This window comes from Campylobacter porcelli, assembly GCF_002139855.1.
GTDB lineage: Bacteria > Campylobacterota > Campylobacteria > Campylobacterales > Campylobacteraceae > Campylobacter > Campylobacter porcelli.
In genome coordinates this window covers 865,073-922,598 of the sequence record NZ_CP018789.1, presented here as the reverse complement: position 1 = coordinate 922,598, position 57,526 = coordinate 865,073, and the positions used below count along the sequence as shown (strand labels likewise).

Below are 57,526 nucleotides of genomic sequence, written 5' to 3'. Positions count from 1 at the left end.
TAAGCAAAGGCGTCAAGATATAATATCTGAAGCGAATTTTTATGGAGCAATGGATGGTTCATCTAAATTTATAAAAGGTGACGCTGTAGCTGGTATTATCATTACAATTATTAATATTATTGGTGGATTTTTGATTGGCTCTTTTGAGCATGATATGGCTATTAAAGATGCCGCAGCTACATATACGATTCTTACAATTGGAGATGGATTGGTAAGCCAAATTCCAGGTCTTATCACATCAACTGCAACGGCTATTATTATAACTAGAGCTAGCAAGGATGAGGATAATTTTGCCGAAGGGGTCGTATCCCAGCTACTTGGCGAGTATAAAACGCTTTTGATAGTTGGTTTTATACTTTTTATGTTTGCTTTAGTTCCAGGTCTTCCAACACTATCGCTTGGATTTATGGGGCTTTTATTTTTAGGAATTGGCTTTATTTTAAAACAGATAGAAGATGGCAAAATCGATTTTAGCGCAATTAAAAGTGATAAAAATAGCCCCCAATCATCAGAGGCTACAGGTAAATCCGCCAAAGCATCTACAAATAAACTTCCTAAAAAAAGCGAAGAAGAGATCGCTATGGAGGAGCAAGCTAAGATTGATGATATTTTAAAAATTGAAATTTTAGAGCTTGATTTGGGCTATGGACTTTTAAAGCTTGCCGATGGTGATTTGATAGAGAGAATTAGAGCTATGAGACGAAATATGGCTACAATGCTAGGATTTTTAATGCCTAAAATTAGATTAAGGGATAATATCTTGCTTGGGCCAAATGAGTATAAATTTAAGTTAAAAGGCGTAGTAATAGGCTCTGGCGTGGTTTATCCTGATAAGTGCTTAGCTATGGATAGTGGATATGTGAGTGCTGATATTGATGGTATTGCGGTAAAAGATCCAGCTTTTGGGCTTGATGCTTTGTGGATTGATCAAAATTATAAAGAAGATGCGATATTAAGCGGATATACAGTCGCTGATGCGGCTAGTGTTATATCTACTCACATGAGCGAATTAGTCAAGCAAAATGCGAGTGAATTATTAACCAAGCAAGAGGTTCAAAATATCCTTGATAAGGTAAAATCAGAATACTCTGTAGTGGTTGATGATACGCTAAAAGTAGTTGGTGTGGGAGTTATACAAAAGGTATTAAGAGCTTTGCTTAAAGATAATATCCCTATTAAAGATATGCTTAGCATACTTGAGGCAATTAGCGATGTGGCTGAAGTTAGCAAGAATTTAGATATGATAATTGAGCATGTTCGAGCAGCCCTAGCAAGGGTGATAACTTCTATGTATGTTGATGAGAATGGTCAGTTAAATTTTTATATCCTAGAAGCCTCAGCCCAGCAAAAGCTAATAGACAGCCTAAGCTATAAAGATGGTGCATACACTATGATGATAAATGTAGCACAAACTTCAGCCATAGTAAGCGCATTAAGAGCAAAAAGAGAGAATCGCCCTATAAGCGAACAAGGCGATATGGTGCTTTGCGTTGAGCCTAGTATTCGTAAATTTATAGATAGTATAGTGCAGAATTTCTCAATCGATATTGCTGTGCTTAGCTTTGCTGAAATTGCACCAAACACGCAGTTTGAGACACTTGGGACTATAGAGATACCAGAACTTTAATAAAGGAATAAAATGAAAATTTATCATCTTAGTCATACTGATTTAGATGGATACTCTTGTCAGTTTGTTAGTAATTTTTATCTTAAAAATATTGAATTTTATAACTCAAATTATGGAAAAGAGATTGATAAAAAAATGTCGCATATCATCTCTAAAATTGGTAATGATAAGGCTGTTATTTTAATTACAGATTTAAATTTAACCAAAACTCAATGCCAAAGCTACGAAGAGCAACTCAAAGATAAAAATGTTAAGTTAATTTTATTAGACCATCATCAAACTGGTGCTGAGTGCTCACAGATATTTCCTTGGTACTATCTTGATAACTCTAGGAGTGCTACTAAAATTTGTTATGATTTTTTTAGTGCGATGTTTGGGGCTGATGAGAGGCTAGAGGCGTATTGTAATGCGGTAAATGCGGTGGATATTTGGCTAAAAAATGATCCAAATTTTGAGCTTGGTAAGGTCTGTATGGGGGCAATTGCTGGAGCTAAGGAGATAAATAAGGTTATGTTTGAAAAGGAGCATATAGAGTATATCTTTTATCTTATTAAAAATTTTTGCGAATTCTTAAGCTTAAATAACGCCCATATCGAGCTTGATAATAGACTTCATGGAATTAAAAAAGAGTTTTTTTACCTTAAAAATGATGATACTCTAAGCAATCTAAATTCAAATTATCTAGTCAGACATCTTACTTCAAATAGTGATAAATTTAGTATTAATTATCGTGGGAGTAGAGGAATTTTAACATATAATATAGGAAGTGCTAGCGTGATTGGAAATGACTTTTTAGTAGCAAATCCTGAGTTTAAATTTTTCATTGATATAACTAGTAAAAAGAGTATGAGCTTTAGATCAAATGGGGATTTTGATGTAAGCCAAATGGCAAAAGAGCTTTGCGATGGAGGTGGGCATAAAAATGCTAGTGGTGGGTTTTTTGCTGGATTTATAGATAGTTATAATTATGATGAGATAAAATCACAAGTGGTAAATTTGATTAATAAAAAAACAGGAGAGCAATAATGAAAAATTATGAAAACGATGTGACTTTAGAGGAGATGAGCTATGAGCTTGAGCTAGCGACTCTTGGTATGTTGTATTATGCTGGGGTTAAAAAGGAGCTGATAAATGAGGCCTTTGATAGATACATTGATGTTATAGATGATGTGCTAGAAGATAGCGACGCAAACGGCGTAGATGAGGTTATAGCTGTAGTAGAATATATGAAAAAGAATTATCCAGAGCTATTTAAGTAGCCTTTTGGTTTTATATCTTAGTAGTCTAATGGCAAATTGACTCTTTTTATTTAGCGTTTTATAATACCTATAGATATTAAATTTAAACCTACTAATCTGAATTTGAGTAAAAATATGCTCTAATTCATCTCTTTCTTTTGCTGTTAGATTGCTCAATTTGTCCCCTTTTTGATTTAAGAAGTGAATTATACTTTATGAGTTATTAAATATCAATAAATTTTTTGCATACAATTTATATTTTCACATATTTAAATTTTATGATTATAAGCAGTTAGGTATATCAATTGCTAAATAAATTTGATAATTTTAATATTTTTGCTTAAAATACTTGACAAAGGTTGGCTCAATGTTGTATAATTAACTTAGCAATTAAATATAAAGAGTGCTAATAATGAAAGTAGATAAGAGAGATTTAATACTAGAGTCTATCATTCATGCATATTTAGAAGCAAATGAGCCAATTGGGTCTAGTGAGCTTGGTATGAGAATGAATATAGCTATCCCGGCATCTACTATTAGAGTATATTTTAAAAAGCTTAGCGATGAGGGGGCGATCACTCAACTACACATTAGCGGTGGGCGAATTCCTACAGCTAGTGCGATGGAGATTTATTGGCAAAATAGACTTAAATTTAGCCCAATATTATCTATAAATAATATTGATTTACTAAATTTTTTAGTTTATAAAAATGATATTTATTGCATGATTTTTGAAAATCAAAAGCTATTTTTAAAAGATGTTTTAAATCTTAAAGATCGCTTTTTAGTTCTTGATTTTAACACTCAGAGTATATCTATTAAATTTAGCTCAAAAGTTGAAAAATTTTTAAGCAATTTAATTGGAGTTAGCTTAGAAGAGCTAGATCACATCTCTATGCAAGTGGGATTAAGTGAGCTAAGAGTTAAAATTAAAGCTTTAAAAAGAGAGGAGATTTTATTTCAAGAAAATGAGAAAATTGCTTTTGAAATTTGTAAAGATGATAGTATAAAGGCGATTTTAGATCCATCATTTGGTAATAATTTTAATGGAAATTTAGCCTTTAGTCCGCTATTTTCTACTGGCTATATGGGATTAAAAACTGATGTGATATATCAGGGCAAACCAGCTATTATGCTTTGTGCTAGTAGCGTTTATAGCGATTATGAGAAGTTTTTAAGTATGTTAAAGGAGGCTGCGTGAGTCAAGATATAGATGAAAATTTAGATGACAATTTAGCTTTAAATGAGCAAGATTGTCAAGATTGTAAGCAAGATGAGCAAAGCGAATTAGATAGTGAGTTAGCTAAGGTTAAAGAGGATTTGATAAGAGCTACTGCGGATTTTGAAAATATCAAAAAGCGTTTAGAGCGAGAAAAGGCTGAAGCTTTGAAATTCGCAAATGAGAGCTTTGCTAGAGATCTTTTGCCAGTTATTGATGCTTTGGAGATTGCTGCGAATTTACAAAGTGGCGATGATGAGATAGCAAATAAGATAAAAGATGGTATAAACTTAACCATAGAGCAGTTTAAAAAGTGCTTTGAAAAGTATGGTATAAAAGAGATTGATACTAGCGGTGAGTTTAACCCAGAAGTTCATAACGCTATAAATTATATACAGACAGATGAGGTAGAAAGTGGCAAGATAGCTACTGTTTATCAAAAAGGTTATCTATATAATGATAGAGTTTTAAGACCATCTATGGTTGTAATAGCAAAATAAATTTTAATAAAAAGGATATAAAATGAGTAAAGTAATAGGAATAGACCTAGGAACAACAAATTCATGCGTAAGCATATATGAAAGAGGCGAAAGCAAAGTAATCCCTAACAAAGAGGGTAAAAATACAACTCCAAGCGTTGTGGCTTTTACTGATAAGGGAGAGATTTTAGTCGGCGATACAGCTAAACGCCAAGCAGTAACAAATCCAGAAAAAACCATATTTTCTATAAAAAGAATTATGGGTCTTATGATGAATGAGAAAAATGCCGTGGAAGCAAAAAGCCGCCTTCCATATCATATAGTAGATAGAAATGGTGCGTGTGCTGTTGAGATAGCTGGTAAAACATATACTCCACAAGAAATTTCAGCTAAAGTATTGATTAAATTAAAAGAAGATGCTGAAGCGTTTTTAGGCGAGAGTGTAACTGATGCCGTTATCACCGTGCCTGCATACTTTAACGATAGTCAAAGAAAAGCTACAAAAGAAGCTGGCACGATAGCAGGGCTTAATGTGCTTAGAATTATAAATGAGCCTACGGCTGCGGCTTTGGCTTATGGATTAGATAAAAAAGAGGCTGAAAAAATCGTAGTTTATGACCTAGGTGGTGGGACATTTGATGTAACTGTGCTAGAAACTGGAGATAGCGTAGTTGAGGTTTTAGCAACAGGTGGAAATGCCTTCTTAGGTGGAGATGATTTTGATAATAGATTAATTGACTTTTTAGTAAGTGAGTTTAAAAGTGAAACTGGAATCGATCTAAAAAGTGATGTAATGGCTCTTCAACGCTTAAAAGAAGCTGCTGAAAATGCTAAAAAAGAGCTATCAAGTGCTATGGAGACAACTATAAATCTCCCATTTATCACAGCTGATGCAACTGGCCCAAAACACCTTACAAAAACTCTTAGTAGAGCTAAATTTGAAAGTATGATAGATGATTTGGTATCTCAAACTATCACAAAAATAAATGAGGTAGTAAAAGACGCTGGTATAAGCAAAAGTGATATAAAAGAAGTAGTAATGGTAGGTGGCTCAACTCGTGTTCCTGTAGTGCAAGAAGAGGTCAAAAAAGCATTTGATAAAGAGCTAAACAAATCAGTAAATCCTGATGAAGTTGTAGCAATTGGTGCGGCTATCCAAGGTGCGGTTATAAAAGGCGATGTAAAAGATGTTCTTTTGCTAGATGTTACACCTCTTAGCCTTGGTATTGAGACTCTTGGTGGGGTAATGAGTAAGCTAATTGAAAAGGGTACCACAATCCCAACTAAAAAATCTCAAACTTTCTCAACTGCTGAGGATAATCAAAGTGCAGTTACTATAAATGTACTCCAAGGCGAAAGAGAATTTGCTAAAGATAATAAAAGCTTAGGTAATTTCAATCTTGAAGGAATTATGCCAGCTCCAAGAGGTGTACCACAAATTGAAGTTACATTTGATATAGATGCAAATGGAATTTTAACCGTTTCAGCAAAAGATAAAGCCAGTGGTAAAGCTCAAAACATAACTATTAGTGGCTCAAGCGGCTTAAGCGAAGAAGAGATAAATAAAATGGTAAATGACGCTGAAGCTCATAAAGAAGAGGATAAAAAGAGAAAAGAGGCAGTTGAGGCTAGAAATGGTGCTGATAGCTTAGCCCATCAAACTCAAAAATCTCTTGATGAGCTTGGCGAGAAACTTCCAAGCGAAGATAGGGCTAAAATCGAAGCAGCCTTAAATGATCTAAAAGAGACATTAAAAGATGAGAGTGCTACAAAAGAGCAAATCGATATAAAAGTAAAAGCTCTAAGCGAAGTTAGCCATAAACTAGCTGAAGCTATGTATCAAAATCAAACCGCTGGTGCCAACGCACAAGATAAGAAAAAAGATGATGATGTCATAGACGCTGAAGTAGAATAAAATTTAAGCTAGCCTAATTAAGGCTGGCTTAAATATAGATATATCTCATCGGCTAATAAGAAATTTGGATTATAAATTCTCCCATTTTTTAATATTAATTTTCTCTCTTTGATTAAAATTTCAGCTGTTTTTTGCATATTTGAACTTAAATCGCTTAAGCTTACGCCAATAATGCTCCTAAGACCTAAAAATACTCTTTCACTTCTTTTATCCTCAAGGCTTAATTTTTCAATGCTTTTTTTAAAAGGGTTGGCTATATAATTTTTAAGATTTGTCGCACCCTTATATCTTTTTAGCCCAATTGTCCCCACAGCATACGCACCAAATCCATAGTAGTCATCGCCTTGCCAGTAGCTAAGATTGTGCTTACAGATTTGACCGAAATTTGAGATTTCATACTGATTAAAACCTATATTTTCAAGTGAATTTATGAGATATTTAGCTAGGATTGGGCTATCTTTTTGATATGATATTTTAGAGCTAAACTCACTCTCAAGCATTAAGCTATAGGCTGATATATGTGTAATTTCTAGCTCTTTTAAGGCTTGAATTTCGCTAGATATTAAGGCTTTAGTGTCAAGTTTTGTGCCATACATTATATCAACATTTATATTTTTAAAACCAGCTATTTTGGCATCTTCTACAGCTTTAAATACTCTTTTTGAGTTGTGAATTCTGCCTAAAAATTTAAGCTTTTTTTCATTAAAGCTTTGAGCCCCAAGGCTTAAGCGATTTACGCCAAGCTCTCTCATATGATTTAGCCACTTCAAATTTGCTGAGTTTGGGTTTGCCTCACTTGTGATCTCACAATCTTTATTTAAATTTGGTCTTAAGTATTCAAAAATTTCATCATACAACCTAGCATCTACGCTACTTGGAGTGCCACCACCTATAAATATTGTGGAGATTTTATCATTGAATTTGATATTTTTTATCTCTTTTGTAAGGGCTTTAAAATACTCTTTAGTTATAGCAAATTGATCGCTATGAGAGCCAAAAGCACAATATGGGCACTTTGATTCGCAAAATGGAATGTGTATATAGATATGCAAAATTTGTCCTAAAATTTATTCTAAATTTAACAAATAATTTATTAAATTTAGTTGATTTATTAAACTTTAAACGCTTTTAGGGTAGGATTTTTACCAAATTTTTAGGATCAAAAATGGATAAAGGCAAGAGGTATCGTCCAAATGTAGCGGCGATTATTTTATCTCCATCTTATCCTTTAGAGTGTAAAGTATTCATCGCTCAACGATATGATATTAGTGGAGCTTGGCAGTTTCCACAAGGTGGGATAGATGAAGGCGAATCACCCAAAGAGGCTCTTTTTAGAGAGCTTGAAGAGGAGATAGGGACAAGCGAAGTAGAGATTTTATGCGAGCACCCTAAGTGGCTTGAGTATGATTTTCCTGAAAATATCGCTAAGAAAATGGCGCCATATGATGGACAAATTCAAAGATATTTTTTGGTTAGATTAAAGCCAAATGCAAAGATTGATCTAGCGACAAAACACCCTGAATTTGATGATTACTGCTTTATGCCTGTAAATGATGTATTAAGCAAGGTTAATCACTTCAAAAAGGGTGCGTATGCTAAAGTGCTTAAATATTTTAAAGATGAAGGATTCATATAATGCTAATAGTGCAAAAGTATGGCGGGACAAGCGTTGGAAATTTAGAAAGAATAGAAGAGGTTGCTAAAAGAGTAATTGCTACTAAAGATGCTGGTAATGATGTAGTAGTCGTGGTTTCTGCTATGAGTGGGGTAACAAATCAGCTAATAGAATATGCTGAGCACTTTAGCAAAATTCAGCCACAAAGTGCAGATATGGATATGCTCCTTAGCTCTGGCGAGAGAGTTACAAGCTCACTTTTATCAATTGCTTTAAATTCAAAAGGATATAAGGCTGTGGCATTTAGTGGAGATATGGCTGGGATTATAACAAATAGCGATTTTACCAAGGCTAGAATTATCGATATAGATGGCAAAAAGATGAAAGAAGCGCTAAAAGAAGGCAATATAGTCGTAGTAGCTGGATTTCAAGGGGTAACAAAAGATGGAGATGTAACAACTCTAGGTCGTGGCGGAAGCGATCTAAGTGCTGTGGCTGTAGCAGGAGCTCTAAAGGCTGATTTGTGTGAGATTTACACAGATGTAGATGGGGTATATACTACAGATCCAAGGATAGAGCCTAAGGCTAGAAAGCTTGAGAAAATTAGCTATGATGAGATGCTAGAGCTAGCTAGTATGGGGGCAAAGGTACTACAAAATAGAAGTGTAGAGTTAGCCAAAAAATTAAAGGTAAATTTAGTCACTAGAAGTAGCTTTAACAATAATGAAGGAACACTAATCACAGGAGAGGCAAACATGGAAATATCAGGAATGGAGCAAGCATTAATAAGCGGTATAGCGCTAGATAAAAATCAAGCAAGAGTAACGATGAGGGGTGTTGTAGATAAGCCAGGAGTTGCAGCTAGTATATTTAAAAAATTAGCTGATAAAAATATAAATGTAGATATGATTATTCAAAATACAAGCCACGAAGATGGCACTACAAGCCTTGGCTTTACCGTTCCTCAAAATGAGATGGAGGCGGCTAGAAATGTAGTTGATGATGGTAGTGCAAAATCCATTGAGATAGATAGCGAAGTAGTCAAAGTAAGCGTAGTTGGTGTGGGTATGAAGAGTCATAGCGGTGTAGCATCTATGGCATTTTCTGTATTGGCAAATGAGGGGATTAATATCCAGATGATCTCTACTAGCGAGATTAAAATTTCGATGATTGTAGCAGAAAAATATGGCGAATTAGCCGTTAGAGCGCTTCATAAAGCTTATGAGTTAGAGAAGTAATGGATCTTATCAAATGGAGCTTGGATGCTATAAGGAGTTCAAGCAAGGAGCTTAGCTGGATGGAGGAGAGGCGTCTAGAGTGGGCGCCGCTACTTGCCTCAAGGCTTAGATACCTTATCGATGGTGCGCCATTTATAATTATATGCGATGAGGATAGGGAGTGGTTTGAGAGCTATTTTTTACGCAGTATTAACCGCAAAGGCTCGCATAGACCTATATTGCCATTTATTTCGCTTAAGTCCTTATATCCAAGATTAAATGATATAAATTCCAAAGAAGAGATAAGTTTGCTTGATGATACGCTTAGTATCTCTTTTCCAAATGGATTTGTATATTTTTATATCGGTAAAAGTAGCTCAAAGCTATGCGCAATAGCCAAAAATCGCACTAGTAGCTATATGTGGCTATTTGATGAACAAGCTGAAAATAGCTTCTATCTTAGCTCTACAGATGAGAATTTGGATTTTAAGCTTTTATCTATGTTTAGATTGTTTGATAGAACTATAGATGCGGTGCTATTTGGTCGGGTTGAGCTTTGAGTTTAAGTAGTAAAATTATTATTAGCGATAATTTTGAGAGTATTAAGGCTGAGTACTCGCAGCTATTAAAGCCTGAATATTTAAAGATTTTTGAGTATGAGAATTTGCTTATGGAAGGGGCTAGGGAGATAATATCTCAAGCATATATCGCAGAAAATCAGCCAAAAGTCTTGCTAATTATGGCTAATAAATATGGCATAGATCCGCAAAATGCTCTACTTAAAATTTTAGAAGAGCCACCAAGAAATATAATTTTTGTTTTGGTTGCACCAGCTAAGAATATATTTTTACCTACGGTTTGCTCTCGTTTAGGTATTGAAAATAGGGTGAAACTAGCAAAAAGTGAGCCAACTGGTATAAATTTCTCAAACTTAAATTTAGCTTATATTAACGATTATGTAGCTACTCAAGTGGCACTAGAAAAAAGCGATAAATTAAGCAAAACTCAACTTCTAAATTTACTTAAATCCATAATCATAGACGCAGTTAAAAATGGGGTTAAATTTAGCCATGAGGACTATATATATTTTAATAAACTTTATAGAATTACAGATCTAAATGCCAAGGCTCAAACCACGCTTTTACCACTACTTCTACTGATAATGCAAAGGATAAAATGAGAGCTTATAAGTTAAATATCGATAGTGATTTTGACCAAATTTGCAATTTTATAGCTCCGCATAAAAGTGGGGCAAAAATTATGAGAAAAAAGGCAAATTTAAATTTTATTTTAATTAAAGATATAAAGGCTGTGGCGGTTAATATCTTAAAGCAAGATGCCCTTAGTATCGGTGCTGAGCTAGTGAGTTCGCATGGTGCAATTTTTGGTGGGGAGAAGCTAGAAAATGCACTTTTAATAATAAATGATAAACAAGCTCAAATCCTAGCTAAAAAGGAGTTATCTCAAGATTTTGGTCTTAAAAAATTGGCTTATTTTTTATCAAATTCATTCCAAAAGCCAAAAAAATGCGAGATAATGGCGGTTTTAAATTTCAATAACGATAGCTTTAATCCAGCAAGTAGAGTTGGCGCTGATGAGGCGGTTTTGCGTATGGAGAGTTTGATTGATTTGGGTGTGGATTATATAGATATTGGTATGGTTAGCTCACGGCCAGGAAGCGAATATATCGGTGCTAAAGCGGAATTTGAAAGGGTAAAGCCAGTTGTAGATCTAATCTATACTAATAAGCTTTATGAGAAAGTTGAGTTTAGCCTTGATAGTTTTGATCCATTTTGTTTGGAGTATGCTTTGAATCATGGATTTGGCTTTGTAAATGATATAAGTGCGGATACAAATTTGGCTTTTTTAGCTGGTAAATATGGAGCAAAATATTGTCTAATGCATAAAAATGGCGATACAAAAACTATGCAAATTAATGTAAAAAATAGCGATATTTTAGAGATTATAAGTGAGTTTTTTACTCAAAAATTAGAAAAAATAAAAGAGTCTAAAGCTAAGCAAATTTATCTTGATGTGGGTATAGGATTTGGCAAAACCGCCCGTGATAATATGGCTTTGATTAAGCATTTAGAGCACTTTTTATTCTTTGGTTATCCGCTTTTAGTAGGAGCTAGTAGAAAATCTATGATAGATTACTATAATCCAAGTAGCGTAGATGAGCGTTTAGCTGGGAGCTTGTATCTACATCAAAAAGCTATAGAAAATGGTGCTAGTATCATTAGGACGCACGATCCTAAGGAGCATATTCAGATGCTAAATTTACATAATGCGTATAAGGATTTAGAAATAGTATGAATCAAAAAGAGTATTTAGAAGCGGTTGATACGCTAAATATATGGGCAAAGGCTTATTATACCGATGATATACCAATAGCAAGCGATGATGAGTATGATGCTTTATATCATAAGGTTGTTAAATTTGAGAAAGAAAATCCAAGCTTAAAGGTGCTGTTTTCGCCTACTAATCGCATAGGTGGCGAGATTTTAGATCAGTTTGAGAAGTTAGCTCATAAGGCTAGAATGTGGTCTATGGAGGATATTTTTAGCGATGATGAGCTTTTAGCGTGGATTGAGCGTGGAGATAAGGGGTCGCAAAGATTTTTTGTAGAGCCTAAATTTGATGGTGCGAGTTTGAATTTAACATATGAAAATGGAATTTTAAAAAGTGCTGCCACAAGGGGAGATGGAGAGATTGGCGAGGATGTTACCAATAATGCTAAGGTGATTAGCTCTATTCCTTTAAAGATTCCTTATGATGGATTTATCGAGATTAGGGGCGAAGTGGTTATCGCTAAAAAGGATTTTGAAGAGATTAATGCTAAGAGAATTCAAGATGGGCTTAATTTACTAGCCAATCCTAGAAACGCAGCTGCTGGTAGCTTAAGACAGCTTGATCCAAGTATAACTAAATCTAGAAGGCTTAAATTCTATCCGTGGGGAGTGGGGGCAAATGAGCTTAAATTTGCCACACATAGCCAAATGATGGAGTTTGTAAGATCTCTTGGATTTTTAAGAGATGATTTTATTAGGGTTTGTAATAGCGTAGATGAGGTTAAAAATGCCTACTCTAAACTCTTATTGCTAAGAGATGAGAAGCCTATAATGATGGATGGTATGGTAGTTCGCATTGATAGCCTTGCTAAGTGCGATGAGCTAGGATTTACGGTTAAATTTCCTAAATTTATGGTAGCTTATAAATTCCCAGCTACGCAAAAGAGCGCTAAATTACTAGATATAGCTTTACAAGTAGGTAGAACTGGCGTGGTTACTCCTGTTGGTATTCTTGATGGGGTGGAGATTGATGGGGCTTTTGTAAGAAATGTAACCTTACATAACTTCGATGAGATAGAGCGTCTAGGGCTTATGAAGGGTGATATGGTCTGCGTAATTAGAAGTGGAGATGTGATACCTAAGATTACAGATGTGTATAAAAGCAGAAGAGATGGCACCCAATCTAATATAGAGCGTCCGACTAACTGCCCTAAGTGTGGTAGTGAGCTTTTAGATGAAGGGGTATTTATAAAGTGTCAAAATTTGAGTTGTAAGGCTAGGGTGGTAAGCTCGATTATATATTTTGCTTCTAAAAAGTGTATGAATATCGATGGTCTTGGCGATGCTATTATAGAGCTTTTATATGAAAATGGCAAAATATCAAGTATAATTGATATTTATAGATTAGATAGGGGTAGCTTTAATGGTTTAGAGGGCTTTAAGGATAAAAAGATAGATAATATCCTAAATGCCATAAATATAAGCAAAACCCCACCACTTCATAGATTTATCACATCTTTAGGGATTGAGCATATTGGCGAAGTAGCAGCAAAAAAGATAGCCTCAACCTATCCAAATAATTGGCTAAATTTAAATCAAGATGAGCTTTTAAGCCTTGATGGATTTGGCGAGGCGATGGCACTTAGCTATTTGGAGTTTATGCGTGTTAATTATGATAAAATTATTGAGCTTATGGAGTTTGTAAAGCCTAAAATTGAAGATATTAAATTTACTCAAAATATATTTAGTGGTAAAACTATAGTTATAACTGGCACCCTTTCTCGTCCTAGAGATGAGATAAAAAAAGAGCTAGAGAGCTTTGGGGCTAAGGTTAGTAGCTCTGTATCATCTAAGAGTGATTATCTACTAAGTGGGGAATCAAGCGGAAGTAAATATGATAAAGCCATATCTTTAGGGGTTAAAATCATCGATGAAAAAGAGTATGAAAGATTGATAAATGAGGGCTGATTTGGCTGTGGCAAATAGCTTAAATATCAGTAGAAATCAAGCAGCACAACTCATATATGATGGCTCTGTGCTTGTAAATTCAAAACCTATAAATAAGCCTAGTCAAGAGATTAGTGTAGATGATGTTATAGAGGCTCAAACTCAAATTTATGTTAGTAGAGCGGCGTTGAAATTGGCTGGATTTTTAGATGAAATTAAGCTAGATTTAAGCGGTAAAATCGCTTTGGATATTGGCTCTAGTACTGGTGGATTTGTCCAAATTTTGCTAGAAAAAGGGATAGGGCAGATCACAGCTCTTGATGTAGGCACTATGCAATTAAGTCCAAATTTAAGAGATGATAGCAGGGTAATAGTCCAAGAAAATACCGATATTAGGGAGTTTGTAAGCGTGGATAAATTTGATATTATTACTGCTGATGTGAGCTTTATCTCATTATTACATATCATTACGCATATTGATAGGTTGGCACTTAGCGATATAATACTATTATTTAAGCCGCAATTTGAGGTTGGTAAGAGTGCTAAACGAACCAAAAATGGTGTTGTAAAAGATGAAAAGGCTATAGATAAAGCTATGGTTAAATTTCAGAGTGAGTGCTTAGCTTTGGGCTGGAAATTAATCAAAAAAAGCGAGTCAAAAATCAAAGGCAAGGAAGGGAATATTGAGCTATTCTACTATTTTAAAAAGTAGCATAAAAGCCATAGCCATCGGCAATTTCGATGGAATTCACAAAGGTCATAAGGAGCTAATCAAGCAGCTTGGCAAAGATGGAGCTTTGGTAGTAGTGCGAAGCGATAAGGCTTGTTTAACTCCTAAAGATAGACACCAAGAGTATAGCGGTGTGCCATGTTTTTACTATGATTTAAAGGATATTTCTGAGCTTAGAGGCGATGAGTTTATAGAAATGCTTAAGAGGGATTTTGTAAATTTAAGCAAGATTGTTGTCGGATATGATTTTAAATTTGGCAAAGATAGAGCCTGGGATAAACATGATTTAAAACATCTATTTAGCGGTGAAGTGGTTGTGGTAGATGAGTTTTGCTTTGATGGTCTTGGGGTGCATAGCTCAGCTATAAAAAGATTTTTGCGTGATGGTGATATATATAGGGCTAATCGGCTTTTAGGGCGTGAGTATAGCGTTGTTGGTATGGTTATAGATGGGCAAGGAATTGGTAAAAAATATCTATATCCAACCCTAAATTTGGATATAACCCCATATCTAGTGCCTAAAGATGGAGTATATGCTACAAGGACAAAGATAGAGGATAATACCTATAGCTCTATCACATTTATTGGCTATAGGCTTAGCACTGATGGGGAGTTTGCTATTGAAAATCATATATTAGATAAAAGCATTGATAATAGACCAAGTAGTGTGCGAGTTTGCTTTGTTGAGTGGATTAGGGATAATGCTAAATTTGATAATCTAGATGATTTAAAAAAGCAAATTTCAAAAGATATAGTAATAGCACAAAATGTGGCAAAAAGCTGTGATTTAAGCATTGAAGAGGTTAGTTTGCACTCTAGAAATTTAGAAGGGGTTTATGATGAGAGATGAGGTCTTTAAAACCGCTATAAATAAGCAATTTGAATTTGATGAGAGTGTGGCAAGTGTATTTGATGATATGGTGTTTAGATCTGTGCCATTTTATAAGCAAACCCAGGAGCTTATAATCTCATTTTTATCTAAAAGATTAGAGCAAGGCTCTAGGGTTATTGACCTTGGATGTTCTACTGCTACTACTTTATTGGAGCTTTATAGGGTTAGGGGGGATTTGGAGCTTTTGGGCGTTGATAATAGTCCTGCTATGCTAGAGCGTGCTAAGAATAGGGCTAGTGGCTATGGAGCGAAAATTGAGCTGATTAATGCTGATATTTTGGAGTATGATTATAATAGGGCAGATGCGGTGATGCTTAATTACACTTTGCAGTTTATTAGGCCTATTAAAAGAGATGAATTTGTAAAGAAAATTTTTGCTAGTTTAGATAGAGATGGGATATTTATATTTAGTGAAAAGCTAGTATATGATGATAAGAAGTTGGCTCTAGATATGATAAATATCTATGAAGAGTATAAAGAGTCGCAAGGATATTCTAAATTTGAAATAGCACAAAAGCGTCAAGCCTTAGAGAATATCTTGATACCATATAGCGAAAATGAGAATAGAGAATTATGCATAAATAGCGGTTTTAAAAGTGTAGAAACCATATTTAAATGGGCTAATTTCGCTACCTTTGTAGCATTTAAGTGATAATATTGATTTATTAGTATTTAAATAAATTTAATGTAGAATAATCATTATTTTAAGGGGCTTTTTTGAGATTTTTGGCTTTAATATTTCTGTTTTTTGCTTCTGGATTTGGCGCTGATACGGTAACCGTGCCTACTATAAATCTTAGCCTAAGCGCACCAGATACCCCACAGCAGTTAGTTACTAGTTTAAATGTTTTAGTAGTTTTAACTCTTTTAGCTCTTGCTCCATCTTTGATATTTGTAGTTACTAGCTTTTTAAGATTAGTTATAGTGTTTTCATTTTTGCGTCAAGCTATGGGTACTCAGCAGATGCCACCTACAAATGTGCTTATATCTCTAGCTTTGATACTTACATTTTTCATTATGGAGCCAGTGGCTAAGCAGAGTTATGAGCAGGGTATAAAGCCATATTTGGATGAGCAAATTGGTTATCAAGAGGCTTTTGATAAAGGTGCAAAGCCATTTAAAGAATTTATGATACGAAATACTAGAGAAAAGGATTTGGCACTATTTTATCGTATTCGTCAGCTACCAAATCCGGCAACTATAGATGATGTGCCACTGACTATAGCGGCTCCAGCTTTTATAATTAGTGAGCTTAAAACTGCATTTGAGATAGGCTTTTTGCTATATTTGCCATTTTTGGTAATTGATATGGTTGTAAGCTCGGTTTTGATGGCTATGGGTATGATGATGTTGCCACCTGTTATGATATCGCTGCCATTTAAATTGCTTATTTTTGTCCTTGTTGATGGTTGGAATTTATTAGTTGGTAATTTAGTCCAAAGCTTTAAGTAGCTATAAAATATAAAATTGGCATTGTGATAAATATAGTTATCATACCTATGGCTACGCTTGATATGGCTAGATTTGAGTCTAAATTTGCCTTTAATATCATAGCACTTGCTAATACCATTGGCGGAGTAGCGACTTCTATTAACCCTATTACCCACTCTTTGCTAAGCTCTATACCAAAGATTTTTGCGATTAATAAAAATATAATCGGCGCTAATATCATTTTAGCTAAAATCACCACCGAGCAAGCCTTATAAGAGCTTTTAATGCTATTAAACCCAAGCCTTAACCCAACGGCAAATAGAGCCACTGGTACCATACTACTAGATAGCATTTTTAAAGGCTCAAATATAATCTCAGGTAGGGTAAAATTTTTAAGTATTACAGCTAGAGCTAGTGCAATAAATGGGGGAAATTTGATAATTTTAAGACTATTTTGGATTATTGAGCTTTTCTTTGAAGTTCCAAATCCTAGTATCAATGGCCCAAAGATACTAATAGGCAAAGCTGTAACTACTTGATCATATAAAATAACTATACTCAAAGCACCCTCACCATACAATCCTTGAACTATAGGAATGCCTATAAATAGAGTATTGCCAAACATGCTAAGGAGTGCTATACTAGCTAAAGTCGCATTTGAAAATTTAAGCCCATAGCCTATTGCTACAGCTACAAAAGCAGCTACTACTGATGAGATAAGCCCCACAAGCACCATACTAATTAAATTTAAATCTACAACTAAATGATATACTTTATCAAAAATCAATGATGGCAAGGCAAACCATAAAACAAAATCCAAAAATACTATAGCTTTATTTGGCGAGATGATTCTTAATCTCTTTGCTACATATCCGCTAAATAGCAGTATAAACATTGAAAATAGGGGATATATTATCATTTTTTGCGTCTTTTTTGTATGTATAGATATATGAGCGTGATGATGGCTACAGCAATTAATAGATATATGGTGATTTGGAGTAAATACTCTTTAATTAGCTCTTTTTGGTCTCCAATATAATACCCAATAGCAATTAAAATCGCTACCCAAATTCCAGCTCCAAGCGTGGTATAAATGCTAAAAGTAAAGATATTCATCTTAGCTAGTCCTGCTGGCAAGCTGATATATTGTCTAATGCCAGGAATTAAACGGCAGTTAAATGTGGAAATTTCACCATATTTATTAAAAAATCTCTCAAATTTAGCCATTTTCTCATCTGTAATTCCTATATATTTGCCATATTTTAATATAAATGCTCTACCAAAAAAGTAGCACAAATAGTAGTTAAATATCGCTCCAGCAAGGCTACCTAATGCTCCAGATGCAAATACCATATATAAATTCATCTGATTAGTATATACCAAATATCCAGCTGGTATCATCACTACTTCACTAGGAAAAGGAAAAAAGCTACTCTCTAAAGCCATTAGTAAAAATATGCCCACATAGCCCCAATCAGCTACTAAATTCACTAAGTAATTAACGATAGTTTCTAGCATATTTGACCTATTTGTTTAGATTTTGCTCTAGCAAATTTTGCATCTTAACTCTAGTATTTTCAAGCCAATTTTTATCGCTAGTATCTACAATATCCATATAGATAATTTTCAAGGTGCCAGAATTTACGCTAATACTCTTGCTATCTATAATCTTTCTTGATCCGATGATTAGCACAGGTTGAACGACTAAATTTAGCTTATTGGCAATCATATTTGCACCGCTTTTGAATTTTAAAATCTTATCTCCATTTCCACGAGTACCCTCAGGAAATATCGCTATTACTCTACCTTCGCTAATTCTATCTTTGGCTAATTTTATTATCTTTGGTAGTGATCTTGGGTCTTTGCGATCTATTGGTATCATCTTTGGCACACGAATTACATTACCAAAAAATGGTATATCCTCAATCTCTTTTTTGGCTATCCAACAGATATTAGCTGGATATATATCTTCTAATGCCATTATATCTAGCATACTTTGGTGATTAGCTATAATCATATTTGCCCTTGGGTCTGGAGAGCCTACTATATCTATTTTATACCCAATTAGAAATTTTTGCATTCTTGACCATTTGCGTCTTACCCATAGATTAGATGATGGAGCTACAAAAAATATTAAAACTACGATAACCACACTTAGTAGTATCTCAATAGCATATAGCCAGCTTTTTATCTTATTTAATGCTTTCATTATCTACCCAGCCTATTGTTTGATTTTGTAAAATTATCTTTGTGTAATTCTCATTTTTGGTGATAATTTTAACGTTTTGCTCTTTTGCTGCTATGGCAAATATAGTTGAATTTGACATTGGGAGAATTCTTACCTTAGCATTTGCTTTGAGCTTAGCGTCGCTAAAAGGCTTATTATCATGAATAGAGTAGGCGATGAATGCTATCGCAATTAGCAACCAATAGTAGCTCCTTTGCCAGATAAAAATAAGCAAAGATATAATAATAGCAATATATATGCTAATCTCTTTATATAGTTGAAATTCTCCATCTTTTGGGTTTAGTGGAACCTGCGTGCTTAGGTCGCTATCTTGGACATTTATAGTAAGATTTATATCATCAAAGCTATTTTTAGCAAGGTTATAGTAACTAAAGTTTATATTGGTTAGATTATTATCGCTTATTATTAGGTAAATTCCACTTTGATTTTTATAATCACCCTTAAGAGTGTCAAAGCCCTGTTTTTCGAAATTTCCAGGGATATTAAAGAGTGTTAAATTCCCATTTTTGCTACTTAATTCAATGGTGGTTAGATTAGAATACTCATTAAATTTAGAGCTTTTAAACATTTTTATCTCTAAATTTTCACCTACGAAATTGGCAAAATTCCCCTTTGGTTTAATGGCTTTTATCAAAGGAAGATTTGGTTTGATTGTTCTATTTTGAAAGAACATACCATTTCTTTTAAGAGTTAGAGTAATAGCCTCAATATCAGCATTTGGACTACTAGCTATTAAATGTATGGAGGTTTCATATACTCCAGCGGCTTTTTTACTCCATAGTGGCTTTTGGTTTAGCCAAGTTATATCATTAGATTGCAAGGTAAGATTCATATCAAAATCTAGAATTTTATCAGTATTTGCAACTAAATTTAGGGTAAAAGGCTGATAGATATAGACTGATTTTTCTACACTTTGACTAGATAGGCTTAGCTCTACTGGATCGATATTTTGGTATATTAGAGATGGATCAATATCCATTATCTCATCAGTATCTGCTATGCCTTGCATCTGCTCATTCGTAATTAATCGCTCATTACTAAAAGATATATTAACAAGCAAAATAAGTGCAACAATAGCTCTTAACAAAGAAATCCTTTAAGCATTTTAGCGCCATCTGTGCTGCCTAATATGCTCTCTACAGCTCTTTCTGGGTGAGGCATAAGGCCAAATATATTTTTATTTTTATTACAAATTCCAGCAATATTATCCACTGAGCCATTTAGATTTATCTCATTTCCATCTTTATCGCAATATTTTAGTAATACACAATCATCATCATATAGTGATTTTATAGTATCATCATCAGCGTAGTAGTTGCCCTCTCCGTGAGCTAGTGGGATATTGATTATATCGGAGTTATTGAAATTTGATAGAAATTTATTATTATTTGATACTACTTTTAGATGGTTAAATTTGCTAATAAAACTCATATTTTCATTTCGTCTCATAGCCCCAGGAAGTAAGCCAAGCTCTAAAAGCATTTGAAATCCATTACAAATCCCAAGTAGCAATCCACCGCTATTGGCGTGCTCTATAACTGTTTGCATAGCTGGGCTAAATTTAGCAATTGCTGCTGTTCTTAGGTAATCTCCATAGCTAAATCCACCAGGCAATACTATCAAATCAGCCTTAAAATCCCTATCTTTATGCCAGATTATCTCTGAGTTAAATCCTAGCAAATCAAAAGCGTATTTAGTATCCCTTTCGCAGTTTGTCCCAGGGAAATTTATGATAGCTACTCTCATTTTTAGCCTTTTACTATCTCATAATCTTCTATAACCGTATTTGCTAGTAGCTCCTCGCACATATTTTTTATCTCTTCATCTGTGGTATTCTCATTTAAATTTAAGATAATTTGTTTGCCTATTCGGACATCATTTACGCTATTAAAACCAAGGCTTTGTAGAGCATGTTTTGTAGCCTTACCAGCTGGGTCTAAGACCCCATTTTTTAAATATACATTTATAGTTACTTTCATAATCTACCCTTTTAAATTTATTATGATAATATCCTACGCAAAACCTCTTCATAGGCTACTTTTACACTACCTAGATCTTGACGAAATCTATCTTTATCCATCTTTTCGCCTGTATTTGCATCCCAAAATCTACAGCTATCAGGGCTAATTTCATCAGCTAATAAAATATTTCCATCTTTATCAACACCAAATTCAACCTTAAAATCAACAAGTTTTAGCCCTTTTGAAGCAAAAAATGGCACTAATATTGAGTTGATTTGTCTTCCAAGATGACGCAGAGTTACTAAATCTTGTTCGCTCTTTACAATATCTAATAAAATAGCGTGTTCATCATTGATTAGCGGATCGCCTAAAGCGTCATCTTTATAGTAAAACTCAACCAAAGTAAAAGGTAAAACGGTAGCCTCTTTAATACCCAATCTCTTGCTTAAACTTCCTGTAGCGATATTTCTAACTACCACTTCTAAAGGGATAATTGAGCATTTTTTGACTAGTTGCTCAGTTTGGCTAATGCTTTCTATTAAGGCAGTTTCTATGCCATTTTCTTTTAAAAGTTTAAATATAGCGGCGGAAATTTTATTATTCAAAGCACCTTTTCCCTCTTCGTTGCCTCTTTTTTCAGCGTTAAATGCTGTTAAATCATCTTTAAATTCAGCGATTAATAGCTCATCACTACCTTTGACCGACCACATTTTTTTACCTTTACCTTCGTAAAGCAACTCTAATTTTTCCATACATTTCTCCTTATTTGATATTTAATACTTTTATAGAGTCAATAGCTGTTTTTAGCTGAATATCATCATAAATTTGCTTTTGGGTTATTGTATTTTTATCATCTTTATCTTTTTTCTTATTTTTTGGTTCGATTTTGTTTAACTCACTCTCTAAATGTTGCTTTAAATCAGCCTCTTTTATATTAAATCCACTCTCTTCGTTTGGCACTTTGCCAGGATATACGACAATATCTGGTGTTACTCCTACTGCTTGGATAGTTCTACCGCTTGGGAGATAGTATCTTGCTACAGTTAATCTTAAAGCCTCTTTTTGATCAACTGGCATAATTACTTGAACGCTCCCTTTACCAAAGCTATTTTCTCCGATTACCACGGCTCTTTTTAAATCTTGTAAGGCTCCGCTTACTATCTCACTAGCACTAGCACTTCCGCCATTTATAAGCACTGCTAATGGTGCGTTTGTAATGAAGTTGCCTTTTTGTGCTGAGTGGATCTCATCTTCATTTTTATCTCTACCTTTTTGAGATACTATAACGCCACTTTCAACAAATAAATTTGTAAGCCCAACAGCTTGGTTTAATAATCCGCCTGGATTATTTCTTAAATCTAGGATTATGCCTTTGGCTTTTGGATATTTTTTGATAAATTCTCTAGTTTTTTTGGTTACATGTTGATCGAAATTTGTAACTCTTAAATATAGGATATTCTCATCTTCGATCATCTTAGCTTGGACTGATTCTACGGTGATTATATCCCTTACTATTTTTAGATCAAATGGCTTTTTCTCCCCTTGTCTTACTATGGTTATATCTACTGGGGTATTTGGTTTGCCTCTCATCTTATTTACAGCTTCATCAATAGTAGTGTTTATAGTTGATTCGCCGTTTATCCTTAATATCACATCACCTGATTTAATCCCAGCTTTATAAGCTGGAGTATCATCGATTGGGGCTATAACGGTTAAAGCTCCATCTTTTATCCCGACAGTTATGCCAAGACCGCCAAATTCGCCTTTAGTTTGGATTAACATATCTTTAAAGGCTTTTTCATCTAAATATCCAGAGTGAGCATCTAGATTTGTTAAGAGTCCAGATATGGTTTTATCAATTATTTGAGTGAAATTTATATCATCTACATAGTGCTTTTCTACTATGGCTATAGTTTTTGTCAGCTTCGCAAGGGCTTCTACTCTGCTATCTTGCGTTGTTTGGGCATTTAGGGCAATGGCACTAGCGGCTATAACGCTTATAAAACCAGTTAATTGTAAAATTCTACTACTTTTCAACATATAACTCCAAAAAAATAAAATCAGCTATTTTACCTAAAATTATATTAATTTTGTTATAACATTAAAAAAATTAGTTAAATTTGATTAAAAATATTAGAAAATTTACCAAACCTTGACAAATACAGACTAAAGTTATATAATACTACTCATATAAAGTTTAAGGAGAAAATATGGCAAATATATTTAATGAATTAACATCAATGAGCCAAGATTTAATAGATAGTGCTATATCTTTAGCCATTGGAAATAAAAATCCACAAGTTGTCCCTTTGCATATGCTTTGGGCTTTGAGTGCTGATAGTAACTCAGTATTAAATCAAATTCTAAATAAAGCAAATGTAAGCAAAGATGCCTTGGTGCTAGATATAAAAAGCAACGCTGATAAATTACCGCAAAGCTCAAATGTCTCAAAAAATAATATTCAAATTTCAAATGAATTAGTAGATAGCTTAGAGCGTGCTAAATCTGTAATGATCGGCTTAGGGGATAAATTTATAGCAGTTGATAGCTGGATAATTGGAAATTTAGATAGTGAGCCTATAAAGGGGATTTTATCAAAATATTTAGATTTGCTTGAGATCAAAAAAGAGTTAGAGCTAATGCGTGGGGGTAAGAGTATTGATACCCAAACTGCTGATGAAAATCTAGACTCTTTAAATAAATTTGGGATTGATCTAACCAAAAAGGCCGCTAGCGGTGAGCTTGATCCAGTCATCGGCAGAGATGAAGAGATCACTAGAATGATGCAAATTCTAATTAGAAAGACTAAGAATAATCCAATATTATTAGGTGAGCCAGGAGTTGGTAAAACCGCAATTGTAGAGGGCTTGGCTCAACTAATTGTAAAAAAAGCAGTCCCTACAACTTTAGCAAATAAAAGAGTAATTGCTCTTGATATGAGTGCTTTAATCGCTGGGGCAAAATATAGAGGGGAGTTTGAAGATAGATTAAAAGCTATAATTGATGAAGTTAAAAAGGCTGGAAATATAATATTATTTATAGATGAAATTCACACTATTGTAGGGGCTGGAGCTAGTGAGGGCTCTATGGATGCAGCAAATATACTAAAACCAGCCCTAGCTCGTGGAGAGTTACACACAGTAGGGGCTACAACGCTAAAAGAGTATAGAAAATATTTTGAAAAAGATGCCGCATTACAACGCAGATTTCAGCCTGTAAATGTCGCTGAGCCTAGCGTAAATGAGGCCTTGCAAATACTTCGTGGGATAAAAGATAGGCTAGAAGTTCATCACAATGTAAATATCACAGATAGCGCTCTTGTAGCAGCTGCTAAGCTAAGCCATAGATATATCAGCGGTAGATTTTTGCCTGATAAAGCTATAGATTTGATTGATGAAGCAGCGGCTGAATTAAAAATGCAAATTGAGAGTGAGCCATTTGAACTAGCTAAATCTAAAAGAGAGATTGAGACTTTAGTGGTTGAAAAAGAGGCTTTAAAGATGGAGGGTGAAGATAAAAATAGAGATAGATTAAATGAGATTGAAAAAGAAGTTGCAAATTTAAATGAGAAAAAATCAAATTTAGAGGCTAAATTTAAAAATGAAAAAGCGGTATTTAATGGTATAAGTGAGGCTAAAAAACAGATAGAAACTCTCAAAAATGAAGCTGAATTAGCAAAGAGAAATAACGCTTATGAAAAGGCCGCTGAGATAGAGTATGGCAAAATTCCAGAAGCAAGTGCTAAGATAAAGGATTTAGAGGCCAAATGGGAAGAGATGAAAAAGGGTGGAGTGCTACTTAAAAATGAGGTTGATGAGGATATGGTAGCTGGAATTTTAAGCAAATGGACTGGAATTCCAGCTGGAAAAATGCTTACAAATGAAAAAGAGAGGTATCTTAATATAGAATCCCATCTTAAAGATAGCGTAATAGGTCAAGATGAAGCCTTACACGCACTATCTAGAGCTATTAAGCGAAATAAAGCTGGTCTTAGTAGTCAAAATCGCCCAATCGGTAGCTTTTTATTCCTTGGGCCTACTGGGGTTGGTAAGACTGAGAGTGCTAAGGCGTTGGCAAAATTTCTCTTTGATGATGAAAAGGCGATGATAAGATTTGATATGAGCGAATATATGGAGAAGCACGCCGTTAGCAGACTTCTTGGTGCGCCTCCTGGTTATGTGGGATTTGAAGAGGGCGGACAGCTTACTGAAGCAGTTAGGCGTAAGCCATATAGCGTGATTTTGTTTGATGAAGTAGAGAAGGCTCATAAAGATGTGTTTAATATCTTACTTGGAATTTTAGATGATGGCAGGGCGACTGATAGTAAGGGTGTTACTGTAGATTTTAAAAATACAATCATTATTTTAACTAGCAATATTGGCTCATCAGCGATTATGGATCTAAGCGGTAAAGAGAGAGATGAAGCGGTTAAACTAGCTTTAAAAGAGTATTTTAAGCCTGAATTTTTAAATAGATTAGATGATTGTATTATATTTAATCCGCTTGGTGAAGGGGAGTTGGGTCAGATTGTAAAAATAATGTTTAAAGAGCTAGAGAGCAAGCTTTTGGCTCGTGGGATAAAATCAGAGCTTAGCGATAAAGCTATAAATTTAATTTCACAAGCCGGATTTGACCCTGTATATGGTGCTAGACCACTTCGCAGAGCCCTATATGAGCTAGTAGAAGATAGGGTGGCTGATATGATTTTAAAAGATGAAATCATAAGCGGCGATAGCATAGTTATAGATGCTAATGATAGTCAAATTGTGATAACGAAGGGTTGATTTATCCACGAATAAATTTATCTTGCTAGATGGTTTGTGCTAATCATCTAGCAGACCTTAAATAAAAAATATTTTAGCTATATAAAATTGTCCCAAGTCTTACCATATTTGAGCCACACTCTATAGCTAGATTAAAATCCCCACTCATTCCCATTGAGCATATTATCGCTCCTTGTGGTTTTAGCTTTTCAAATATCTCTTTAGTGATTTCAAAACTCTGTTTAATCTCTTTTTCATCATCGCTATTAGCACCTATACTCATCACCCCGATTAAATTTAAATTCATACATCTATCTTTAATCTCTTTATAAACTTCTATAGCATTTTTAGGATCAACGCCTTGTTTGGTTTCTTCTTTGGCAGAGTTTATCTGAAGTAGGGTATCAAGCTTATAATTTAGCCTTTTATCCACCTCAAGTGCTATCTCTAAGCTATCGCAACTTTGCCATAAAGCTGGGTGAAGTGATATGAGTTGATTTATTTTATTACTTTGTAAGCGACCTATAAAGTGCCATTTAATATCCAAATTTGATAGAATTTCGCTTTTTCTTTTTAGCTCTTGGACTCTATTTTCGCCAAATTCTCTAGCACCTTGATTATATAGTGTTATTACCTCATTTTCTGTTACATTTTTGCTTACAGCAATTAATCTTGCCTTGCCATTAATCTGCTTTAAAATAGTATCTAAACTCATCTACTCTCCTGCTAATCTAACTATATCATTGATTATGGTAAATGCCATTAAGGTAAAGAGCAACGCCATAGAAGCATAGCTAAGAGTTACAAAAACACGCTCATTTACCGCTTTTTTAAATATCATCTCATAAAGATTAAACACTATATGGCCGCCATCAAGCACTGGAAGTGGAAGTAAATTTAATATACCCAAATTCACTGATATTAAAGCAACGATTATTAAAAGCACAGATATGCTGATTTGACTAGCCTTAGTAGTGATATCAGCCATAGCGACAATCCCGCCCATCTGATTTACTGGGACTACTCCTGTTATTAACTTTTCTAGCCCTTTATATATTAGCGTTGATGCTTTAATTGTCTCATCATATGCAAATTTAATGCTATTAAAGCCAGAATTATATATAGTTGTAGTTTCTCCACTTGGAGTAATGCCAATTAGTGGGGTGTTTATGGTCTCGCCAAATATATTTTTACTTTGGCCAATTTGTGGAGTTAGCGTTATATTGATATTATTATCTCCACGCTTGATAAGTATATTTGTAGGCTCTGTTGATATATGTTTTTTTATCTCATCCCACTCCTCAATTTTAACCCCATTTATAGCTAGAATTCTATCATTTGTCTCTATATTAGCACTTAGTGCGGCTGAATTTGGCAATATAGTGCCAACAACTGGTGCTAATCTCTCAACCCCGATAAATCCAAGTGCTATATATAAGATAAAAGCTAATAATATATTAAAAAATGGCCCAGCAAATAAGATTATAATTCTTTTTAATGGGCTTAGTGTGTTATAGCTATCACTATCGTAATTTTTATCCTTTGGATTTATATCATCTTGCCCTTTTAATTGGACATATCCTCCAAGCGGAATGGCGCTTAGGCAGTATGTGGTATCGCCAAATTTTTTGCTATAAATTTTCTCCCCAAATCCTATGCTAAATGTCTTGACAAAAACTCCAAAATATTTAGCAGCCAAGAAGTGCCCAAGCTCGTGAAAAAATATAAGAAATGATAGTGCTAAGATAGTTACTCCAAAGTGCAATCCCCAATACCAAAAACTAGCTATTAAAAGCATTGAAACAAATATTAAACTTCTCAAATTCCACCCTTATAAAAAATTGCGTTAGTATAACAAAAAATATATAATAACCCACAATTATAAAGGTAATTTTATTATAATTTGAGTAAAATAACGCATTTAAATAAATTTTTAAGGTAGAAAAATGTATGTAGCCCCAAGTATTTTATCAGCTGATTTTGGTAAGTTAGCCCAAGAGGTAAAAGATGTCTGTGAGGCTGGGGCTGATTTAATACACATAGATGTTATGGATGGGCATTTTGTGCCGAATTTGACAATTGGCCCACTCGTTGTAGATGCGGTGGCTAAGGCATCTACAAAGCCACTTGATATTCATTTGATGGTTGAGAATGTGCCGTTTTTTGTGGATCTATTTTTGCCATTAAAGCCTAAATTTATCAGCTTTCATATAGAAGAAGAGAAGCACCCATTAAGGCTAATTGATCATATCCGTCAGCACGGCGTAAGCCCAGCTATAGTACTAAATCCACACACGCAAATAAGCTCTTTGGAGTATATAATAAATGAGATTGATATGGTGCTTTTAATGAGTGTAAATCCTGGATTTGGCGGACAGAAATTTATCTCTTCAGTTTTATCTAAAGTTGTGCAATTAAGAGAGTTGATAGAAGCAAAAAATGCTAAATGTATGATAGAAGTTGATGGTGGAGTAAATGGTCTAAATATCTCAGATTTAGATAATGCTGGCGTGGATATTGCGGTGGCTGGAAGCTTTATTTTTGGTAGTAATGACTATGCTGGGGCGATTAGGGCGTTAAAAATTTAGTAATAAAGAGTAAATTTGAAAGATAAATTAGATAATTTTATAAATTTATTAGCGAAAACTAATCTAAATTATTATGATTTTTTGCAAAAAGCAGGTGAGATAAAAGAGCTTACTGATATTATAGAGCCAAGGAATTTAGCTGATTGGCGACTTTTAGGTCTTGAGCTAGAGCGTTTAGATAATGGTAAAATAGCTATGCCAACTAGATTTAGAGATCTTAATGAGCAGGTTTTTTGTATCGTTGATATAGAGACAAGTGGCGGGATAAATAGCGGTCAAATCATCGAGATTGGTGCGGTTAAAATACAAGGTGGTAAGGAGATTGGTAGGTTTGAAACCCTAGTTTGGGCTAGCGAAATTCCGCAAAATATTAGCGAACTAACTGGAATTTATCAATTTGATTTAATAAACGCACCAAGATTAGCAAATGCACTTGAGAGCTTTAGGCTATTTTTAGCTGATTCTGTATTTGTAGCTCATAATGTTAAATTTGATTATGATTTTATAAGCATTAGCCTTACAAGGCTTGGATTTGGAATGCTATTAAATCGTAAAATTTGCACCATTGACCTAGCTAGAAGAACGATAGAATCAAATAGATATGGATTAGGAACGCTTAAGCAAATCTTAGGTATAGATAATGCTCATCATAGAGCTTTAAATGATGCGATTGCTGCGTGTGAGATATTTAAAGAGTGTATAAAGAGATTACCATGGCATATACAAAGCGTAGAAGATCTCATACTATTTAGCAAAACAGCAAAGGTTTTACGAATTCCAAATATAGTAGAACAAGTAAATTTATCTAAGCAAGTTTAAGATGAGACTATTTATATTTTTAACTTTTACTATTATCTTTAGTGGATGTAGCATAAAATCCATAGATACTCAAAGCACCCAAAATATACAAGATATTAATATAAGAAATCAAGAGGCATATCAAAATCATATGAAAGAGTATGAATACACCCTAAATTTAAGTAAATATATAGGCAAAAAATCCGCAGATTGCTCCGCTTTAATCACTACTATAAGCGTAAAAAATGATGATATATACTCTCTAAGCGATTTAAGCTTGTATTATAGTAGAGATGGTCGCCGCTCACAAGCTATTTATAATCTTTATAAGAGTAAAAACCAGATTAATCACCACCTAGCTAGTCCTGGCGATTTAATATTTTTTAATAATACTACAAAATCAACAAGAGGCAAAAAGAGTCACAATATCACCCATATCGGAGTGGTAAAAAAGATAAAAGATGATGGAACAATAGTATTTTTACACAATCTTAAAGGAAAAAATGTTTTAAGTGTGATGAATTTAGAGTATAAGGATTTTCATAAAGTAGATGGCAATAAAGTAAATGCCTACATAATAGCAAATTGTAAAAGCTCAAGCTGTTTGGTCTCAAATAGATTTTCTGGCTTTGGTAAGATTAGCAAAGATATAGCGGTGAAATAATTTGATTAATACAGGGAAATTACAATTTACAGCAGCGATAATAGCGTTAAATTGCGTGGTATATTTTTTAGAGTATTTTGTCTATAATCCTTATGAATTTGGGATAATTTTTGGGCTTAATGAGCTATTTTTTGCTGGGGCTTATTGGCAGATTATTACTTCTATGTTTATCCATGGCTCTTTTATGCATATTTTGATGAATATGATAGTGCTTTATCAGTTTGGAATGCTACTAGAGAGCTATTTGGGGTGGATTAAATTTGGTATTTTATATATATTTGGCGGGATTATAACTGGATTTTTAAGCCTTTTTTATCTATTTATACAAAATGTAAATTTAGTCGGTGCTAGTGGGGCTATATCGGTGCTACTTGGATTTTTAGCTTGTATTGATAAATTTAATCGCAAAGGGCTTATAATCGTTATATTGTTAGTTAGTTTTGCACCGCTTTTAACGGGGATTAGTGTGGCTTGGTATGCACATTTAATAGGATTTGGCGTGGGGTATTTGGCTGGATTTTTAAGGGTATTTAGATGAGATTTTTTGATGAAATTTGGGAGTGTATGAACTGCTCTAATTTGGAGCAAAAATTTGATAAATTCAATCAAATTTATAGGAATTTTCAAAGCGATGATATTAATTTCAACAGCGATATTTTGCCACTAAAAGAGCCTAGCTATGCTAAATTTTGTAATGTCAAATCCATGAAAGATATAAAGCAAAACCGCACAAATGAAGCGTTTTTACACTCTATAGCTCATATTGAGTATAGTGCGATTGATATTGCCTTAGATTCGTGCTATAGATTTAGAAATTTGCCTATGGAGTATTATAATGATTGGCTAGAAGTAGCAAGCGATGAGATAAGGCACTTTAATATGATAGTGCAAAAAATGGATATTTTAGGTGTAAAATATGGCGATTATGCCGTCCATGATGGGCTATTTATCGCTTTATTAAAAACCCAAGATTCACTCATAAATCGTATGGCGATTTTGCCTAGATATATGGAGGCAAATGGCCTTGATGCTAATCTATTTATGATGCAAAAGCTAAATTTAAATGGCGATAAAGATGGGATTTTAGATATATTAAGAGTGATTCATCAAGAGGAGATTAGCCATGTTAGCAAGGGTGATAAGTGGTTTAAATTTGCTTGTGAGGCTAATGGGGTTGATCCAAATTCGTGGATTGATATAGTGCGAGAGTGCTATCCAAGGGCATTTGAAGCCAAAAGAGCATTAGATATAGAGCATAGATTATTAGCAGGATTTAGCAAAGATGAGCTTGATAGAATTCAAAAATTTCAGGAGAGAGTATGAAAATTATATATTTTATCCGCCACGCAAAGGCTAAAAAAATCGCCGCTACTGACTTTGATAGGGCACTTAACTCTAAGGGCAAAAAGGCTGCAAAATTAATGGCTGGAAGATTAAAAAGCAAAAAGATACTACCAGAGCTTATAATCTCATCGCCAGCTAAACGAACAGCCAAAACGGCTAAAATCATAGCAAAAAATATAAATTTCAATGGCAAAATAAAATTTGAAAAATCCCTATACGAAGCTAATACGCAAGATTATTTAAAGCTCATATGGCAGATTAATAATTCTTTAAATAGTGTATTTATCACAGGACACAATGATACTCTAACTCAAATTTGCGAAATTTTAAGCGATAGTCATATTGGCAATATTCCTACTGGTGGGGTTTTTGGGATTGAGTTTGATGTGAAGGAATTTAAGGAGATAGGGGCTAGAGTTGGGCGAGTTTTGCTCTTTGACTACCCAAAAAAGATAGAATAAACTTAAATTTAGATTAATTATAAAAATTATTTATAGTTTAATGGTTTAATTTAGTTAAAACTTGATAAAATAAACAAAATTTTAAATAAAGGACATAAATGGCAGATATAATCTACACTTACACAGACGAGGCGCCAGCTTTGGCTACATTTTCACTTTTACCGGTTATTAAGGAGTTTTTAAGTCGTGGTGGTATTACCATAGATACTATGGATATATCTTTAGCTGGTAGGATTTTGGCAAATTTCCCTGAAAATTTAAAAGATGATCAAAAAGTCCCAAACTACTTAGAAATTCTAGGTGAAATGACTAAGGAGAAAACGGCAAACATCATCAAACTTCCAAACATTTCAGCATCACTTCCACAGCTAAATGCAGCTATTGCTGAGCTTCAATCAAAGGGCTTTAATGTGCCAAACTATCCAGAAAACCCAACTAACGAAAAAGAGACTGATATCAAAGCAAGATATGCTAAAGTTTTAGGAAGTGCGGTAAATCCAGTTTTAAGAGAGGGTAACTCAGATAGAAGATGCGCTGGTGCGGTAAAAGCTTACGCCAAAGAGTTTCCACATAAAAATGGCGCTTGGGATAGTAGCATTAAGACAAGAGTGGCGTATATGGATAGTGGCGATTTTTATGGTAATGAAAAATCAGTAATAGTCAAAGATTCAACCGAATTTAAGATCGAATTTACAGACAAAAATGGCAATACAAAAGTGCTAAAAGATGGTATAAAAGCAGCTGCTGGAGATGTGATTAGTGCTACATTTATGAGTGCGGCAAAACTAGATAAATTCATTGCTAAAACCATAGAAGATGCTAAAAAAGAGTCTTTACTATACTCAGTTCATCTAAAAGCTACAATGATGAAAGTAAGCGATCCAGTTATGTTTGGTCACTTTGTAAAGGTATTTTTCGCTGAAATTTTTGATGAATTTGGTAGCGAGTTAAATGCAGCTGGAGTAGTGGCAAATAACGGCTTAAAAGATCTATTTGCTAAGATAGAAAATCTACCTATAAAAGATAAAATCATAGCAAAATATAATGAAATTTTAGATAAAAATCCTGATCTAGCAATGGTAGATAGCGATAAAGGAATTACAAATTTACATGTTCCAAGTGATGTTATCATCGATGCATCTATGCCTGCTATGATAAGAAATAGCGGTAAAATGTGGAATAAAGATGGCAAAACAGCTGATACACTAGCGGTTATTCCAGATCGCACATATGCGACTATTTATGAGGCTACAATTGATGATTTAAAGGCAAATGGAGCATTAAATCCAGCTACTATTGGTAGCGTTTCAAATGTAGGCTTGATGGCTAAAAAAGCAGAAGAGTATGGTAGTCACGATAAGACATTTATCGCTAGTGAAGCTGGTAAATTCATAGTTAGTAGTAGCAGTGGCGATAAAATGGAATTTGAAGTTGAAGCTGGCGATATTTTTAGAGCTATGCAAGCAAAAAGCGAAGCTATAAAAGATTGGATTAAACTTGCGATTAATAGGGCAAAAGCGACACACTCAGCTACAATTTTCTGGTTAGATAGCGCTAGAGCTCATGATGCTAGTATGATCAAAATAGTAAATTCAGAGCTTAAAAACTACGATTTAAGCGGTCTAGATATTAGCATTGCAGCTCCAACTGAAGCGATTAAAAAGTCAATTTCTATAATACGAACTGGCAAAGATGCTATTAGCGTAACTGGTAATGTATTAAGGGATTATTTAACTGATTTATTCCCAATTTTAGAGCTTGGAACAAGTGCAAAAATGCTATCAATAGTCCCACTTTTAAGTGGTGGCGGTCTATTTGAGACTGGTGCTGGTGGTAGTGCGCCTAAAATCGCTCAACAATTAATAGAAGAAAATCACCTTCGCTGGGATAGCTTGGGCGAATTTTTAGCCCTTGGTGCAAGTTTAGAGCATTTAGCTAATGTAAGCGGCAAAAAAGAAGCAGCCATCTTAGCTAAAACGCTTGATAAAGCAATTGCGAGCTATTTAAAAAATGACAACTCTCCACGCAAAAATGTGGGAGAAAATGATAATAGAGGTAGCCATTTCTATTTAGCACTATATTGGGCTGATGAACTAGCTAAAAGTGAGTTATCTTCTAAATTTACGGCTATCGCACAAGCTTTAAATGAGAATAAATCTGCCATTACAAATGAGCTAAATGGCTCTCAAGGAAATAGGGTAGATGTCGGTGGATACTATATCTTTGATGATGCTAAGGTATCAGCCGTAATGCGTCCAAGTCAAATTTACAACCAAGCTATTAAGAAATAAGTTGTGAAAATCGCAATAATAGGCGCTGGAAATGTAGGAGCTAGCATTGCTAGTCTTCTCATTTCTAAGCAGATGTGTGATGAGATCGCACTTATTGATATTAACCAAAATTTAGCTAAAGCCAAGGCGATTGATCTATCGCAAATGGCAATTGCCTTAGGTGTAAATATTAGCGTAATTAGTGGCGATGATTACAAGCTTTTAAGCGATTTTGATATTGTGATAATAACTGCTGGAATGGCTAGAAAAGATGGACAAAGTAGAGCAGAACTTGTCAAAATTAACGCTGATATAGTAGCCAAAGCATCTAATAAAATCGCTAAATTTGCTCCAAATTCAATAATAATCGTAGTAACAAATCCACTTGATATAATGGTTTATGTAGCTTGTAAGGCTAGTGGCTTTGATAGAAGCAAGGTTATAGGAATGGCTGGCGAGTTAGATAGTGCTAGACTTAAATTTGCCTTGCAAAATCATCTAAAGAGAGATATGAGTAGCTCAAAATCCCTTGTAATAGGTATGCATAGCGATAGTATGATACCATTAATCGATGAAAATTTAAGTGATAGCGAGCTAAATGAGATTAAATCTAAAACCATAAATGGCGGAGCATTGATCGTAAAATTGATGAATACATCTGCATTTTATGCTCCAGCAGCTGGAGTGATAAATATATGCGAAGCATTGATAAATGGTAGTACAAAGGTGCTTAGCTGTTCGGTTTTAGACTCTAATTTTATAGCATTTAGTCGCCCAGTGGTTATTGATAGAAGTGGAGTAAAAGAGATTTTGGAGTTAAATTTAAAATCAAAAGATAGAGAAATTTTGGATAAAAGCATAGAAGAATTTATAATTTATATTAATAATCTTAATATAAATAGTGCTAATTTTAACTTTAGCTAAAGTTATTATTTTAGTTTTTTTATTTATCTATTTTATTAACTTTTTTAAGATAAAGTAGCACAAAAGTTTTTAAATTTGATTTTGCATTTGGCAAAATTTGGTGTTTATTTGCTTGATTTCAAGCAGTTTAGTCGCTACGATTGTAGCTAGAATTTTATTTAAGTTGTACTTAAATTTAATAGGAGATAGTAATGATAGAACAACCGCTTAATACAGCTGTTTGGGTAGATGAGAGTAGGTGTAAGGCTTGCGATATTTGTGTAAGTTACTGCCCTGCTGGTGTTTTGAATATGAAAGAAGATATTCACGCTATTCAAGGAATGATGATAGAAGTCAGCCACCCTGAATCGTGCATTGGCTGTAGGGATTGTGAGCTTCACTGCCCTGATTTTGCTATTTATGTGGCTGAAAAAGGATTTAAATTTGCTAAACTTAGCCCTGAGGCTAAAGAGAGAGCTGCGGCTATTAAGGCAAATCATTTTAGGAAAGTTAATTAAGGATATTAGATGAGAGAGTTAATAACAACAGGAAATGCTTTAGCGGCAAAAGCAGCTATTGAGTGTGGCTGTAATTTTTTTGGTGGTTACCCTATTACTCCATCAAGTGAGATTGCGCATGAATTAAGCGTAGCGTTACCAAAAAATGGTGGCAACTTCATTCAAATGGAAGATGAGATTGCTGGTATTTCAGTAGCACTTGGTGCTAGTATGACTGGGGCTAAAGCTATGACAGCAAGCTCAGGGCCTGGTATTTCACTAAAAGCTGAGCAAATTGGCCTTGGATTTATAGCTGAAATTCCATTAGTAATTGCAAATGTAATGCGTGGTGGCCCATCAACTGGTCTTCCAACTCGTGTGGCTCAAGGTGATATTTTACAAGCTAAAAGCCCAAGCCATGGTGATTTTTGCTCTATTGCAGTAGCACCTGGCAATTTAGATGAAATTTACACTGAGACAATAAGAGCATTTAACCTAGCTAATAGATTTAGCACTCCAGTATTTTTACTTCTTGATGAAACAATCGGTCATATGCAAGGCAAGGCTAGCATACCAGAATTAAGTGATATAAAAATTGAGCCTAGACGCGAATTTAAAGGCGACCCAGCTGATTATAATCCATATGAAGCAAAAGAAGATGAGCCAGCTACGCTAAATCCATTCTTTAAAGGTTATCGCTATCATATTACCGGTCTTCATCACGGCCCTACAGGCTTCCCTACTGAAGATGGTAAAATAGTAGATTATAATATTAAAAGATTGTTTAATAAAATTCACGCTCATCTAGATGAAGTTATCAAATTTGAAGAGTATAAGCTAGAAGATGCTGATATATGCATTATCTGCTATGGAAGTGTGAGCTTAGCAGCTAAAGAGGCAGTTGATAAGTTAAGAGCTGAAGGGATAAAAGCTGGTATATTTAGACCGATTACACTATGGCCAAGCCCAGAGGCAAAAATTAAAGAGATTTGTGCTAAATTTAAAAATATCTTAGTAACTGAGCTAAATATGGGGCAATATCTAGGCGAGATACAAAGATGCTCTTTAAGAGATGATTTTAAAACACTATTAAAAGCAAACGGCAGACCAATTAGTCCAAGCGAAATTATTAGTAAAGTCAAGGAGTTTTAATTATGGCTTTTAATTATGATAACTATTTAAGAACAAGCAAAATGCCGACACTTTGGTGTTGGGGTTGTGGTGATGGCGTAATTTTAAAAAGCGTTATCCGTGCTATAGATGCTATGGGATGGAATATGGATGATGTTTGCGTAGTAAGCGGTATTGGATGTAGTGGGCGCTTCTCAAGCTATGTTAATTGCAACACTGTCCATACTACTCACGGCCGTGCGATCGCATATGCTACAGGTATCAAACTAGCAAATCCAGATAAACATGTAATAGTAGTAACTGGTGATGGCGATGGCTTGGCAATTGGTGGTAATCACACAATTCATGGATGTCGTAGAAATATAGATATTAATCACATTTTGATCAATAACTTTATTTATGGTCTTACAAACTCACAAACAAGCCCTACAACTCCACAAGGATTTTGGACTGTTACAGCACAATGGGGTAATATAGACCCAAATTTTGATGCTGCGAAGTTAGCAACAGCTGCTGGAGCGACATTTGTGGGTCGTGAGACTGTTATTAATCCAACTAGAATTGAAAAAATGCTAATAGAGGGCTTTAAACACGAAGGCTATAGCTTCTTTGATATATTCTCTAACTGCCACATAAATTTAGGTAGAAAAAATAAAATGGGTGAAGCCACACAAATGGTAAAATGGATTGATGAGAGAACTCTACCTAAGGCTAAATTTGAATCATTAAGCGATGAGGAGAAAAAGGGTAAATTCCCTACAGGTGTGCTATTTAAAGATGATACTCATATGGAGTATTGCAAAGCTTATGCTAAAGTAAAAGAAGCAGCTCAAAACAAGACAAAAATCAACTTTGAGGAGATAATATGAGTTTAGCAGAGTTAAGATTTGTTGGGGTTGGCGGTCAAGGTGTTATCCTAGCTGGAGAGATACTCTCAGCAGCCAAGATTGAAGCTGGTGGATATGGCGTTAAGGCTTCTACATACACATCTCAAGTTCGTGGCGGTCCAACTAAGGTTGATATTATCTTAAGCGATGAAGAGATTAAGTATCCATATGCGAATGAAGGCGAAATTTGCTTTATGTTAGCAACTGCTCAAAATAGCTATAATACCTTTAAAGATGGGGTTAAAGATGGCGGTATAATCGTAATTGAGCCAAATTTAGTTAAGCCTAGCGAAGAGGATAAAAAACGCTGGAAAATATATGAAATTCCAATTATTTCAATTGCTAAAGATGAAGTGGGTAATGTAATTACTCAAAGCGTTGTGGCTCTTGGTGTGGCTGTTAAATTTACAGGCGTGATGGATGAAGAGATTGTAAGAAACAAGATGCTAAGCTCAGTTCCTGATAAGGTCAAAGAGGCAAATAATAAAGCTTATGATTTAGGACTCTCATACGCTGCTAAATGTATGCAGTAAATACTTTTTAACCAAAGCCTAAATATTGGCTTTGGTATTCTATTACAATAATTAATTAAGCAGATTTTAGAGTTTGCTTTGATATAATCTAACCTTTAAATTTACCCTTATAAGGAAATACAATGGCAAAAATTGGTATAGTATATGGCTCAAATGCTGGAGATACTAAAGCTGTAGCAGAGTATATAGGTAAAAATTTTGATAGCGAGATAATCGACGCTAAGGATTTAACGCTTGAATTTATAAATCAATATGATAGATTGATTTTTGCAGCATCTACTCATGGTCATGGGGAGTTGCAAAAGGATTTCAAAGCTAAATTAGATTTAATTAGTGAGGCTGATTTTGGTGGTAAGACTTTAGCCCTTGTAGGAGTTGGTGGCACTATCAAACATCCTACTACATTTCTTGATGGCTTGGTAGAGTTTTTACCATTAATTCGTGGCGCTAAACTTGTGGGTGCAACTGATATTGATGGATATGTGTTCAAAAACTCACTATCATTTATCAATGGCAAATTTATAGGTCTTGCAATTGATTATAAAAATGATGAAAATTGGCAAAAAAGAGCCGATAAGTGGGTTGAATCTATCAAATCTGAGTTTTAATCTTAAAGCTTAAAATTAGCTATGGAAGCCTTTTTATTTGCAGAGTATGTCGGTATCGCATCAGCATCTTTGAGTGGCTTTTTATTTGGGATACGCAGGGGTTGTGACTGGCTAGGTGTATTTTTGGCCGCATTTTTAACAGCACTTGGCGGAGGGCTAATCCGTGATGTTATAGTCGGTCGCCCTGCGTACTCTTTTACTCACTATATTCCTGTTTGTATAGTTTTATCTGTTATGATTTTAGCTTTTTTACTGAAATTTCATAAAAAAGATAGAAATAATTTAGATAAAAAATTTATATTTATTATGACTGACGCTGTAGATGTAGTAAGCTTTTCTATTGTTGGTGCTATTGTATCTTTGGAGTTTGGTCTTAATATTTTTGGTGTAATTATGGTGGCATTTTTTAATGGTGTTGGCGGTGGGATTATACGAGATATGCTATTAAATGAGGTTCCATGGTTTTTAAAAACTGGATTATACGGCACAATTAGTATGGGGGTTGGGGCGATATACTATTTTATGTATTTAGCTGAGCTAACTAGCATTTATTGGATATTTGCTCTATTTATATTTGGTGTTGCATGGCGGCTTGTAGCATATTATAGAAATTGGAATTTGCCGCAAATTCACTATAAGGATTGATTTATGCTGATGAATAACTATAGTAGAGCTAGTGTTAGTTTTGTGCGTGGTAAAGGTGCTACTTTGTGGGATAAATGTGGTAAAGATTATATAGATTTTGCTAGTGGGATTGGGGTTTGTGCTTTGGGTCATAGCCATAAAGGTGTAGAAAAAGTCATCTCAAAACAGGCTAAAACACTACTTCACACTTCAAATTTATATAATATCACTCCACAATCTAAACTTGCCGATAAAATCTCAAATATGCTAGGTGGTGGATATGAGCTATTTTTTGCTAATAGTGGTGCTGAGGCAAATGAGTGTGCGATAAAATTGGCTAGAAAATTTGGTTTTATTAAAGGCCGAAAAAGCGAAATTATCAGCCTTAAAAACTCATTTCATGGCAGAACTATCGCAACTTTAGCGATGACTGGTCAGGATAAATTTCATCCAGATGAATTTGGGGCTTATCCAGATGGATTTAAATTTTATGATGATATAGATGAGATTATTAAAAATTTAAATCAAAATACCGCAGCTGTGATAATTGAGCTAGTCCAAGGTGAGGGCGGCATAAATCCGCTTGATAAGGCTAAAGTCCAAGAGTTAGCTAGGATTTTAAAGCAAAGAGATATTTTGCTTATCACTGATGAAGTTCAATGTGGTATCTACCGCACAGGGGAGTTTGTAACATCTAAATTATATGATATAACGCCTGATATTATTACATTTGCTAAAGGACTTGGCAATGGAGTGCCAATTAGTGCGTGTGCAAGTAGGGTATCTATCTTTAAGCCAGGAGATCATGGAAGCACATTTGGTGGCGGATTTTTGGTAACTAGCGTGGCTGAATATGTGCTTAGCCAATTAAGCAGATTAAAAAATAGTGGAAAATTGGATAAAAAAATAGCTAAATTTGAAAAAAATTTAGATAAATTAGTGGAGCAAAATAGCGATATTTTTCTTAAAAGAGTTGGTCTTGGATTAATGCAAGGCATAGTGGTTAAAGATAGCAATTTATTAAGCAAAATAGTATCAAAAGCTTTAGAATGTGGGGTTTTGGTATTAAGATCTGGTGATAGTACCTTAAGATTTTTGCCACCACTAAATTTAAGTAAAAAAGAGATGAAAGATGGTTTTACTAGATTAAAACTAGCAATTAGCGAGATTAAAAAATGAGGCTTTTAACTTATAAACAAGATAATCAAATTAAGCTTGGCGTATTGAGCGCAAATGGTGGAGTTATAGATATTAGTAGCGTTGGAATAGATAAAAAAGATATGAATGATTTGATAACCACTCTAGATCAAGCTCAATATCAAATTCTAAATGAATTAAGCTTAAAAAGCGGTGGCGAGCCATATAATAATATCCATATATTATCGCCGATTTTAAGCCCACTTCAAGATATTATCTGTCTTGGGATTAATTATATGGAGCATGCTAAGGAGTCATATAGGTTTAAAAAGATTGAATTTGATGGCAAGAGAGAATTTCCTGTATATTTTGGTAAAAGGGCTAACTATATTTTGGGTGATGGAGCTGTATTTCCAAGCCATAGCCAGATAACTCAAACGCTAGATTATGAAGTGGAGCTAGCATTGATTATTAGTAAAGATGCTTTTAATGTTCCTATTAATAAGGCTTTAGAGTATGTCTTTGGCTATACAATTTTAAATGATATTAGCTCACGAGATATTCAAAATAGATATAAGCAGTGGTATTATGGTAAAAGCTTAGATGGCTCAACGCTAATGGGGCCTTGGATTGAGACTGACCTTGATATATCAAATTTAAAAATTAGCTCAAAAGTAAATGGCGAGCTAAGGCAAAATGCAAATACCGTAGATATGATATTTGATGCAGCATATATAATAAGTGATTTAAGTGCAGGTATGACTTTAAAAGCTGGCACAATAATATCACTTGGCACGCCAAGCGGAGTAGGTATGGGCTTTACTCCGCCAAAATATCTTAAGAAAGGCGATGTGATAGAGTGTGAGATAGAAGGCATTGGGGTATTGAAAAATATAGTTGGCTAATAGTCTTATTTAGATAAATTTAAATTAAAAAAGGAATCAAAATGGCAGATGAAGATATAAAATTAGAGAGTAAGAAAAGTCCGGTGGTGCTAATAGCTATTATTGGCGTGGTTGTATTTTTATTAATTATTGGGATAATTGTTGTTATGCTTTTAATGAGTGGCGGAGATGATAAGCAAGTCTCTCAAGCCGCCAATGTCCCTCCAACTCAAGTAGCACCAAAACAACGCTCCAATGATTTTTTTAATATCGGTCCAGTCTATCCGATGGAGCAATATGTCGTAAATTTACTTAGCGAAAGTGGCACTAGATACCTAAAAACCACAATGAATTTAGAGCTAAGCGAAGAGGCTTTAAGCTCAGAAATAGATAAAAAACAAGCATTAATCAGGGATATTATCATAAGAAGTCTATCAGCTAAAACATATGAAGATGTAAGCACAGCCAAAGGCAAAGAGCGTCTAAAAGATGAGTTAGTAACTAGAATAAATGAGGTTCTAAGAGATGGATATATTAAAAATGTCTTTTTTACTGATTTTATCGTTCAATGATAGGCATTGATATTGTAAGCATAGATAGGATCGCCAATGCTAAAATAAGGCATGGTGAGCTATTTTTGCGTAAATTTTTAAATAGTAGCGAGATAGAAATTGCTAAGAGTGATGCTACTATAGCTGGGTTTTGGGCTGCAAAAGAGGCTATTAGCAAGGCTCTTGGCTGCGGAATTGGAGCAGAATTTAGCTTTAATGACGCTACCATATACAAAGATAGCAAAGGTGCTCCAAAGATTAAATTTGTCAAACACATAGAGAGTAAATTTAATATCAAAAGCTCATCGCTTAGTATCACGCACGATGGCGGATTTGCGATTGCTGCGGTTATTATTGAAAGACTAAATTCCCATTGAGCCTTAAGCCCAATGGGTTAAATTAGCAAGAATATACTGTTTTAAACTCAAATGGAGTAGGGCGTTGCTCATATGGCCATACTTGAGTTTCAAATTTATAGTGTTGATATGTATCTATAAAGTGCTCTGTCATTATAGCGCTTAAATATTTATTATCACGGATTACAGCTTCTAAGCTTCCTCTTAGTGTATGTGGTAATTGCTCAATTCCACGCTCTCTAATCTCATCAAGAGTTAGCTCAAATAGATCCTCGTCCATTGGCCCAACTGGCTCAATTTTATTTTTGATACCATCAAGTCCTGCCATCAGCATTGCTGCAAATGCTAGATATGGGCAAGCGGTGCTATCAGGAAATCTAAACTCAGCTCTTACGCTTTTTTCACCTGATCCATATGGAATTCTGCAACTAGCACTTCTATTTTGGCAAGAGTATGTTAAAATGCTTGGTGCTTCAAATCCAGGAATTAATCTTTTGTAGCTATTTGTGCTTGGATTGGTAAATGCTGCAACGCTTCTAGCATGTTTTAACACCCCACCAATATACCATCTAGCCATATCGCTTAGATTAGCGTATGTTCCAGCTTTATAAAATAAATTTTTACCATCTTTCCATATGCTTTGATGGACATGCATACCGCTACCATTATCGCCATATAGTGGTTTTGGCATAAATGTGGCTGTTTTGCCATTTAAATGAGCTACCATTTTTACTATATATTTATAAATTTGCACATTATCGGCAGCTTCTACTAATGTTCCAAATTTCACACCTATTTCGCCTTGACCTTGAGCAACTTCGTGATGCACCACAAAGGTCTCAAGACCTACTTGTTCTAGCACATTTACCATTTCAGCTCTTAGATCTACCATTGAATCAATTGGTTGAACTGGATAGTATCCGCCTTGTGCTCTTGGGCGATGACCGCTATTATAACCATCTTTATAGTCTTTAGCGTCATTCCATTCGCCCTCTTCAGTATCTACTTCATACATAGCACAATTTTGTTTATCGATAATTCTTACATTATCAAAGACAAAAAACTCATTTTCAGGTCCAAAATACGCAACATCGCCAATTCCGCTATCTTTTAGGTGTTGCATAGCCTTTTTAGCGATTGAGCGAGGGCATTTCTCATATAGATCATTTTTATATATATCATATACATCGCATATTACGATGATTGTTGTATCGGCAGTAAATGGATCTAAAAATGCAGTCTCAACATCAGGTATAAGCATCATATCCGACTTATGTATAGGCTGCCACGCATCAATTGAACTACCATCAAATGGAATTCCCTTAAAAGAATCTACATTTATTGCTTTAATATTATATGATACGTGATGCCATGTTCCTTTTAGATCAGTAAAGCGAAAATCAACAAATTTAACCTCATTTTCATCACAATATGTGAAAAATTCGCTAACGCTATTAACAAATCTACCCATAGGCAAACTCCTTAAAAATTAAAATTTTCACATTATAGCATAAAATAGCAATTTTAATTTTAAATTTATATTGAAATCTATACTATTTTAAATTTTTACCATTTTTTTCTCACGATTTTGGTATATTGCAACCTCGTTATAACCAAATTTTTTAGCTTTTTCTATAGTTTTATCCATATTTAAGCCAACATGTTCTACGCAGTGAGCATCGCTAGATAGAGTAATATCAATACCCATCTGACTCATCATCTCCAAAATTTCATCTCCAGGATAAATTTCGCCCACTGGTTTGCGAAGTCCAGCGCTATTTAGCTCTATACTCATACCGCTTTTTTTGATCTCTTTTAGAGCATCACTAGCGATAATTCTAATATCTTTTTTAGGCTTATAGTTAAAAACTTTGATTAAATCAATATGACCGACTATATCGAATTTACCATATCTTGCCATATCTTTGATAGCATTAAAATAGTCTATATAAATTTGATCAATATCTCTATTTTTATACTCTCCGATAAACTCAGGATTATCAAATCCCCAGCCATTTAAAAAATGCACCGAACCAATGAGATAATCAACCTTAGCTCCCATCACTCGCTCATCTATAAATCCTGGTAAATAATCCACCTCATAGCCAAAAAGAATCTCCATCTTGCCTTTAAATTCAGCTTTAACCATCTCAATTGACTCTTTATAATCATCCATATCCTTAAAGCTCATTCTATATTTTTGATCAAAATTCATCGGTGCGTGGTCGCTAAATCCATAATATTTACACCCTTGATTAAACGCAGCCTTAGCATACTCAATGGGCGTCCCAGTAGCGTGATTACAAAGTGGGGTGTGGTTATGTAAATCTACAATCATAAATAATCCTTGAAAATATCAATAATATTTATAATTATACAAGATGAAAGATTAAATATAAATTTGGATAATAAAATAATAAAATGGTGCGCCCTAGAGAATTCGAATCTCTGACCTTTTGAACCGCAATCAAATGCTCTATCCAGCTGAGCTAAGAGCGCACTTTAAATTTAAGAGTTAGAATTATACTAAATCATTTCTTAAAATTAGCAAAATTTAAAATATTTTTTTGAAATTTATATGAATTTGATAATGTAAAGCAAAATTTATATAAATTTAGATACAATCACGCAATTATGTTCTTAAGGAGTTCTTATGACGCAAGAAGAGTTAGATGCGTTAATGGCTGATGATTTAAGCGATTTAGGTAATAGTATAGATGATATAGATAAGATTGGTCTTGATAATGAGGCAAATTCAAAAGAAGACGCTGATAGTGTAGTTCAAGATGATGGGCATATTATAACGCATGATAATTATAGGGTAAGCTCTACTGCGGCTTGGCCACCACCACCACCGACAGACGATCACAAAGTAGTTCATCAGCTTGATGATGTTACGAAAGATTCAGAAAAAAAAGCCACAGAGATGTTTGATAAGCTTGAGACTATTAGTGGATTTTTCGCAGATGCTGAAGGCGTATCAAATGATATAAAAGCTGGTATAGCAAAAAATCTAGAAATATTTGAAAATCTACACTCTAAATTCCCTAATGTAGCGGCATTTGAAGAGCTTTTAGAGCTTAATAAAAATTTAGATACCAAGCTAGATGATACGATAAATAGCCTTCAAATGGGACAAGATGAAGTTATGATGACTATGGATATGATGCAATATCAAGATATTCATCGCCAAAAAATAGAGAGAGTTATTAATGTAATGCGCGCTTTGAGTAAATATATGAATAGCTTATTTGAAGGTAAAATAGATGATGATAAGCGGGTTGGCTCTGCTATTCATATAGATGGGGATACTACAACCGAAGATGTTGTAAGTAACGCCGATATAGAAGCTTTAATTGAATCATTGAGTAAAAAGTGAAAAGACCAGAACTTTTAAGCCCAGCTGGGAATTTAACCAAGCTTAAAATCGCTTTGGCTTATGGGGCTGATGCGGTTTATGCTAGTGTAGGTAACTTCTCTTTGCGTCAAAGAAGTGCGAAGGAATTTAATCTTGAAAGCTTTGAATATGGTGTAAAATTAGCCCATAAAAGCGGGGTAAAATTTTACGCTACAATAAATGGATTTCCATATAATACTCAGCTTGATAATCTCAAAAAACATATTAAAACTATTAGCGAATTTGGCGTAGATGCCTTTATTATCGCAACTCCAGGAGTTATGAAACTTGCTAAAGAGATTGCTCCAAATATTGAGATACACCTTTCTACACAAGCAAATGTAATGAATTATCTTGATGCTCAAATTTATCACGATATGGGTGCTAGTAGGATTGTCGCTGCTCGTGAGATGAGCCTAAAAGATGCGGTGCTAATAAAAGAGATGATACCAAGCTTGGAATTAGAGATATTTTGCCATGGGTCAATGTGCTTTGCATACTCTGGTAGATGTCTAGTCTCAGCAGTCCAAAGCGGTAGATTAAGCAATCGTGGAAGTTGTGCTAATGATTGCAGATTTAACTATGAATTATACGCTAAAAGCCCAGATAATGGGGCGTTATTTCGCCTAGAAGAGAGCGAGCATGGCACACATATAATGAACTCTAAAGATCTAAATTTAAGTAAGCATATAGAGAGAATCATTAAAACCCAAGCCATAGATAGCCTAAAAATAGAGGGTCGCACAAAAAGCGAGTATTATGTTGCTTGTGCGACAAAAGCCTATAAGATGGCAATTGATGATACTATAGCGGGTAATTTCCGTCCAGAAATTTATGAAGCTGAGCTAAATACGCTTAAAAATAGAGGCTTTAGCGATGGCTATCTCATTCATAAGCCTTATGAGAGAGAAGATACGCAAAATCATATAAATAGCATAGAAGAGGGCACTCATCAAGTCCATGCTATTAGCACTGATGGGGTTAGCTTTAAAACCAAATTTAAGATAGATACCAAGCATGAATACGAGATCTTTGCTCCTGTTAATGCTGTGATAAATAGCGTAGAGAATGAGCTAGGAAGTATCTATAAAAAAGATGATAAATACTATGTAAAATTCAAAAAATTAATAAGCACAAAAGGCAAAGAATTTGATGAAATTCATAGTGGAAATGAGAATGAGATTAGGCTTCCTGCTAATTTGCCTGAGTTTAGTTTTTTGCGTAAAGAGATTATAAAAGGAGAGTAGATGAAATTTATAAGCATTATAATGGGTAGTAAGAGCGATTATGAGATTATTAGTGAAACGGCTAAGATTTTAGAGGAATTTGATGTCAAATATGAGATGATTATTAGCTCAGCTCACAGAAGCCCAGCTAGAACTCATCAATATGTAGAAGATGCCGATGCTAGGGGTGCGGCTCTATTTATATGTGCAGCTGGTATGGCAGCTCATTTAGCTGGAGCGGTATCGGCTTATACTATTAAGCCAGTTATTGGTGTGCCTATGGGTGGATCAGCTGTAAATGGCGTAGATGCGCTATACTCCACAGTTCAAATGCCAGCTGGCATACCAGTGGCGACTTTGGCAATTGGTAAGGCTGGAGCTAAAAATGCTGCGTATTTAGCAATGCAAATTTTAGCCCTAACTGATGAAAATTTAGCAATAAAATTAAAAGAAGATAGAGAGAAACAAGCTAAATTATTAGAGGCAGATTCTAAAAAGATCGAGGTGCTTCTAGGTGGTGCTAAATGAAAACATATCTAGCTATTGATGAGTTTTGTCAGCTAGTTCATTTAAAACGAGAAGTTGTAGATGGCATGATCCAAAGAGGTGCATTAAATACAAAAATAGATAATGATATAGTCTATATAGAGGCAAATGAAGGCACTATGAGCGTGGTGCCAACTAGCAATGGAGAGATGGTAGTAAGCGGAGAGCCTTATAACTTGCCTGGAGAGAGCTTTGTAGAAAAGACCATTGGGACTATTTTAAATTTACACGAAAAAGTTTTAGACGCTAAAGATGAGACGCTAGATGCACTTAGAAATGAGAATAAATTTCTCAAAGAGGCTTTATACTCCATGCAAGAACTATATGATGAAGATAGAAAAACCGTAGAGACGCTTACTAATCAGCTTAAATTGGCTCAAGAAGAGGTTGAGTTTTTAAAGAGAAAATATAAGCTAATGTGGAATAAAGCAATAGAGAATTTTAATGACAATAAAGGAAATTTATGACATTTAGCCAGATAATTTTAACTCTTCAGCAGTATTGGAATGAGCAAGGTTGCATTGTCGTCCAACCATATGATATGCCAGCTGGTGCTGGGACATATCATCAAGCTACATTTTTACGCTCTTTAGGAGATAAGCCTTGGAATGTGGCATATGTAGCTCCATCTAGACGACCAACCGATGGTAGATATGGTCAAAACCCAAATAGACTTGGTAGCTACTATCAATTTCAAGTAATAATGAAACCAAGCCCAAAAAATATCCAAGAGCTATATCTAAAAAGCTTAGAAAGGCTTGGATTAGACCTTAAAAAACATGATATTAGATTTGTAGAAGATAACTGGGAGAGCCCAACTCTTGGTGCGTGGGGCTTAGGCTGGGAAGTTTGGCTAGATGGTATGGAGGTTACGCAATTTACATATTTTCAGCAAGTTGGCGGAATACCTTGTGAGGTAGTTAGCGCAGAAGTAACATATGGAATCGAACGCCTGGCTATGTATCTTCAAGATAAAGATAGTGTTTATGATATTATTTGGGATGAGCATAATTCAAATGTAGTAACCTACGGCGATGTCCATAAACAGAGCGAATTTGAATTTAGCAAATATAACTTTGAAATAGCTGATACTGCTAAGCTCTTTGATTGGTTTGAGTCATACTCTAATGAGTGTAAGGCGATTTTGGAGCATGGGTTGGCACTTCCAGCTTATGATTATTGTATGCTTGCGGCACATACTTTTAATGTGCTTGATGCTCGTGGGGCGATTAGCGTTACGCAAAGGCAAGATTATATCCTTAAGATTAGAGAGTTGGCTAAGGGTTGTGCTATGGCTTATAAAAAGAGTTTAAATAGGTGAAAATATTTGAAATTTACGCTATTTTAGATAGTATAGCACCATTTGAACTACAAGAGAGTTGGGATAATTCTGGATTAATCATAGGTAGCATGAATGATGAATTTGATGATATTGTGCTTAGCTTGGATTTAGATAGCACTATTGTGGCTAGTGCTAAGCCAAATACGCTTTTTATCACTCATCATCCGCTTATTTTTAAGGGGTTAAAAAGAGTTGATAGTAGCAAATATCCATCAAATTTAATCAAAATGATGATTAAAAAGGATATTAGCCTAATCTCAATGCATACTAATTATGATAAGGTTGTTTTAAATCGATTTGTCCTAAGCGAGATTTTGGGTTATCAAGATTATGAACAATATGGCGATTTTATACTTAAATTTGAGGTAAATCAGAGCTTTGAAGAGTTTGTATCTAGGATAAAATCTAAATTAAATTTACCAACTTTAAGGGTTGTCAAGGGGTCTGAATTTATAAAAACGGCCGCAATTTGCACTGGAAGTGGGAGTGAATTAATTGGTAGCTTTGAGGCTGATTGCTTTTTAAGTGGTGACTTTAAGTATCACACAGCACTTGAATCTTATGAGAATTCGCTTAGCTTGATTGATATAAATCATTTTGAAAGTGAGCGATATTTTGGGGAGTCGTTGGCATTTTACTTGCAAAAATTTAATCTTTTTGCTACAATCACAAATTCAATAAATCCATTCGAATATAGATAACTAAAGGGAAATCAATGAATAAATATCTACAGCAACTTGTAAGTTTATCACAAATAGATCAAAAAATAGATAGTTACGCACCAAGAATTGAGAGTATTAATAGAAATTTACAACTTAAAAAAGATGAGATAATCGCTATAGATGAAAATATAGAAAAAGTTGATAATGAAATATCAGAATTAAAAGTTCAAATTGCCAATACAAACTCTCACATTAATGAATTTAACGCTAAAATCAAAGAAATTAGTAAAAAAACTTCAGCAGTAAAAAGCGAAAAAGAGATAAAAGCTCTAAATTTAGAAGAGGATTTAGCTAAAGATCAGCTTGAAGCAGCTAATGAAGAGATTAATAGACTTGAGAGAATTATCGATAGTAAAAATGAGTTAAAATCTGAGCTTGAGATGAAAAAAACGCAAATTCAAAATAGCCTTGAGGGTATAAGTAGCGAAGTTGCTGATGAGATAAAAGCTATTGATGATGAAAGAAGTAAAATTTACGATCAAAAAGAGAAGCTATTAGCTGATATGAATCAAAAAATTCTTACATTTTATGAAAAAATTCGTAAATGGGCTAAAAATACAGCCGTTGTGCCAGTGAGAAAACAGGCTTGTTATGGCTGTTTTATGAAGATAAATGATAAGACTTATGCTCATATTATTAAAAGTGATGATATAACTACATGTCCGCATTGTGGTAGAATTCTCTATAAAGAGACTACACAGGAGTGATATATACTCTATTTACGGCACTTTTGCTTTTGATTTCATCTCCATTTTTATGGTTGTTGAGTTTTAAGCAGAAGTTTATCCGTAGTATAAGGGCAAGATTTTTTTTAATCAAAAATTCAAAACCAAAATTAGCCAAATACCACTTCCACGCTTGTAGTCTTGGTGAAGCTCGTGCTATTGAGCCTTTAGTAAGGCGTTTGGGTGATTGTAGGGTTAGCGTGATTACTCAAACTGGATTTGACTATGCTAATACATACGCTGATTGTAGATTTTTGCCTTTTGAGTGTTTTTTACCTTTTTGGCTAAGCAAATCAGAAGTTTTGATAGTTTTTGAAGCAGAGCTATGGCTAAATTTATTTAAAGTTGCTAAATCAAATGGATCAAAAACGGTGCTTTTAAACGCTAGAATTAGCGATAAAAGTTATAAAAATTATCTAAGATTTAAATTCTATTATAGATGGCTTTTTAAATATGTTGATTTGGTGCTAGCTCAAAGCGATTTGGATAAAGAGCGTCTAGCTACGCTGGGAGCAAAAAATATTAAGGTTGTTGGCAATATAAAATCAGCTAATCTACCAAAGCCATCAAAGCAATATAAAAAGCCAGATAAAAGAGTTATAGTAATAGCTAGTTCTCATCAAAATGAAGAGATAAATTTGCTTAAAAATTTAAATTTAAGCCCAAATGATCAGTTTTTTATCGCTCCAAGGCACCCTGAGAGATTTGCTGAAGTGTGTAAAATTATCAAAGATAGCATTAAAAGCGATATGAGCTTTGAGAAATTTAGTGATAATATGGGGTTAAGATCGCAAATTATTCTTATTGATACTCTTGGGGAGCTAGTGAATTTATATCAAATTGCCGATATTGTCGTGCTTTGTGGTAGCTTTGAATATGGCATTGGAGGGCATAATCCTATAGAGGCGGCTCAATTTGGTTGTAAAATTCTAAGCGGAGAGTATATCTATAATCAAAAAGACCTATATAAAGCAGTAAGCGGGATTGAGTTTTGCTCATATGATGATGTGTGGGAGAAGATAAACTCAAATTTAAAAAGCACAAAAATTATAAATATGTGCGATATGGATAAGATAATAAAAGAGATAAAAGGATAAATATGCAAAAAGCTTATAAACTTTTAGCCATTCAAGAGGGAATTTCAAATAACGAAGCAAAAGCGATGATAGATGCTGGGCTTGTGAGCGTAGGCGGTCAAAGAGTTGTGCTTGCTAGAGGGCTTTTAAAAGAGAGTGCTAAATTTAAAATTACAAAATTGCCAAAGCCATCTAAAATTTTTGAAGATGAAAATATCATAGCAGTAAATAAACCGCCATTTATCACAAGCCAAAAAATCGCTGAAATGTTTAAATTTCCACTATTAAATCGCTTGGATAAGGAGACTAGCGGAGTAATAATGCTATATAAAAATGATGATTTCCAGCAAAGGGCTATTAGGGAGTTTTCACAAAATAGGGTGAAAAAAACCTATTTAGCAGTTGTTAAGGGGATAGTGTGTGAAAATTTGACAATTAATCAGCCACTAACTACCATAAAAACAAGATCTGGAGCATTCGCAAAGATTGATCTAAAAAATGGTAAATCAGCCATCACGCATATCGCCCCAATAGCAGTCGAAGGCAAAAAATCGCTATTAAGAGTGGATATAGAGACAGGTAGAACTCATCAGATTAGGGTGCATTTAGCTAGTAGTGGATTTGGTGTATTGGGTGATGAAAAATATGCCAAAAGTAGCTCTAATAGATTATATCTACATAGTTTAAGAACTAAAATTTTTGATTATGAGTTTTACGCCGAGCCTAGTAGGGAGTTTTTTAATCAAGGATTTAATGAAATTGATAAAACCATTTTAAAAATGGTTTAAATCAGATTATTTACGCTCTTTTCGCATAAAATTCACTCCTAAACTCAGCAAATTTATCAGCCATTATCGCCTCTCTTATTTGCTTCATTAAATTTAGATAGTAGTGTAGATTATGCAAACTTGCTAGTCTAAAAAATGTAAGCTCTCTAGCCTTATATAGATGATTTAGATAGCCCCTAGAGTATCTTTTACAAGTATAGCACTGGCACTCTTGGTCGATTGGCTCATGGTCATTTATAAAAGCAGCCGCTTTGATATTGAGCTTACCAAAACTAGTAAATAAAGTCCCATTTCTAGCATTTCTTGTAGGCATCACGCAATCAAACATATCCACCCCACGACTTACATTTTCTACTAGATCCTCTGGGGTACCAACGCCCATTAGATACCTAGGGCGATTAGGGTCGATATATGGCATAACGCCTTGAACTGTATCATACATCTGCTGATTTGACTCGCCCACGCTTAATCCACCTATGGCTAATCCATCAAACTCCATATCGCATAGCGCCGTAGCGCACTCTTTTCTAGCTTTATAATCAGTCCCGCCTTGTATGATACCAAAGAGATTTTGATGAGCGCCAACTCCATTTGCTTTTTGAGTTTTGTGATACATTTGAGCCTCTTTGGCCCATTTTATCGTGCGTTTTAGGCTTAGCTCTATGCGTTCTTTTGTCGCTGGAAGAGCCACTAAATCATCTAAAATCATCATAATATCACTGCCTAAATCATACTGCGTATCTAGCACACTTTTTGGTGTAAAATAGTGCAAACTACCATCTATATGACTTTTAAATTTAATCCCATTTTCATCAGCCTTAGAGCGATGAGAGAGAGAAAAAGCTTGAAATCCACCGCTATCAGTTAGAAAATTTCTATCAAATCCACTAAATCCATGAAGTCCGCCAAATCCCTTTACTACCTTGCTTCCAGGGCGTAAATAGAGATGATAAGTATTGGCTAAAATTATCTTAGCGTCTAAAATTTCGCTCATATCTACCGCATCAAGACTCTTAATCGCTCCAAGTGTGCCAACTGGCATAAACACTGGAGTTTTGATTATGCCATGAGCCATCTTTATGGTGCAAGCTCTTGCGTTTTGGCTTATTTTGTCTATTTTAAATTCCATATAAATCCTTATTTAATTAGCATAATTTTATCAAAATCTTGCTTAGAATTTAGAATAATTAAATTGATTTAAAAAGCCAACTTTTCACACAAAGGCAATATCTGTTCAATTATTTCTACAATCTTTTCTTGCTCGGCAAGCGGTGGGAGTGGAAATAAAAATTTAATTAAATCACCAGCAGCTAAATTTGGTTGTGCAGTTCCATTGTTAAATCTTTTTATTTCTTCATAGAAAAAATCAGAACATAAATAATAATAAAGATACTTTTTGTTAATTATTTCATTTGCTCTAAGAATTACTAATGAAGATGCAATCGCTCCAACTTCCAATGGATAAAAACAGAATTTACCTAATGAACCTCTTATACAAATTGCAAAATCTTCTTTTTGTAATTTCCCACTTCGAAGTAAATCATATTGCTTTTGGGAAACATACAATAGATTATCTTTTCTCAATGTTGTATTTTCAAAATTTATTGCACTTACAAAAGGTATTTCTCCATTGGATGACAATTTATCTTTTGATGGATAATTACTTCCTCTATCCCCATTAATAAATGTGCCTAAATCCCCCAATCTACACCAACACCAATTTTTTGGAATTTCAAAGGGGATTTCATCTTCTGCTATTTCACTTGCGACAATTGGAGTGGGCTTTTTGGCTTTTGGGTTTTTTTTCTTTGCTTCTTCCCACTCGGCTAGAAGTTTTTTATTGCGCTTTTCAATAATTCTATCTAAAAGTTGTTTTCCAGTTTCTTCTATTGTGGCAGTTTTTCGCCAAGATTCTGTGAGCTTGCCTTGTATTGCTTCTTGTAAAATGGCTTTTTTTACTTTATCAAAAAGAGCGGTTTTTAACTCCTCTTTTTGGAGAACTGCATTTTCGTAAGCATCAACCAAAGGCAGCACTTCTTCAAGTTTTGCAACAATGGCATTTTGCACGGCAAGCGGTGGAAGGGGAATATATAATTTTTCCCAACTAGATTTATTAATTATAGGGGTTGCAGTTCCTGTTGAGTACTCTATAATTATTTTTTGAAAATACTCAGAAGAAAGAACATAATAGATATATTGAGTATTAGAACATATAGTTGTTATTGAATTTATTTGTTGATTAAAAGTTACTTCTCTGTCAACAACAGCACATTTCCCAATAGAACCACCAATACAAACTTGTATTATAGTGCCAGAAGGGGTTGGTCTTGCAACCTTGTATCCAGCTTCTGATAGCCCCTGTTTCCCATAAGTAATTATTGAATTTTGAATATCACCGGGCGATAGGAAATCGATAAAGTTTCCAAAATATTCGGGATTATTTTTTGAAGGTGTCGCACCAGTATTTGTAATACCTAAATTCCCCAATCTACACCAACACCAATTTTTAGGAATTTCAAAGGGGATTTCATCTTCTGCTATTTCACTTGCGACAATTGGAGTGGGCTTTTTGGCTTTTGGGTTTTTCTTTTTTGCTTCTTCCCACTCGGCTAGAAGTTTTTTATTGCGCTCTTTAATAATTTTGTCTAAAAGCTGTTTGCCAGTTTCAGTTTCTCCTTCTATATTACTAATCAACTGACCAGTGATGGCTGCTTGGAGAATTGCTTTTTTTAAATTTGTATCTTTTTTTATCTTTGCCAATTTAGTTTCCTTATTATATTAAACTTGATGGAATTTCCTACAGGTTATGCCTTTAAAAGCTCCATAAGTTTTATGTTTATGTAAATATTAGTTTGTCCAATTTTTTGCATTTTTAATACAAATCTAAAATTCAATTCCAAGAATTTCAGTGATTTTTGCTAGTGTTGAGTTAATTTTTTCTTCTGTAGCTTCACTATGCTTTTTGTAGTTAAGAATTGTATCTTTTATGCTTAAGATTTCTTCTTCCTCTTTGGGATATCCACAAACATCAAAATTATATCCACTTTCTATAAGCTCCCAAGAAGAATAACATTTTGCCTTTGGATTTCCTTCTTTATCATTGATTTCTTTGCGGTCATTCCACCATGCAACACAATCATCAAAATCAGAAAGTTTCATCGGTTTAGTTTTAGAAAAGTGTTTAATTCCCTCTGGCATATCTACACGGTAGAACCATGTTTTACCGGTTGGTTCTTCGTTATTAAAAAACAAGATATTTGTAGTAATGCTTGTATAAGGAGAAAAGACACTTTGTGGCATTCTGACTACTGTATGAAGATTAAAATCTGTAAGAAGTTTTTTCTTAAGATTTGTCTTTGCGTTATCATTTCCAAACAAAAAACCATCAGGGATAATTACAGCTGCACGGCCATTTTTCTTTAGACGATGCAAAATAACAGCTATAAAAAGGTCGGCTGTTTCGCTTGATTTTAGATCAGTTGGAAAGTTTTGCTTGATGTCTTCTTTTTCGCTTCCGCCATAAGGTGGATTCATAAGAATTACATCAAATGCATCTTTTTTTGTGTAATCTAAAAGTTTTTTTGTAAGTGAGTTATCGTGAAATACTTTTGGATTGTCAATTCCGTGAAGTAACATATTTGTTACGCAAAGCATATAAGGGAATTGTTTTTTTTCGATTGCGTAAATTGAATTGTAAAGTTTTTCAGAATCTTCATTACTGATTGATCCTTTTGCGTCTTTGATCGCTTCAAGTTCTTTTATCCAGCTTGAAAGGAAGCCTCCTGTTCCACAAGCAAAGTCTGCCATTGTTTCGCCAATTTGGGGCTTAATCATTTTTGCCATAAACTCTGTTACAGCGCGTGGAGTATAAAACTCACCAGCACTTCCTGCACTTTGAAGTTCTTTTAAGATTGTTTCATAGATTTCGCCAAAAGCATGTGTTTCTTCGTAGTTTCCAAAATCAAGTTCATCAATAATGTTAATTATCTGACGCATTAAAACGCCATCTTTCATATAATTGTTCGCATCTTCAAATGTTGTACGAACGATACTTTGGCGAATTGGTGTGCTTGGATTTATTTCAAGTTTTTTTAATGTTGGAAAAAGGTCATTGTTTACAAAATTTAATAGTTGGTCGCCGGTAAGTCCATCATTTTGATTTTCTGTATGAGCCCAATTTCTCCAACGCAAGTTTTTGGGAATTATAGATTCATATTTTTCATCATCAAATTCCCAATCTTCTTCTTTTGCATCATATACTTTTAAGAAAAGCATCCATGCTATCTGCTCAATTCTTTGTGCATCACCGTTAATACCGGCATCATTTCGCATTATATCACGGACTCTTTTTACAAAACCGCTTAAGTTACTCATCTATTCATTTCCTTATGCTATTTTATATAATTCATTTTTTAATTCGCAAATAGCGGCTCTATACTTATCATTTCCCCCAAATAAAGCCGCAATTCTAGAAGGCTTTCCATATTTTGTGAATGGATTCTGCTTTAGAATTTCTGTTGATTCAATATCGTAAATGCCAAGTTCAGCATATTTGTCCAAAAGTGCATTTATAACTTCGCGTGCAGCTTCACCGTATTTTCCAAAGATGTCTCTCTTCTTTACATTTTCTGCGCGTTCGCGTCTAGTTAAAGGCTTTTGATTAAATGCGATATGGCAGATAAAATCAAAGTCATCTACATCAGTCATATTCTGATCCTTTTTAATCAGCTCAAGATCAATGCCTTTTTCCTTAAGCATATTTCGGATAACTTCTTTTTTCTGTTCTTTATTCCAGGTCTGAATAAAGTTTTCCAAAGTCTGATATGCTCCAATAATACTTTCCTTTGTGTAATCTTCTATTGATTCTTGTTTTAGAAGTTTTCCGTCTGTATCATAAATGCTAACTACACGTTGCAAAATTTTTACTGAAACACCACCTTTGCCAATTATAGGTTTTACATTGGGATTAGGGATTGGCGCAATAATACCTTCATCACCATCTTCGCCTTCAGGATTTGGCTTAGGAGATGTTTCTGGTTTTGGTTTAGTTTCTCCAAAGTCCTCATCTTGTTCAATCTCTCCATCCCACTCAGGATCAGCAAATAGACGACTTACACGACGAAAATCCATTATTGTAAAATGAGTTTTTCCCTCTTCATATCTCAGACGAGTTCCACGGCCAATTATCTGCTTAAATTCTGTCATTGAATTGATTAGCTCATCTAAAACAATAAGCTTTACCATCTTGCAGTCGCTTCCAGTAGAAAGAAGCTTTGATGTAGTTGCGATAACAGGATAGGGCTGCGAAATTGAAATAAAATAATCTAGCTTTTCTTTTCCATATTTATCACTTCCAGTGATACGAACCACATACTGCTCTTTTACATTGCCTTGATTGTCTTTTAAAATCATATCTGTATTTAAATTATTTAGTGCAACTCGCATTCTTTCTGCAGCGGCTTCTGTGGGACAAAATACAATTGTCTTGGACATACGGTCAGTTTCTTTTAAAAACTTTGTGATTTCTCTTGCAACTTCATCAATTCTGTCTTGGATGACAATATTATAGTCATAATCTGAAAGATTATATTCTCTATCTTGGATTTCTACTCCGTTAATATCCTTTTGACCTCGTTTGGGTCTCCAGCCGTTATCAATACTTGTGTGTACATTTATAACTTTGAAAGGAGCAAGGAACCCATCTTCAATTCCTTGTTTAAGACTGTAGCTGTAAACAGGTTCTCCAAAATAATCTATATTAGAAATATATTTTGTCTCTTTTGGTGTAGCAGTCATACCAATCTGTGTAGCACTACTAAAATAATCAAGAATCTTTCGCCAGCGAGAATCAGCCTTTGCAGACCCACGATGGCACTCATCAACAATAATAAGATC

62 protein-coding genes and 1 tRNA gene (2 of these 63 cut by a window edge) are annotated in these 57,526 nt (G+C 34.4%); 44 read left to right on the top strand and 19 right to left on the bottom strand.

Annotated elements, in window-relative coordinates:
* The 3 genes in view from flhA to CSUIS_RS04670 are tightly spaced (at most 12 nt apart) and all read left to right on the top strand, a layout consistent with a single transcriptional unit that may run on beyond the window.
* Window positions 1-1,627, top strand: partial view of a flagellar biosynthesis protein FlhA gene (flhA, locus tag CSUIS_RS04680; protein ID WP_236860763.1) — the 3' portion only. 545 nt of this gene lie to the left of the window's left edge; 1,627 of the gene's 2,172 nt are visible here — the last part of the coding sequence; the start codon falls outside the window, past its left edge; its stop codon occupies window positions 1,625-1,627.
* Window positions 1,628-1,639: 12 nt separating this feature from the next.
* Window positions 1,640-2,653 carry a DHH family phosphoesterase gene (locus CSUIS_RS04675; protein ID WP_086297464.1) on the top strand — a complete coding sequence of 338 codons (1,014 nt, stop codon included), beginning with the start codon at window positions 1,640-1,642 and terminating at the stop codon, window positions 2,651-2,653.
* Complete coding sequence (locus CSUIS_RS04670) at window positions 2,653-2,886, top strand: hypothetical protein (RefSeq protein ID WP_086236618.1); 234 nt, start codon at window positions 2,653-2,655, stop codon at window positions 2,884-2,886. Before CSUIS_RS04675 ends, CSUIS_RS04670 begins: the two co-directional genes overlap by 1 nt.
* Here the strand turns inward: CSUIS_RS04670 and CSUIS_RS08500 are convergent.
* On the bottom strand, window positions 2,875-3,042 hold the full coding sequence (locus tag CSUIS_RS08500) for a hypothetical protein (RefSeq protein WP_180379353.1): 168 nt from the start codon (window positions 3,040-3,042) through the stop codon (window positions 2,875-2,877). The two genes, CSUIS_RS04670 and CSUIS_RS08500, sit on opposite strands and share 12 nt — an antisense overlap.
* A 235-nt stretch (window positions 3,043-3,277) precedes the next feature.
* Here CSUIS_RS08500 and CSUIS_RS04665 point away from each other — a divergent pair, with 235 nt between their 5' ends.
* From CSUIS_RS04665 to dnaK, 3 genes are read left to right on the top strand one after another with little or no spacing between them, the layout of a single operon-like run.
* A complete protein-coding gene (locus CSUIS_RS04665) occupies window positions 3,278-4,066 on the top strand; it encodes an HrcA family transcriptional regulator (protein ID WP_086236619.1) in 789 nt (262 codons plus the stop codon).
* Window positions 4,063-4,584 carry a nucleotide exchange factor GrpE gene (locus CSUIS_RS04660; protein WP_086236620.1) on the top strand — a complete coding sequence of 174 codons (522 nt, stop codon included), beginning with the start codon at window positions 4,063-4,065 and terminating at the stop codon, window positions 4,582-4,584. The genes CSUIS_RS04665 and CSUIS_RS04660 overlap by 4 nt, the downstream gene beginning before the upstream one ends.
* 22 nt (window positions 4,585-4,606) lie before the next feature.
* On the top strand, window positions 4,607-6,478 hold the full coding sequence (dnaK, locus tag CSUIS_RS04655; RefSeq protein WP_086297463.1) for a molecular chaperone DnaK: 1,872 nt from the start codon (window positions 4,607-4,609) through the stop codon (window positions 6,476-6,478).
* A 17-nt stretch (window positions 6,479-6,495) separates the two neighbouring features.
* On the opposite strand, the gene hemW is transcribed toward dnaK, so the two are convergent.
* Window positions 6,496-7,530 (bottom strand): radical SAM family heme chaperone HemW, encoded by a 1,035-nt coding sequence (gene hemW / locus CSUIS_RS04650; RefSeq protein WP_086297461.1) that lies wholly within the window; start codon window positions 7,528-7,530, stop codon window positions 6,496-6,498.
* A 113-nt stretch (window positions 7,531-7,643) separates the two neighbouring features.
* On the opposite strand from hemW, the gene CSUIS_RS04645 reads away from it, so the two are divergent.
* The 10 genes from CSUIS_RS04645 (at window position 7,644) to fliP (ending at window position 16,622) form a co-directional block, all read left to right on the top strand.
* Complete coding sequence (locus CSUIS_RS04645) at window positions 7,644-8,114, top strand: RNA pyrophosphohydrolase (protein ID WP_086236625.1); 471 nt, start codon at window positions 7,644-7,646, stop codon at window positions 8,112-8,114.
* Window positions 8,114-9,331: an aspartate kinase gene (locus tag CSUIS_RS04640; RefSeq protein WP_086297459.1), complete on the top strand. Its 1,218-nt coding sequence runs from the start codon at window positions 8,114-8,116 to the stop codon at window positions 9,329-9,331. The genes CSUIS_RS04645 and CSUIS_RS04640 overlap by 1 nt, the downstream gene beginning before the upstream one ends.
* Window positions 9,331-9,870, top strand: a complete 540-nt coding sequence (locus CSUIS_RS04635) for a HobA family DNA replication regulator (RefSeq protein ID WP_086297457.1) — start codon at window positions 9,331-9,333, stop codon at window positions 9,868-9,870. Before CSUIS_RS04640 ends, CSUIS_RS04635 begins: the two co-directional genes overlap by 1 nt.
* Window positions 9,867-10,490 carry a DNA polymerase III subunit delta' gene (locus tag CSUIS_RS04630; RefSeq protein WP_086297455.1) on the top strand — a complete coding sequence of 208 codons (624 nt, stop codon included), beginning with the start codon at window positions 9,867-9,869 and terminating at the stop codon, window positions 10,488-10,490. The genes CSUIS_RS04635 and CSUIS_RS04630 overlap by 4 nt, the downstream gene beginning before the upstream one ends.
* Window positions 10,487-11,626, top strand: coding sequence for a dihydropteroate synthase (gene folP / locus CSUIS_RS04625; protein ID WP_086297453.1), 1,140 nt, complete (start codon window positions 10,487-10,489; stop codon window positions 11,624-11,626). Before CSUIS_RS04630 ends, folP begins: the two co-directional genes overlap by 4 nt.
* Window positions 11,623-13,569 (top strand): NAD-dependent DNA ligase LigA, encoded by a 1,947-nt coding sequence (ligA, locus tag CSUIS_RS04620; RefSeq protein WP_086297451.1) that lies wholly within the window; start codon window positions 11,623-11,625, stop codon window positions 13,567-13,569. The genes folP and ligA overlap by 4 nt, the downstream gene beginning before the upstream one ends.
* On the top strand, window positions 13,559-14,260 hold the full coding sequence (tlyA, locus tag CSUIS_RS04615) for a 23S rRNA (cytidine-2'-O)-methyltransferase TlyA (RefSeq protein WP_086297449.1): 702 nt from the start codon (window positions 13,559-13,561) through the stop codon (window positions 14,258-14,260). The genes ligA and tlyA overlap by 11 nt, the downstream gene beginning before the upstream one ends.
* Complete coding sequence (locus tag CSUIS_RS04610; RefSeq protein WP_192940223.1) at window positions 14,229-15,128, top strand: bifunctional riboflavin kinase/FAD synthetase; 900 nt, start codon at window positions 14,229-14,231, stop codon at window positions 15,126-15,128. The genes tlyA and CSUIS_RS04610 overlap by 32 nt, the downstream gene beginning before the upstream one ends.
* Window positions 15,118-15,822, top strand: a complete 705-nt coding sequence (cmoA, locus tag CSUIS_RS04605) for a carboxy-S-adenosyl-L-methionine synthase CmoA (RefSeq protein WP_086297443.1) — start codon at window positions 15,118-15,120, stop codon at window positions 15,820-15,822. The genes CSUIS_RS04610 and cmoA overlap by 11 nt, the downstream gene beginning before the upstream one ends.
* A gap of 74 nt (window positions 15,823-15,896) precedes the next feature.
* Window positions 15,897-16,622: a flagellar type III secretion system pore protein FliP gene (gene fliP, locus CSUIS_RS04600; RefSeq protein ID WP_180379368.1), complete on the top strand. Its 726-nt coding sequence runs from the start codon at window positions 15,897-15,899 to the stop codon at window positions 16,620-16,622.
* On the opposite strand, the gene CSUIS_RS04595 is transcribed toward fliP, so the two are convergent.
* From CSUIS_RS04595 to CSUIS_RS04560, 8 genes are read right to left on the bottom strand one after another with little or no spacing between them, the layout of a single operon-like run.
* Window positions 16,615-17,520, bottom strand: coding sequence for an AEC family transporter (locus CSUIS_RS04595; protein WP_086297441.1), 906 nt, complete (start codon window positions 17,518-17,520; stop codon window positions 16,615-16,617). The two genes, fliP and CSUIS_RS04595, sit on opposite strands and share 8 nt — an antisense overlap.
* Window positions 17,517-18,119: a DedA family protein gene (locus CSUIS_RS04590; RefSeq protein ID WP_086236636.1), complete on the bottom strand. Its 603-nt coding sequence runs from the start codon at window positions 18,117-18,119 to the stop codon at window positions 17,517-17,519. The genes CSUIS_RS04595 and CSUIS_RS04590 overlap by 4 nt, the downstream gene beginning before the upstream one ends.
* Window positions 18,120-18,126: 7 nt before the next feature.
* A complete protein-coding gene (locus CSUIS_RS04585) occupies window positions 18,127-18,810 on the bottom strand; it encodes a lysophospholipid acyltransferase family protein (RefSeq protein WP_086297439.1) in 684 nt (227 codons plus the stop codon).
* On the bottom strand, window positions 18,794-19,936 hold the full coding sequence (locus tag CSUIS_RS04580; protein ID WP_086297437.1) for a hypothetical protein: 1,143 nt from the start codon (window positions 19,934-19,936) through the stop codon (window positions 18,794-18,796). The genes CSUIS_RS04585 and CSUIS_RS04580 overlap by 17 nt, the downstream gene beginning before the upstream one ends.
* Window positions 19,930-20,595 (bottom strand): phosphoribosylformylglycinamidine synthase I, encoded by a 666-nt coding sequence (gene purQ / locus CSUIS_RS04575; protein ID WP_086236639.1) that lies wholly within the window; start codon window positions 20,593-20,595, stop codon window positions 19,930-19,932. Before purQ ends, CSUIS_RS04580 begins: the two co-directional genes overlap by 7 nt.
* Before the next feature lie 2 nt (window positions 20,596-20,597).
* The gene (gene purS, locus CSUIS_RS04570) at window positions 20,598-20,828 is read right to left on the bottom strand and encodes a phosphoribosylformylglycinamidine synthase subunit PurS (RefSeq protein ID WP_086236640.1); all 231 of its coding nucleotides are present in this window, start codon (window positions 20,826-20,828) and stop codon (window positions 20,598-20,600) included.
* Between the two features lie 20 nt (window positions 20,829-20,848).
* Window positions 20,849-21,562 carry a phosphoribosylaminoimidazolesuccinocarboxamide synthase gene (purC, locus tag CSUIS_RS04565; protein ID WP_086297435.1) on the bottom strand — a complete coding sequence of 238 codons (714 nt, stop codon included), beginning with the start codon at window positions 21,560-21,562 and terminating at the stop codon, window positions 20,849-20,851.
* Between the two features lie 10 nt (window positions 21,563-21,572).
* Window positions 21,573-22,847 carry a S41 family peptidase gene (locus CSUIS_RS04560; protein WP_418229007.1) on the bottom strand — a complete coding sequence of 425 codons (1,275 nt, stop codon included), beginning with the start codon at window positions 22,845-22,847 and terminating at the stop codon, window positions 21,573-21,575.
* Between the two features lie 173 nt (window positions 22,848-23,020).
* On the opposite strand from CSUIS_RS04560, the gene CSUIS_RS04555 reads away from it, so the two are divergent.
* Window positions 23,021-25,594: an ATP-dependent Clp protease ATP-binding subunit gene (locus CSUIS_RS04555; RefSeq protein WP_086297431.1), complete on the top strand. Its 2,574-nt coding sequence runs from the start codon at window positions 23,021-23,023 to the stop codon at window positions 25,592-25,594.
* A 73-nt stretch (window positions 25,595-25,667) separates the two neighbouring features.
* Here CSUIS_RS04555 and CSUIS_RS04550 read toward each other — a convergent pair whose 3' ends face one another.
* The gene (locus CSUIS_RS04550) at window positions 25,668-26,288 is read right to left on the bottom strand and encodes a YggS family pyridoxal phosphate-dependent enzyme (protein WP_086297429.1); all 621 of its coding nucleotides are present in this window, start codon (window positions 26,286-26,288) and stop codon (window positions 25,668-25,670) included.
* Window positions 26,289-27,395 (bottom strand): RIP metalloprotease RseP, encoded by a 1,107-nt coding sequence (rseP, locus tag CSUIS_RS04545; RefSeq protein WP_086292700.1) that lies wholly within the window; start codon window positions 27,393-27,395, stop codon window positions 26,289-26,291.
* A 124-nt stretch (window positions 27,396-27,519) separates the two neighbouring features.
* On the opposite strand from rseP, the gene rpe reads away from it, so the two are divergent.
* From rpe to acpS, 18 genes are all read left to right on the top strand, one after another.
* Window positions 27,520-28,161: a ribulose-phosphate 3-epimerase gene (gene rpe / locus CSUIS_RS04540; protein WP_086236646.1), complete on the top strand. Its 642-nt coding sequence runs from the start codon at window positions 27,520-27,522 to the stop codon at window positions 28,159-28,161.
* Window positions 28,162-28,176: 15 nt separating this feature from the next.
* A complete protein-coding gene (locus tag CSUIS_RS04535; protein WP_086297427.1) occupies window positions 28,177-28,980 on the top strand; it encodes a 3'-5' exonuclease in 804 nt (267 codons plus the stop codon).
* Window position 28,981: 1 nt separating this feature from the next.
* Window positions 28,982-29,623: a hypothetical protein gene (locus CSUIS_RS04530; RefSeq protein ID WP_086236648.1), complete on the top strand. Its 642-nt coding sequence runs from the start codon at window positions 28,982-28,984 to the stop codon at window positions 29,621-29,623.
* Between the two features lie 4 nt (window positions 29,624-29,627).
* Window positions 29,628-30,161, top strand: coding sequence for a rhomboid family intramembrane serine protease (locus tag CSUIS_RS04525; RefSeq protein ID WP_418229005.1), 534 nt, complete (start codon window positions 29,628-29,630; stop codon window positions 30,159-30,161).
* Window positions 30,158-30,946, top strand: coding sequence for a ferritin-like domain-containing protein (locus tag CSUIS_RS04520; RefSeq protein ID WP_086297425.1), 789 nt, complete (start codon window positions 30,158-30,160; stop codon window positions 30,944-30,946). The genes CSUIS_RS04525 and CSUIS_RS04520 overlap by 4 nt, the downstream gene beginning before the upstream one ends.
* Window positions 30,943-31,428, top strand: coding sequence for a SixA phosphatase family protein (locus CSUIS_RS04515; protein ID WP_086297423.1), 486 nt, complete (start codon window positions 30,943-30,945; stop codon window positions 31,426-31,428). The genes CSUIS_RS04520 and CSUIS_RS04515 overlap by 4 nt, the downstream gene beginning before the upstream one ends.
* A 98-nt stretch (window positions 31,429-31,526) precedes the next feature.
* A complete protein-coding gene (locus CSUIS_RS04510) occupies window positions 31,527-33,719 on the top strand; it encodes an NADP-dependent isocitrate dehydrogenase (protein ID WP_086297421.1) in 2,193 nt (730 codons plus the stop codon).
* A 3-nt stretch (window positions 33,720-33,722) separates the two neighbouring features.
* On the top strand, window positions 33,723-34,622 hold the full coding sequence (locus CSUIS_RS04505) for a lactate/malate family dehydrogenase (protein WP_086297419.1): 900 nt from the start codon (window positions 33,723-33,725) through the stop codon (window positions 34,620-34,622).
* A 191-nt stretch (window positions 34,623-34,813) separates the two neighbouring features.
* The gene (locus CSUIS_RS04500; RefSeq protein WP_086224495.1) at window positions 34,814-35,119 is read left to right on the top strand and encodes a 4Fe-4S binding protein; all 306 of its coding nucleotides are present in this window, start codon (window positions 34,814-34,816) and stop codon (window positions 35,117-35,119) included.
* Window positions 35,120-35,128: 9 nt separating this feature from the next.
* Window positions 35,129-36,250, top strand: a complete 1,122-nt coding sequence (locus tag CSUIS_RS04495) for a 2-oxoglutarate synthase subunit alpha (protein ID WP_086236653.1) — start codon at window positions 35,129-35,131, stop codon at window positions 36,248-36,250.
* A gap of 2 nt (window positions 36,251-36,252) precedes the next feature.
* Entirely contained in the window at window positions 36,253-37,098 is an 846-nt protein-coding gene (locus CSUIS_RS04490) for a 2-oxoglutarate ferredoxin oxidoreductase subunit beta (RefSeq protein ID WP_086236654.1), read from the top strand.
* Window positions 37,095-37,649, top strand: a complete 555-nt coding sequence (locus CSUIS_RS04485) for a 2-oxoacid:acceptor oxidoreductase family protein (RefSeq protein WP_086236655.1) — start codon at window positions 37,095-37,097, stop codon at window positions 37,647-37,649. Before CSUIS_RS04490 ends, CSUIS_RS04485 begins: the two co-directional genes overlap by 4 nt.
* Window positions 37,650-37,771: 122 nt before the next feature.
* The gene (locus CSUIS_RS04480; protein ID WP_086297417.1) at window positions 37,772-38,257 is read left to right on the top strand and encodes a flavodoxin domain-containing protein; all 486 of its coding nucleotides are present in this window, start codon (window positions 37,772-37,774) and stop codon (window positions 38,255-38,257) included.
* A 21-nt stretch (window positions 38,258-38,278) separates the two neighbouring features.
* A complete protein-coding gene (locus CSUIS_RS04475; protein ID WP_086236657.1) occupies window positions 38,279-38,902 on the top strand; it encodes a trimeric intracellular cation channel family protein in 624 nt (207 codons plus the stop codon).
* A 3-nt stretch (window positions 38,903-38,905) separates the two neighbouring features.
* Window positions 38,906-40,060: an aminotransferase class III-fold pyridoxal phosphate-dependent enzyme gene (locus CSUIS_RS04470; protein WP_086297415.1), complete on the top strand. Its 1,155-nt coding sequence runs from the start codon at window positions 38,906-38,908 to the stop codon at window positions 40,058-40,060.
* Window positions 40,057-40,923 carry a fumarylacetoacetate hydrolase family protein gene (locus tag CSUIS_RS04465; RefSeq protein ID WP_086297413.1) on the top strand — a complete coding sequence of 289 codons (867 nt, stop codon included), beginning with the start codon at window positions 40,057-40,059 and terminating at the stop codon, window positions 40,921-40,923. Before CSUIS_RS04470 ends, CSUIS_RS04465 begins: the two co-directional genes overlap by 4 nt.
* A 41-nt stretch (window positions 40,924-40,964) precedes the next feature.
* Complete coding sequence (gene fliL / locus CSUIS_RS04460) at window positions 40,965-41,474, top strand: flagellar basal body-associated protein FliL (RefSeq protein WP_086236660.1); 510 nt, start codon at window positions 40,965-40,967, stop codon at window positions 41,472-41,474.
* Entirely contained in the window at window positions 41,471-41,830 is a 360-nt protein-coding gene (gene acpS, locus CSUIS_RS04455) for a holo-ACP synthase (RefSeq protein ID WP_086297411.1), read from the top strand. Before fliL ends, acpS begins: the two co-directional genes overlap by 4 nt.
* Window positions 41,831-41,852: 22 nt before the next feature.
* Here acpS and glnA read toward each other — a convergent pair whose 3' ends face one another.
* From glnA to CSUIS_RS04440, 3 genes are all read right to left on the bottom strand, one after another.
* A complete protein-coding gene (gene glnA, locus CSUIS_RS04450) occupies window positions 41,853-43,280 on the bottom strand; it encodes a type I glutamate--ammonia ligase (RefSeq protein ID WP_086236662.1) in 1,428 nt (475 codons plus the stop codon).
* Window positions 43,281-43,367: 87 nt separating this feature from the next.
* Window positions 43,368-44,147 carry a histidinol-phosphatase gene (locus CSUIS_RS04445; RefSeq protein WP_086297409.1) on the bottom strand — a complete coding sequence of 260 codons (780 nt, stop codon included), beginning with the start codon at window positions 44,145-44,147 and terminating at the stop codon, window positions 43,368-43,370.
* 84 nt (window positions 44,148-44,231) lie between these two features.
* Window positions 44,232-44,308 (bottom strand) — tRNA-Arg (locus tag CSUIS_RS04440).
* Between the two features lie 154 nt (window positions 44,309-44,462).
* Here CSUIS_RS04440 and CSUIS_RS04435 point away from each other — a divergent pair.
* Genes CSUIS_RS04435 through CSUIS_RS04395 form a run of 9 tightly spaced genes read left to right on the top strand, consistent with a single transcriptional unit; the run spans window position 44,463 to window position 51,631 of the window.
* On the top strand, window positions 44,463-45,188 hold the full coding sequence (locus tag CSUIS_RS04435) for a chemotaxis protein (protein WP_086236664.1): 726 nt from the start codon (window positions 44,463-44,465) through the stop codon (window positions 45,186-45,188).
* Window positions 45,185-46,453: a peptidase U32 family protein gene (locus CSUIS_RS04430; RefSeq protein WP_086297407.1), complete on the top strand. Its 1,269-nt coding sequence runs from the start codon at window positions 45,185-45,187 to the stop codon at window positions 46,451-46,453. Before CSUIS_RS04435 ends, CSUIS_RS04430 begins: the two co-directional genes overlap by 4 nt.
* The gene (purE, locus tag CSUIS_RS04425; RefSeq protein ID WP_086236666.1) at window positions 46,454-46,960 is read left to right on the top strand and encodes a 5-(carboxyamino)imidazole ribonucleotide mutase; all 507 of its coding nucleotides are present in this window, start codon (window positions 46,454-46,456) and stop codon (window positions 46,958-46,960) included.
* On the top strand, window positions 46,957-47,445 hold the full coding sequence (locus tag CSUIS_RS04420; protein WP_086297405.1) for a DUF3972 domain-containing protein: 489 nt from the start codon (window positions 46,957-46,959) through the stop codon (window positions 47,443-47,445). The genes purE and CSUIS_RS04420 overlap by 4 nt, the downstream gene beginning before the upstream one ends.
* Window positions 47,442-48,299, top strand: a complete 858-nt coding sequence (gene glyQ / locus CSUIS_RS04415) for a glycine--tRNA ligase subunit alpha (RefSeq protein WP_086297402.1) — start codon at window positions 47,442-47,444, stop codon at window positions 48,297-48,299. Before CSUIS_RS04420 ends, glyQ begins: the two co-directional genes overlap by 4 nt.
* A complete protein-coding gene (locus CSUIS_RS04410; protein ID WP_086297400.1) occupies window positions 48,296-49,021 on the top strand; it encodes a Nif3-like dinuclear metal center hexameric protein in 726 nt (241 codons plus the stop codon). The genes glyQ and CSUIS_RS04410 overlap by 4 nt, the downstream gene beginning before the upstream one ends.
* Window positions 49,022-49,035: 14 nt before the next feature.
* Window positions 49,036-49,749 (top strand): zinc ribbon domain-containing protein, encoded by a 714-nt coding sequence (locus CSUIS_RS04405; protein ID WP_086297398.1) that lies wholly within the window; start codon window positions 49,036-49,038, stop codon window positions 49,747-49,749.
* Entirely contained in the window at window positions 49,746-50,864 is a 1,119-nt protein-coding gene (gene waaA, locus CSUIS_RS04400; RefSeq protein WP_086297396.1) for a lipid IV(A) 3-deoxy-D-manno-octulosonic acid transferase, read from the top strand. The genes CSUIS_RS04405 and waaA overlap by 4 nt, the downstream gene beginning before the upstream one ends.
* Before the next feature lie 2 nt (window positions 50,865-50,866).
* Window positions 50,867-51,631: an RluA family pseudouridine synthase gene (locus CSUIS_RS04395; RefSeq protein ID WP_192940166.1), complete on the top strand. Its 765-nt coding sequence runs from the start codon at window positions 50,867-50,869 to the stop codon at window positions 51,629-51,631.
* Window positions 51,632-51,641: 10 nt separating this feature from the next.
* Here CSUIS_RS04395 and tgt read toward each other — a convergent pair whose 3' ends face one another.
* The 4 genes from tgt to hsdR all read right to left on the bottom strand — a co-directional run.
* Window positions 51,642-52,760, bottom strand: coding sequence for a tRNA guanosine(34) transglycosylase Tgt (gene tgt / locus CSUIS_RS04390; RefSeq protein ID WP_086297392.1), 1,119 nt, complete (start codon window positions 52,758-52,760; stop codon window positions 51,642-51,644).
* A 68-nt stretch (window positions 52,761-52,828) separates the two neighbouring features.
* On the bottom strand, window positions 52,829-54,391 hold the full coding sequence (locus CSUIS_RS04385; RefSeq protein WP_086297390.1) for a restriction endonuclease subunit S: 1,563 nt from the start codon (window positions 54,389-54,391) through the stop codon (window positions 52,829-52,831).
* Between the two features lie 123 nt (window positions 54,392-54,514).
* Window positions 54,515-56,005: a class I SAM-dependent DNA methyltransferase gene (locus tag CSUIS_RS04380; protein ID WP_086297388.1), complete on the bottom strand. Its 1,491-nt coding sequence runs from the start codon at window positions 56,003-56,005 to the stop codon at window positions 54,515-54,517.
* A 12-nt stretch (window positions 56,006-56,017) separates the two neighbouring features.
* Window positions 56,018-57,526 carry the 3' portion of an EcoAI/FtnUII family type I restriction enzme subunit R gene (gene hsdR, locus CSUIS_RS04375; protein WP_202819627.1) on the bottom strand. The gene runs 957 nt beyond the window's last position, so 1,509 of the gene's 2,466 nt are visible here — the last part of the coding sequence; its start codon lies beyond the right edge, outside the window — the gene reads right to left on this strand; it ends in the stop codon at window positions 56,018-56,020.

Excerpts from the sequence above, each read along its gene's own strand:
- cmoA (WP_086297443.1), top strand. The coding sequence starts at position 15,118 with ATGAGAGATGAGGTCTTTAAAACCGCTATAAATAAGCAATTTGAATTT.
- CSUIS_RS04490 (WP_086236654.1), top strand. The coding sequence starts at position 36,253 with ATGGCTTTTAATTATGATAACTATTTAAGAACAAGCAAAATGCCGACA.
- CSUIS_RS04640 (WP_086297459.1), top strand. The coding sequence starts at position 8,114 with ATGCTAATAGTGCAAAAGTATGGCGGGACAAGCGTTGGAAATTTAGAA.
- CSUIS_RS04670 (WP_086236618.1), top strand. The coding sequence starts at position 2,653 with ATGAAAAATTATGAAAACGATGTGACTTTAGAGGAGATGAGCTATGAG.
- glnA (WP_086236662.1), bottom strand. The coding sequence starts at position 43,280 with ATGGGTAGATTTGTTAATAGCGTTAGCGAATTTTTCACATATTGTGAT.
- acpS (WP_086297411.1), top strand. The coding sequence starts at position 41,471 with ATGATAGGCATTGATATTGTAAGCATAGATAGGATCGCCAATGCTAAA.
- CSUIS_RS04555 (WP_086297431.1), top strand. The coding sequence starts at position 23,021 with ATGGCAAATATATTTAATGAATTAACATCAATGAGCCAAGATTTAATA.
- CSUIS_RS04500 (WP_086224495.1), top strand. The coding sequence starts at position 34,814 with ATGATAGAACAACCGCTTAATACAGCTGTTTGGGTAGATGAGAGTAGG.
- fliL (WP_086236660.1), top strand. The coding sequence starts at position 40,965 with ATGGCAGATGAAGATATAAAATTAGAGAGTAAGAAAAGTCCGGTGGTG.
- CSUIS_RS04395 (WP_192940166.1), top strand. The coding sequence starts at position 50,867 with ATGCAAAAAGCTTATAAACTTTTAGCCATTCAAGAGGGAATTTCAAAT.
- CSUIS_RS04420 (WP_086297405.1), top strand. The coding sequence starts at position 46,957 with ATGAAAACATATCTAGCTATTGATGAGTTTTGTCAGCTAGTTCATTTA.
- CSUIS_RS04590 (WP_086236636.1), bottom strand. The coding sequence starts at position 18,119 with ATGCTAGAAACTATCGTTAATTACTTAGTGAATTTAGTAGCTGATTGG.
- dnaK (WP_086297463.1), top strand. The coding sequence starts at position 4,607 with ATGAGTAAAGTAATAGGAATAGACCTAGGAACAACAAATTCATGCGTA.
- CSUIS_RS04515 (WP_086297423.1), top strand. The coding sequence starts at position 30,943 with ATGAAAATTATATATTTTATCCGCCACGCAAAGGCTAAAAAAATCGCC.
- CSUIS_RS04475 (WP_086236657.1), top strand. The coding sequence starts at position 38,279 with ATGGAAGCCTTTTTATTTGCAGAGTATGTCGGTATCGCATCAGCATCT.
- purE (WP_086236666.1), top strand. The coding sequence starts at position 46,454 with ATGAAATTTATAAGCATTATAATGGGTAGTAAGAGCGATTATGAGATT.
- CSUIS_RS04585 (WP_086297439.1), bottom strand. The coding sequence starts at position 18,810 with ATGAAAGCATTAAATAAGATAAAAAGCTGGCTATATGCTATTGAGATA.
- rpe (WP_086236646.1), top strand. The coding sequence starts at position 27,520 with ATGTATGTAGCCCCAAGTATTTTATCAGCTGATTTTGGTAAGTTAGCC.
- CSUIS_RS04635 (WP_086297457.1), top strand. The coding sequence starts at position 9,331 with ATGGATCTTATCAAATGGAGCTTGGATGCTATAAGGAGTTCAAGCAAG.
- CSUIS_RS04520 (WP_086297425.1), top strand. The coding sequence starts at position 30,158 with ATGAGATTTTTTGATGAAATTTGGGAGTGTATGAACTGCTCTAATTTG.
- purQ (WP_086236639.1), bottom strand. The coding sequence starts at position 20,595 with ATGAGAGTAGCTATCATAAATTTCCCTGGGACAAACTGCGAAAGGGAT.
- CSUIS_RS04470 (WP_086297415.1), top strand. The coding sequence starts at position 38,906 with ATGCTGATGAATAACTATAGTAGAGCTAGTGTTAGTTTTGTGCGTGGT.
- glyQ (WP_086297402.1), top strand. The coding sequence starts at position 47,442 with ATGACATTTAGCCAGATAATTTTAACTCTTCAGCAGTATTGGAATGAG.
- CSUIS_RS04495 (WP_086236653.1), top strand. The coding sequence starts at position 35,129 with ATGAGAGAGTTAATAACAACAGGAAATGCTTTAGCGGCAAAAGCAGCT.
- CSUIS_RS04435 (WP_086236664.1), top strand. The coding sequence starts at position 44,463 with ATGACGCAAGAAGAGTTAGATGCGTTAATGGCTGATGATTTAAGCGAT.
- CSUIS_RS04480 (WP_086297417.1), top strand. The coding sequence starts at position 37,772 with ATGGCAAAAATTGGTATAGTATATGGCTCAAATGCTGGAGATACTAAA.
- CSUIS_RS04445 (WP_086297409.1), bottom strand. The coding sequence starts at position 44,147 with ATGATTGTAGATTTACATAACCACACCCCACTTTGTAATCACGCTACT.
- purC (WP_086297435.1), bottom strand. The coding sequence starts at position 21,562 with ATGGAAAAATTAGAGTTGCTTTACGAAGGTAAAGGTAAAAAAATGTGG.
- CSUIS_RS04645 (WP_086236625.1), top strand. The coding sequence starts at position 7,644 with ATGGATAAAGGCAAGAGGTATCGTCCAAATGTAGCGGCGATTATTTTA.
- CSUIS_RS04595 (WP_086297441.1), bottom strand. The coding sequence starts at position 17,520 with ATGATAATATATCCCCTATTTTCAATGTTTATACTGCTATTTAGCGGA.
- CSUIS_RS04665 (WP_086236619.1), top strand. The coding sequence starts at position 3,278 with ATGAAAGTAGATAAGAGAGATTTAATACTAGAGTCTATCATTCATGCA.
- CSUIS_RS04405 (WP_086297398.1), top strand. The coding sequence starts at position 49,036 with ATGAATAAATATCTACAGCAACTTGTAAGTTTATCACAAATAGATCAA.
- CSUIS_RS04465 (WP_086297413.1), top strand. The coding sequence starts at position 40,057 with ATGAGGCTTTTAACTTATAAACAAGATAATCAAATTAAGCTTGGCGTA.
- CSUIS_RS04550 (WP_086297429.1), bottom strand. The coding sequence starts at position 26,288 with ATGAGTTTAGATACTATTTTAAAGCAGATTAATGGCAAGGCAAGATTA.
- CSUIS_RS04530 (WP_086236648.1), top strand. The coding sequence starts at position 28,982 with ATGAGACTATTTATATTTTTAACTTTTACTATTATCTTTAGTGGATGT.
- CSUIS_RS04675 (WP_086297464.1), top strand. The coding sequence starts at position 1,640 with ATGAAAATTTATCATCTTAGTCATACTGATTTAGATGGATACTCTTGT.
- CSUIS_RS04485 (WP_086236655.1), top strand. The coding sequence starts at position 37,095 with ATGAGTTTAGCAGAGTTAAGATTTGTTGGGGTTGGCGGTCAAGGTGTT.
- tgt (WP_086297392.1), bottom strand. The coding sequence starts at position 52,760 with ATGGAATTTAAAATAGACAAAATAAGCCAAAACGCAAGAGCTTGCACC.
- CSUIS_RS04380 (WP_086297388.1), bottom strand. The coding sequence starts at position 56,005 with ATGAGTAACTTAAGCGGTTTTGTAAAAAGAGTCCGTGATATAATGCGA.
- folP (WP_086297453.1), top strand. The coding sequence starts at position 10,487 with ATGAGAGCTTATAAGTTAAATATCGATAGTGATTTTGACCAAATTTGC.
- ligA (WP_086297451.1), top strand. The coding sequence starts at position 11,623 with ATGAATCAAAAAGAGTATTTAGAAGCGGTTGATACGCTAAATATATGG.
- CSUIS_RS04510 (WP_086297421.1), top strand. The coding sequence starts at position 31,527 with ATGGCAGATATAATCTACACTTACACAGACGAGGCGCCAGCTTTGGCT.
- purS (WP_086236640.1), bottom strand. The coding sequence starts at position 20,828 with ATGAAAGTAACTATAAATGTATATTTAAAAAATGGGGTCTTAGACCCA.
- tlyA (WP_086297449.1), top strand. The coding sequence starts at position 13,559 with ATGAGGGCTGATTTGGCTGTGGCAAATAGCTTAAATATCAGTAGAAAT.